A 56,759-nucleotide genomic window follows, 5' to 3' on the forward strand; every position below is an offset into this window, starting at 1 on the left:
GGCTCGCCAGATCGACGCGTGCGCGCCCGGCGAGCAACGCCCACGGCGAAAGCGATGCGCCAAGATCGCCGAGCGCGATGCTGCCCACCTGCGCCTCGCGCAACTGGCCGAACCATACGCTGCCGTTCGCCTCGCGCGCTGCGACACCTGCGGTGTCGAGCTCGAACCAGCCGAGCACGAAGCGCAGCGGGAGCAGGATCAGCAACGCCGCGAAGAACACCGCACCGAACAGCGCGACCGGGCCGGTCTTCAACCGAAAGCGCGTCATTGGCCCCTCGCCTTCAACGTCATCTGCACCGCGACGCCATGATCGCCGGTAGCGGTGGTGGCGAGCCGGTCGACCAGGATGCCCGCCGCCTCGAGCTCGGCGATCCAGCCGACCAGCGCCCCCGGCCGCGCCGAGGCGATCGCGATCTGCACACGATCGCCGCCCTGCGGGGTGACCGAGGCGAGCGCGAAGCCGGCGTCGTTGGCGCGCGCGCGAATCACCGCTTCGAGCGGGGCGTCGAGCGGCGCCACGCGCTGCGTCTGCGCCGCCTTGACGGCATCGACGCGCACCTGCGTCTCGCCGAGCGCGATCACCGCGTCGGCATGCCGCGCCTTCGCCGAATCGAGCGCATCGCCGAGCGGCACGACGAGGAAATAGCACAGCACCAGCACCGCGATCACGCCGGCCGCGAGCACCAGATACTGTTCGCGCTGCGTCCGCGCGCGATACCACAGGAGCAGCCGCTCGGTCATTGCGGTTTCACCATCAGATCCCCCGAGAGCCGGCCGTTGATCGTCTGGAACTGGCCCTGCGGCGTAGCGGCGAAGCCGCTCGCCGCGAGCCGGCGTTGCAGGTCGAGGATCTGCCCCTCATTCTGCACCCCGATCCCGACGCGGAGCGACCCGTCGGGCTCGAAGCCGAGCGTGCGCGCTTCGCTTCCCGGTGTCGCACGGATCGCGGCGAACACCGCCGCCGCCGTGCGGCTGAAGCCCAAGCCGCCGCCGCGGAGCCGATCGAGCCGCGCGGTCAGCTGCCGGTCGGCATCGCTCACCGCCTCGCCGCGCGCGAGCCCGCTGCGCGCGAGCAGATCGGCGCGGCGTTCGAGATCGTCGGCGGCGGTCGCATATTTGATCAGCTGGACGACGGTGATCAGCAAGGTCACCGCGACGATCGCCGCGCTCAGCCAGCCGAGCCGGCGCACCAGCGCCCAATCGACTCCGCGCCGGCGCTTTCGCGCGAACATCCCTTGCCGCAGATCGAGCGCCGGCGCCGCAACCGCCGCGACGATCGCAGTCTCGAACGCGTCGCGCGGCAGCACCACGGGCGCGACCCCGCCGGTGACGAGCTTGGTCAGCCGCGCTTCGTCGGCGAACCCGCTGGTGACGCCGCGCACGACCCCCTCGCCGCCGAGATCGGCGCGCAGATACCCCGATTCGGGCCGCGGCAGCAGCAGCGGCGCGGGAAGCAGCGCATCGGGGTCGACGCCGTTCTCGGCGAGCAGATCGAGCCACGCGCGCATCTGCAGCGCCGCGACGACGCCGATCGGGCGCTCGACCAGCGTGCCCTCGCGTCCGACCGCGACGTGGAGCTCGCCGATCGGGCTGGCGCTCGCATCGGCGGCGAGCAGACGTGCGGCGGTGACCGATTGCGCGAACGAGCGGTCGGGCAGCTCGGCCCAATGCAGCGTCACGGCGTCAGCCGGCGCGACCGCGACGTGCGGCACGGGCGAATCGGCCGCGAGCCGCGGGAAGCCTTCGCCGCGCGCGGTCACCGCGTCGCCGGCGATGCGCAGCCAGCGCCACGGCAGATCGTGCGCGGGAAGGAAGAGGACGAGGGTTTCGGTCATGATGGCTCGCCCCATTGCCGCGATACGAGCCGCGCGGGAAGCACCGTCGCGTCGATCAGTCCGGTTTGTTCCAGCGTGGTCCCGCCCAGCACGACGCGCACGCTGAGCGAGAACCACGTCGTCTTGACGTCGGTGAGCCCCGGCGCGTCGTCGCCCGTGCTGCTCCGTACCGCGCTTTGCGCCCAGAACGCCGTGCTGTTCGCGAAGCCCGCGGCCGGGCGTTGCAGCAGCACTTGCCGCACTGCCTCGGGCGATAGGCCGATCCGGAGCATCGCGATCAGCGGCGCCTGTTCGGGCAGCAGCGTGTTGACGTTGAGCTTCGACGGCGCGGCGACGGGCAAGGTGCACAGCCACGGGCGCAGCTTCTCGTAATCGCTGCGCGTCACGCCGCGCACCGCGCGGAGCTCGCTCGGGTCGGCCATCAGCGTGTTGGCGGTGCGATAGGGCTGCGCCCCGCCGCGATAGTCGCGGTCCTCGGCGCCGCCGGTGAGCGGCGCGTCGTCGCTGTCGATCCAGTCGGCTGCGGCGGCGGCGATCGCATCGGGCGACCCGGCCGCGGGATCGACCAGCCGGATCAGCCGCGCGAACTGCAGTTGCGAAGGGGTATAGGCGAAATAGTGCCCGCTTCTCGCGGGCGTCTCGGTGACGAGACTGTTGAGGTTGAAACAATTGCCGCCATCGACAACGGTCGCGGTCGCGGTGCCGTTCGCGATCGGCAGCGGGTATGGCGTGCCGCTCCAGCCGCCCTGCAGCGTGACCTTGTCGGGGCTTTGCCGCAGCAGGTCGCTGACGCGAACCACCGCGAGCGTCTCGGCCGCGAACGAGTAAGCGCGCGCCTGATCGAGCGCGACGGCGTTGCCGCCGAGCCGCGTCGCGAGCCGCAGCCGCTCGAGCGCGGTACCAGCGAGCACCGCGATCACCGCGACGAGCAGCAACACCGTGAGCAACGCCGCGCCGCGCTCGGAGGGTTTGCGATCACCCGACGCGGTCATCGATGCGCCTCCCATAGCCGGTGCCGACGAGGAAGAGCTGACGCGTCGCCACGCCATTGTCGCGCAGTACGCGCAGCTCGAGCGCATCGGGCAGCGGCGTCTGTGGCGTGCCGGTCCAGCGGTCGCTCCACGCACCCTTGATGCGGTAGCGCATTGCGACCCGGCGGACGTGAGTCAGCAGCGGGGTCGGCGGCAGCGGCGCGGCGCCGTCGAGCATCGGATAGGCGGTGCGGGCGAGTGCGCCGTTGACGACCCCATATTCGACCTTCTGCACGCTCGCGCGTGGCGTGCCGTCGAGGTTGCTCCAGCCGCTGCGGACGAGGCGGAGCAGCGGGGCCGCGGCGGCGCCAGCCTCGCCGGTGAAGGGCGGCAGCACGCCGCCGGTGTCGTCGCGCGTCGCGCGGGTCGTCGCCTCGGCGAGATCGGCGGTGAGGATCGCGCCCAGCCGGTTGAACGCCGATACGTCGTCGAGCTTGCTGCCGGTCGCGGTCTGCGCGCGGACCGAGAAGGACAGCAACGCTACGCCCGCCGCGGCGAGCAGGCCGAAGATCAGCAGCGAGATCATCACCTCGACCAGCGTGAAGCCGTGCTCGGCAGGGCGCCGCGTCACGAGGCGCGCGTCCCGTCGCGCACGACGGTGAGATGCCCGGCGTTGCGACCCGCGGGATCGCGCACCATGACGTCGATCCGCACCACGCGGACGTTTCCAGTCGGCTGCACTGTCCGCGTCCAGCTCCAGGCACGGCCGCCATTCTGCTCGACGCCGGAGGCGGTGCCGAGCGTGGGGGGACGCGCATCGGTCATCGCCTCGATCGCGACGTTGCGCGCGACGGTCTGCGCAAGGAGCGTGGTGTCGAGCGTCGCAGCACCGCGGATCGTCGCCCCCTCGAGCCGGATCAGCGCGAGCGCGGCGAGGCTGAAGACCGCGAGCGCGACCATCATCTCGATCAGCGTGAAGCCGCGCGCATTAGCCACCGACCCGCACCTTGCCGTCGTTGCCGATCTGGACGGTGAGCCGTTCGGCATCGCGTTCGAGCGTGACGTCGAGCGGGCGGTCGGTGCTGCCGACCGAATCGAACACCACGCGGTCGCGCGATCCGCCCACCGGGACCGCATGCGTCCCCTTGCCCCATTGCGTCACGCGCAACGGCTTTTCGGCCATCGCGACCCAATCGCCATCGACGCGTTCGTCGAAGCCGTACCCGCCCTCGGAGATCCACACGCTGATCGGCTTGGCGCCGACGACGGCGAGATCGCGCGCAGCGCTGGCGCGCGCGGCGAAACGCGCCGCTTCGTCGGCAAGGCGGCCGCGCGGATCTGGCAAGGCAAGCACCACCGCCGCGCTGGCGAGGCCGATGATCGTGACGACGACCATCAGCTCGATCAGCGTGAAGCCGCGCTCGCCTGTGCGCCGGTCAAAGCCGCGCTTGCGCGCGGGGGGCTTATTGCCAGCTACCGATATCGGCATTGACGCCCTCGCCGCCTTCCTTCTTGTCCGCGCCGAGCGTCCAGACATCGGCTTCGCCATGCGCGCCGGGCGCCGCATAGAGATACGGCTTGCCCCACGGATCGAGCGGGAGCTTCTTGATATAGCCGCCGCGCTGATATTTCGACGCGTCGGCATCGGCGGGGGCCGAAACCAATGCCTGCAGCCCGTCGGTGGTCGAGGGGTAGGAATCGTTCTGCAGCTTGTAGAGATCGAGCGCGCCTTCGATCGTCGAGATGTCGGCCTTCGCCTTCACGATCTTGCCCCTGTCGCCGAGCGGCAGGACGTTATAGGTCACGATCGCGGCGAGCAGCCCGATGATGACGATCACCACCATCAGCTCGATCAGCGTGAAGCCCGACTCACCGTCATTCCCGCGAAAGCGGGAATCCCGCTTCTGCTGGCGGGAGGAAGCAGCGGGATTCCCACTTGCGCAGGAACGACGGATGGGGGGCATTGCGAACCTCGTCATGTTATTGGCCTGCCAGGGTGTTGAGCTGCAGGATCGGCAGCAGGATCGATAGCACGATCGTCGCGACGACACCCCCCATCACGACGATGATGATCGGCTCGAGCAGCGACAGCGCGGTCGTGGTGAAACGGTCGAACTCGCGCTCGAGATACTCCGCCGCGCGTTCGAGCATGTCGTCGAGCTGTCCCGCGGTCTCGCCCGATGCAGCGAGATACGTCAACAGCGGCGGAAAGACGCCCGCGCGGCGCATCGCCGCCGAGAGGCTGCCGCCGCCGCGGATCGATTCGATGATCTCGTCCGATGCCTGTTTGAGGCGGAGATTGTGGATCGTGCTGCCGGTCAGCGTCAGGCCTTCGAGCAGCGGCAGACGGCTCGCCACCATCGTCGCGAGCGTCCGCGCCATGCGGGCGGCGTGGAGATCGCGGAACAGGCGGCCGAGTAGCGGCAGTCTCAGGAGCCAGGTGTCGAAGCCGAGCTTGATCCGCGGGTTCTTGAGCGCGCGCCACGATCCGAAGCCGGTGAGCAGGATGACGAGCAGGATCGCCCACCAATAGCCGACCATGAAATTCGACAGCCCCATCACGACGCGCGTCAGGAACGGCAGCTGCTGCCCGACGGTGTCGAACTGCTCGACCACCTGTGGAACGACGAACACCATCAGCGCGGTGACCACCGCCATCGCCACCACCGCGAGCACCGCGGGATAGGCGAGCGTGGTGATGATCTTGCCGTTGATCTCGGCCTGGCGCTCGAGCAACACAGACAGGCGTTCGAGGATGACGGGCAGCGAGCCCGAGCTCTCGCCCGCCGACACCATCGCGCGGTAGAGCGAGGGGAAGCTCTTGCCCTCGCGCGCCATCGCCTCGTGCAGGCGGCGGCCTTCGACGACGCCGGCATGGACCGACTCGACGATCGCGCGGACATGCGGCTGCTCGGTCTGGCGCGAGATCGTGCGCAGCGATTCCTCGAGCGGCGAGACGCGATTGAGCGTGGCGAGCTGGCGGGTGAAGAGCGTGAGCTGCTTGGTGCTCATTTTCTTCGAGCCCAGCCGCAGGTCGGAAAGGAGCGGCTTGCCCTTGGGCTGGCGGCCGGAACCGGGTTCGACCTTGACGACATAGAGCCGGCGCCGGTCGAGCAGCACGCGCGCGGCGTCGATCGAGGACGCGGCGATTGCCCCGCGGGTTTCGCGTCCCTTGGTGTCGATCGCGAGATAGTCGAAGTCAGGCATCTTCTACCCCTCTCCCATCGGGAGAGGGTGGCCGAGCAAAGCGAGGTCGGGTGAGGGCAGCGCGGCCAACCGGCGTGGGCTGCCCTCACCCTTCCGCCGCCTGACGGCGGCTCCCTCCCTCTCCCACAGGGAGAGGGACTTATTCACCCGCCACCTCCGGCACCACCATCGGCGCCTCGGCATCGGCCATGTCGCGCCTGGAAACGCGCACCGCTTCCTCCGCCGTCGTCACCCCGTCGCGCACCAATTGCCGCGCCGCCGACCCCAGCGTCGGCGCGTGCGCGAAGGCATGCCGCGCGATCAGCGCCTCGTCGCCGCCATCGTTAATCAACCGCCGCACCGTTTCGTCGATCCGGATCGCCTCGTACACGCCGACGCGGCCCTTGAACCCCGTTCCCTGGCACTGCTCGCACCCGACCGCCTGATACACCACCGCGTCCGGCTCGAACCCGAGCAACGCCGCTACCGAGCCCTCGGCCGCCACCGGCCGACGGCAATGCTCACACAAGCGCCGCACCAGCCGCTGCGCGATCACCGCGCGCAGCGTGGACGCCAGCAGGAACGGCTCGACTTTCATGTCGCGCATCCGCGTGATCGCGCCGACCGCATCGTTGGTGTGGACCGTCGACAACACGAGGTGCCCGGTCAGCGACGCCTGCACCGCGATCTCGGCGGTCTCGCGGTCGCGGATTTCGCCGACCATCACGACATCGGGATCCTGCCGCAGGATCGCGCGCAGCCCCGCGGCGAAGGTCAGCCCGACCTTGGCGTTGACCTGTGTCTGTCCGACCCCCTCCATCGCATATTCGACCGGATCCTCGACCGTCAGGATGTTGCGGCTGCCATCGTTGAGCAGCCGCATCGAGGCGTAGAGCGTCGTCGTCTTGCCCGAGCCGGTCGGCCCGGTGACGAGGATGATCCCGTTGGGCTCGGTGATCGCGTCCTTAAGCAACTGGTTGATCGCCGCGGTCATGCCGAGCACGTCGAGCGTGATCCCGGCATTCTCCTTGTCGAGGATACGCAGCACGACGCGCTCGCCGGCGCGACTGGGAAGCGTCGAGACGCGCACGTCGAGCAACTTGCCGCCGAGCGTCAGCCCGATGCGCCCGTCCTGCGGTACGCGCCGCTCGGCGATGTCGAGGCGTGCCATCACCTTGATGCGGCTGACTACGACGGGGGCGACGTGCGGCGGCATGCGGAGCGTCTCGCGCAGCACGCCGTCGATCCGCATGCGGACGACGAGGCCGGTCTCGTACGGCTCGACATGAATGTCCGACACGCCGTTGCGCGCGGCGTCGGCGATGATGCCGTTGATCAGCCGGATCGCGGGGGCGTCGTCGGCGGTGTCCAGCAAATCGTCGGCGGTGGGGAGATGATCGGCGAGTAGGTCGAGTTCGTCGCCGAGGCCGAGCGTGCCGGCCGCCATCGCGGCGGCCTGACCGTCCATGGCATAGGCTTCGGAGAGCAGGCGGTCGAATTCGGTCGCGGCGACGAAGGTTACGTCGAACGGGCGCGCGAGGTGGCGGCGGAGTTCGAGCAGAACTTTGGGGTCGGAACCCTCGCGCATTGCGACGGTGAGCTGGTCGTGACTGGGGTCGAGCACCACGCCGAAGCGGCGGGCGAATGCGTAGGGGATGGTGGCCGAACCAAGGAAACGCCCCTCCCCTTCAGGGGAGGGGTTGGGGGTGGGGCGGGTCTCACCGAGACCGGCGCCAGCAATTGCGGCACGGCCCCACCCCGCCCCCTCCCCTGAAGGGGAGGGGCTAGAAACAGAAGCAGCGCCCTCCCCCGCCATCACCGGTCCCGCTTCGTGTGGATCACCGTGCTCGAACTGCGCTGCACCGGCACCATGATCCGCGGGTCATCGACATTGCCGAGCACCGGCGCACTCGGGATCGGTGGCGCCGCGCCCATGTAATCGCGCACCAACTGGTCGATCGACGGCTCGTCATTGGGCATCGCCAGCCCCTGCTGGAGCCGCAGATAGCCGTAGCGCTGCTCGGTCAGCTTGCGGCTGTCGTCGGCGGTGCGCAGGATCGTCGGGCGGATGAAGATCATCAGATTGGTCTTTGTCCGCGACTTGGCTTTCGAACGGAACAGGTTGCCCAACCCCGGAATATCGCCAAGCAACGGGATCTTCTCGATCGTCCGCCGCTCGTTATCGTCGAGCAGGCCGCTGATCACCGCGATGTCGCCGTCGTCGACGGTGCGGATCGTCTCGACCTCGCGCTTGTTGAGGATCAGGTCGCTGTTGGTGGTCGACACCGGCCCCGCGATCGAGCTGACCTCGAGCCGCAAATTGAGCTTCACCGTTCCGGAGGAATTGACCTGCGGACGCACCGTCAGCTCGATCCCGACGTTTTCCCGTTGGGTCGTCTGGAAGGCGTTATCGAAATTGGTCGACAGCGCCTTGCCGGTGGTGATCGGGATTTCCTGGCCGACCAGGCTGTGCGCTTCCTGATTGTCGAGCATTACCAGATGCGGCACCTGGAGCAGGTTCGACGTCGTATCGCTCTTCACCGCATTGATGATCGAGCTGAACACCGTATCGCCGATCTTGCCCGCCCAGCCGCCGAAGCCGCCGCTCGCGCCGAGCACCGAGCTGATCGCGCTCTGCGTCAGCGAATCGCTCGCCGTGCTGTTGGTGCTGGTCGTGACGGTCGAGCCGTTGATCGTCGTCGTCGTCGTCGCGAGCTGGCGCGCGCCGATCGCGCCCGCGATCGTCAGCAGGCTCGGCGCGGTGTTCTGGAAGCTCGACGCGGCGAACACCCCGCCCTTGAGATTGGCGATCGCGAACTGCGCGCCGAGCGAGCTTGCGGTCTGGTCCGAGACTTCGGCGACGATCGCCTCGACGAGCACCTGCTCGCGCCGCGTGTCGAGCTGCTGGACGACCTCGGCGAGCTGGCGCTGGACCTCGGCGGGCGCGGCGATGACGATCGCGTTGGCGCCGACGAAGCGCGTCACTACCGAAGCGGTGCGCCCGCCCGAAGTGATCGCGGTCTGTGTCGGAGCGTTGCCGGTGTTGGTCGTGTCTTGCTGCTGCACTGCAGGCGTATTGGCGGGGCGCGAGCTGGCGTTATTGCCCGTGCTGCCGGTCGACTGGCTGTTGCTGCCGAAATTGGACGCCGAGAGCTGCTGGTTGGTGATCGGCGACGGCGTCTGGCCGACGAGCTGCTGGAGGACGGGCAGCAATTGCTCGGCATCGGCATTCTCGAGGAAGATCACCTTGATCTCGGTGCCGTTCTTGGCGCGGCGATCGAGATCCTCGGCGACCGCGGCGAGCCGTGCGACCGAGGTCGCATCGCCGCGAATCGCGACCGAATTCGAGCTGTTGACGGCAACGACACTGACCGTGCCGCCCGCCGCGGCGGGGGCCGCCCCCCCAGCCCCGCCGCCGCCCGCGCTCTGCCCGGCGAGCGCCTGCAACGCGGTCGCGATCTCGCGCGCGCCGGCATTCTTCAACGCGATGATCCGCGTCGCGGCGGTATCGGTGTCGATCTGTCGCAGCACTTCGCGCACGCGGCGGACGTTGTCGGCGAAATCGACGATGACGAGGCTGTTGCCGCCGCGGTTGGCGCTGACCGAGCCCTGCGGCGAGATCAGCGAGCGCACCGTGTCGACCGCCGATTGCGCATCGATCGAGCGCAGCCGGACGATCTCGGTGATATAGCTGTTGCTCGTCGCACCGCGCGCACCGACGCGGCTCGGCTGCGAGGCGGCGCTGTCGGTCGGCTGGATGCGGAACGCGCCGTTGGTGGTAGGCACGGCGACCAGCCCGTTGGCGCGCAGCGTCGAGAGGAAGATCTCGAAATATTGCGACTTGCTCACGGGATGATCGGTGACGACGGTCACCTTGCCCTGGACGCGCGCGTCGATGATGAAGGTCCGCCCGGTCACGCGCGCGGCATCGGCGATGAAGGCGCGGATATCGGCGTCTCGGACGTTCATCGTCTGCTGCGCATGCGCCGCCGCTGCGAGCGAGATTGCGAGAATGGGCGTCAGGATCAGTTTCTTCATTGCCCCGCAATCGTAATGACGAGTGGTACCGTGTCGCTGCCGCGTTCTACCGTGAAGGCGAGCGTTCCGCCCTTGGCATATTGTGCGCCCAGACGCTCTATGTCTTCGCCGCCGCCGACGGGTTTGCCGGCGATCTGTGTGATGACGTCGCCATCGCGCAACCCTGCCGCGCGGAAACCGGCACCGCTCCCCTGTTGCCGCACGGTGAGACCGCTGACGCGGCCGCCGTCGATCCGTGGAATGAAGCCGACGTCGCGGCGCAACTGCGCGAAGCTGACGCCTTGCGGTCCGACCGCGACCGGCGGCGTCGCGGGGGCGCCGGCCAATGCGCCGCCACCGAGCAGTGGCGGGCCGCTTGGCATGGCGGGCGCGATGGGCGCCTGTTCGGTCTGCGGCAGGTACAGATCCTCGGCCGCGCCGCCGCGATCGATCGTGACATGGTCGAACGCGACTGCCTTTAGCCGCACCCCGGGCATGATCTCCTGCCCGACCGCGACGCTTTGCTGGACCCCGTCGGGCCCGGCGATGATCGCCGAGCCGCCGCCCTGCGCTTCGTCGATCCGCACACCGAACAGCGTCAGCTGGAGCGTGGTGACGACCGAAGGCCCCGCCGCATCGCCGCCGCTCGCGCGGTAGAAGGGATCGAAGCCGCGCAAGATCGCTTCGGGCGACCCCGCGACCCCGCCCTGTTCGGGGCGCCAGATCCCGACCGGGCCGACCGGGGTCAGCACCGCCCAGACCAGCCGCGCGCTCTGGATCGCCAGCAGCGCGATCAGCGCCAGCTCGAGCGTCGAATAGACCGTCGTAACCGGAAGCCGCCGCAGGAAAGCCCGCGCGCGCGCATCCAAAACCAAGCGCATGTGGACCCCATCCCCGATCGCGACGTCCTATCGGCAGCCGTGTTACCGCCACGTAGCGCCGCTGTGAACCGTGTACGTGACAGATTGCCGATCGGATGCGCGGTCATCGGCTGGAAAACCCGGTAAAGCTTTGGCAAGACGTACGGTGTGACCGAAGCTCCCGCCTCGCCAGCCGCCGCCCGCTTCGGTTCGGGTCTCGATGCCGTCGCGATAACGGGCCATCTCGCGAGCCAGCCGGGCGCCCAGCGCGTGCCGTCGCCCAAGCTGACCCTGTTCCTTCGTCGTCGGTTTCTCGATGCCGAAACCTGCGCCGGCCTGCGCGCCGCGGTCGATGCGACGCGGCGCCCCTCGACCGTGTCGGACTTCAACGGCGACCGCGCGTTCCGAACCAGCGAGACGGGCGATCTCGATCCGCTCGACCCGCTGACGATCGCGCTCGACTCTAAGATTGCGGCCTTCACCGGGCTCGATCCGGCGCATGGCGAACCGATCCAGGGACAACGCTATGCGGTCGGCCAGGAATTCAAGCCGCATACCGACTATTTCGATCCGCTTGGGGTCGATTTCGATCGCTACTGCGGCATCGCTGGCAACCGCACCTGGACGGTGATGGTCTATCTCAACGAACCCGAAGCCGGTGGCGCGACTCGCTTCAAGGCGATCGACAAGATCATCCAGCCCGAAACCGGCAAATTGCTCGCCTGGAACAACCGGCGGCCCGACGGGTCGCCCAATCCGGCGACGCTCCATCACGGCATGAAGGTCCGCGCGGGCGCGAAATACGTGATCACCAAATGGTTTCGCGAACGCCCGTGGCGCTAAGGCAGGCGACATAGAAAAGCCGCCCGACCCTCTCGGGTCCGGCGGCTCCTGAATGGTGGGCGCGGCAAGGATTGAACTTGCGACCCCACCCGTGTGAAGGGTGTGCTCTACCACTGAGCTACGCGCCCGCTGCCCCTGTCCCGCGCGATGCGGCGGAGCGAAACGGATAAGGGCGGCCTGACGCCGCCCTGGTGCCAGTCTCTTAAAACGAGCCGGCGCGGTTTGTCCAGCGCCGATGCCCGGAAATTCGGGTCAACCGATCAGTTGACCGAGTCCTTGAGACCCTTGCCGGCCTTGAACTTGGGCTGCGACGACGCCTTGATCGTCATCGGCTCGCCGGTGCGCGGGTTGCGGCCGGTCGAAGCCTTGCGCTTGCTGACCGAGAAAGTCCCGAAGCCGACGAGACGCACTTCATCACCCTTTTTCAGCGCGGCCGACACTGCATCGAACACGGCTTCCACGGCCTTGCTTGCATCACCCTTGGTCAGACCCGACGTGTCGGCCACCGTCGCGATCAGTTCCTGTTTGTTCATGGCCACGAAACCCCCGTTTATAAAAAAGATAATGAAATGATTCCCAGGCGAAAGCCGGTGGCGCAGTAAGGCGGCTTGCATCGGGGCTGTCAAAGCAAAAACACCCCCGCCGCCGGTGAAAACGGCGAGGATGCAACAATATACGCTAATCCGAGCTTAATGGTGGAGTTCACCCCCGATTGCCGGCACGCCGACGGGGGGTTGCGCGGCGAGATCGTCGGCCTCGGTCCAGTCGATCGCGGTGAGTGGACCCGTCAGAGCGAGCCGCAGAACCTCGTCGACATGCGCCACCGGGATGATTTTCAGACCGTCGCGGATGTTGGCCGGGATGTCCGCCAGATCCTTCTCGTTCTCGTGCGGGATGAGCACCGTGGTGATCCCGCCGCGCAAAGCGGCGAGCAACTTCTCCTTGAGCCCGCCGATCGGCAGCACGCGGCCACGCAGCGTGACTTCGCCCGTCATCGCGATGTCGCGGCGTACCGGCACGCCGGTCAGCGTCGAGACGATCGCGGTGACGATGCCGATCCCCGCCGATGGTCCGTCCTTGGGTACCGCGCCTTCGGGCAGATGGATGTGGATGTCCTTGCGCGCGAAGATGCTCGGCTTGATCCCGTACGACGGCGAGCGCGCCTTGATGAAGCTGAACGCGGTCTCGATCGATTCCTTCATCACGTCGCCGAGCTTGCCGGTGATCTTGGCCTGACCGCGCCCAGGCACGGTCACGCTCTCGATCGTCAGCAACTCGCCGCCGACCTCGGTCCAGGCGAGCCCGGTGACCGCGCCGATCTGGTTCTCCTCTTCACCCAGGCCATGACGATACTTCTTCACGCCGGCGAAGTCGGACAGATTGTCGGGCGTCACGGTGACGCTCGTCGTCTTGCCCTCGAGGATCTGGCGCAGCGCCTTGCGCGCGAGCTTGGCGATCTCGCGCTCGAGCGTGCGGACGCCGGCTTCGCGCGTGTAATATTGGATCAGCGCGCGGAGACCCTCGGTGGTGAGCGCGAACTCGCCCGCCTTGAGACCATGCGCCTCGATCTGCTTTTCGATCAGATGGCGCTCGGCGATCTCGACCTTCTCGTCCTCGGTATAGCCCTCGAGCCGGATGATCTCCATCCGGTCGAGCAGCGCCTGCGGCAAGTTTAGCGTGTTCGCGGTGGTCACGAACATCACGTCCGACAGATCGACGTCGATCTCGAGATAGTGATCCTGGAACTTGGCGTTCTGTTCGGGATCGAGCACCTCGAGCAGCGCCGACGCCGGATCACCGCGGAAATCCTGGCCGAGCTTGTCGATCTCGTCGAGCAGGAACAGCGGGTTGCTGGTGCCGGCCTTTTTGAGATTGGTCACGATCTTGCCCGGCAGCGAGCCGATATAGGTCCGGCGATGCCCGCGGATCTCGGCTTCGTCGCGCACGCCGCCCAAGGACTGGCGGATGAACTCGCGGCCGGTCGCCTTGGCGATCGACTTGCCGAGCGAGGTCTTGCCGACGCCGGGCGGGCCGACGAGGCACAGGATCGGCCCTTTCAGCTTGTTGGTCCGCGCCTGCACGGCGAGATATTCGATGATCCGGTCCTTGACCTTCTCGAGCGCGTAATGGTCCTCGTCGAGCACCGCTTGCGCCGCCGAGATGTCCTTGCGGATCTTCGACTTCTTGCCCCACGGGAGGCCGAGCAGCACGTCGAGATAGTTGCGCACGACGGTCGCCTCGGCGCTCATCGGCGCCATCGTCTTGAGCTTCTTGAGCTCGGCAGTCGCCTTGGTGCGCGCCTCCTTCGAGAGCTTCATCGTCGCGATCTTCTGCGTCAGCTCGGCAATCTCGTCGCCGTCGCCGTCATCGCCCTCGTTGCCGAGTTCGCGCTGGATCGCCTTCAACTGCTCGTTGAGATAATATTCGCGCTGGGTCTTCTCCATCTGGCGCTTGACCCGCGACTTGATCTTCTTCTCGACCTGCAGGACGCCGAGCTCCCCCTCCATGAAGGCGAACACCATCTCGAGCCGCTTGGCCGGATCGCGCTCGATCAGCAGCGCCTGCTTGTCGCTGACCTTGACCTGGATGTTGGCGGCGACCGCATCGGCGAGCTTCGAAGGATCCTCGATCTCGCCGAGCTGCACCGCGGTCTCGGCCGGCAGCTTGCGGTTGAGCTTGGCGTAATTCTCGAACTGGTCGATCACCGAGCGCATCAGCGCCTTGAGATCGGGGCTGAGATCGTCGGGGGTGAGCTCGCCGACGCGCTCGCCCAGCTCGTCGCTCGCGGCTTCGAGGTCGTCCGAACCGGCATCGCCTTCGAGCATCTCGACTTCGGCCGAGAGATAGCCGTCGCTCTGGACGAGCGAGGTCAGCGCGGCGCGGCGCTTGCCCTCGACCAGCACGCGCACGGTGCCGTCAGGCAGCTTGAGCAATTGCAGCACGACCGCGGTGACGCCGATCTCGTAGAGATCGTCGCGGTCGGGGTCGTCCTCACTGGGGTCGAGCTGCGCGACGAGGAAAATCTCCTTGTCGGCGGCCATTGCGGCTTCCAGGGCTGCGACCGACTTGTCGCGCCCGACGAACAGCGGCACGATCATGTTGGGGAAGACAACGATGTCGCGCAGCGGCAGGACGGGATAAGCCTGAGTGGACGGGGTGGCAGAAGCTTGGGTCATGGATACTCCGAGGTCGCGACAAGGCCGCGTGCTTGACCCCTTATATGGGGGGAGTTGCCGATCCATCAATCGCCGAGCGCTTTTGGGCGGGGCAATCGCGCTTGCGGCGCTGCCCAATCGGCTCGCCGCCGCGGAGCGCGGCGGCGGCGGCCCCGTCGCGCGGGCGTTCGCCGCCGCCGGGGGACGCGATCGGCTGGCGCGTGTCCGTAGTCTGTCGTGGACCGGCGTTGCGCGGACGATGCTCGGCACGGTACCGGTCGTGCTCCATGTCGAAAGCCGAATCGAGCCGTTCATCCGCTCACGCGCCGACACCTGGCTGACGACTGAGGGGCGCGGCGCCGCGCGCACCGTGATGATCGAGCGCGACAGCGCCTTCGTCGTACAGGACGGCGCACAGACCGCGCTTCCCGCGCTGCAAGCGCGGTTCGAGCGCCAGCGGCTTGGCGCGTTCGCCTATCTGCTGCTCGCCCCGGCGTTCGTCTCGGCAGCCGGGCCGAACCGGCTCAACGCGGCGCACGACGGCTATCCGCCGATCGCGCTGACGCTAGGCCGCGATGGCGCGATCGCGACCGCCGACTATGTGCTTTCCGCACCCGACCCCAGCGCCGCGGCGATTCGCCAGCATTTCCGCTTTGCCGGCAGCGTGCGCGCGCAAGGCGTCCGCTTCCCGCGCGTCACGACGATGCTACAGGACGGTCGCCCGTCGCTGCAGTTGACGATCATCGATTTCTCCGTGGAACTGAGCCCCGCATGATCCCTGTTCGTATCGCTCTCCTGTCGAGCTGCCTTGCGCTCACCGCTGCCGCTCTGCCCACCAAGGGCGAGCCGCCGCTGACCGCGCAGACGCAGAAATCGGGCGGGCCGATCGATGCCGAACAGGCCAAGCTCGGCTTCGACGCCGCCGACCTCGCGTTCGAGGTGCTGCCCGAGACCGAGACGCTGCGCGGCGTTGCGACGCTGCGCTTCACCGCCAAGGCGCCGCTGACCAAGCTCGTGCTCGATATCGACCGCAACCTGCCGGTCGATGCGGTTGCGATCGACGGCGCTGCGCTCGCGCCATCGGCATGGCGCAACCCGGAGGGGCAACTCGTCGTCACACTGCCGCGCACGATCGCGGCGGGCAGCCATGTCACCGCCAAGCTGACCTATGGCGGCACCCCGCACGTTGCGATCAACGCGCCGTGGGATCCCGGTGTCGTCTGGGCCAAGACGCCGAGCGGCGCGCCGTGGTTCGGCACGACCGCAGAGGGCGCCGGGTGCGACCTGTTCTGGCCGTGCCTCGATTTCCCGACCGGCGAGCCGGGCGTCGTCACGCTCCACATCACCGTGCCCAAGGGGCTCAAGGCGCCGTCGAACGGCGTGCTGCTCGGGGTCGACACACTCGCCGACGGACGCACGACGTGGAACTGGCGCGTCAAACGGCCCAACACCTATGGCGTCGCGCTGACGGTCGGGCCGTTCGAGGAGATCGCGGGCAGCTACAGGAGCCGCTACGGCAACACGATTCCGATGTCCTATTGGTACCTCCCCGGGGAAGAGGCCAAGGCCAAGGCGCTGTTCGCCGAATTCGCCCCGACGCTCGATTTCTTCGAAAGCGAGGTCGGCCCCTACCCGTTCGGCGACGAAAAGCTCGGCGTGGTCGAGACGCCGTACAAGGGCATGGAGCACCAGACGATCAATGCCTACGGCAACGGCTATGCCAAGGCGCCCGAAGGCTTCGACTGGCTGTTCCAGCACGAATTCGCGCACGAATTTTTCGGCAACCAGATGACCGCCGCCAATTGGGACGATTACTGGCTGCACGAGGGCTATGGCAGCTACATGCAGCCGCTCTATGGCCGCTGGCGCGAGGGCGAGGCGCGCTATGCAACGATGCTGTCCGACCAGCGCAACAAGATCGCCAATCTCCGCCCCGTCGTCTCGGGCAAGATCCGTACCGAGGAAGAGGTATACGAAATCGGCAAGGGTGGCCCGGGGCAGGACATCTATTACAAGGGCTCGTGGATGCTTCACAGCCTGCGCACGCTGATCGGCGACCGCGCGTTCCGCGAGGCGACGCGGCTGCTCGTCTATGGCCGGCTCGACCCGCGGCCGGGCAATTTCGTGCCGCGCTACGCCTCGACTGCGGAGTATGAGCGGATCGTGCGGCGCGTGACGGGCCGTGATTACGACTGGTTCTTCGACGTCTATCTGCGCCAGGCGGCGCTTCCCGAACTGGTCGAGACGCGCAGCGCGACGCGGCTTGCACTGCATTGGCAGGCGCCGGGCGGCGGGCGCTTTCCGATGCCGGTGGACGTGCAAGTCGGCGGGCGGATCGTGCGACTCACCATGGCGGGCGGCTTCGGAAGCCTGCCGGTGCCGCGCGCGGCGCATGTCGTGATCGACCCCAATGCCAAGCTGCTCCGGCGTTCGATCGCGATCGAGGACTATCAAGCGTGGCGTGACGCCGCGGCAAAGGCGGCGAAACCGACCAATTGACAGCGCTGGTGTCCTAGTCGCATAGTACAGTCAGAATAGCTGGCGGGAGTCGTGATGCCTTTCATCCCTTTGGATCCGGTTGGGCTTCCCGGTCTCGCGGCCTTCGCGATCGGCATTTTGGGCGGCCTGATCGCCTTGCTGCTGGCGCGCCGTCGCGGCCGCAATGGCCCGACAAGCGCCGATTCGGAGCGTCGCAACGCTTCGATCGTCTGGATCGTCGTGCAGGGCCTCGGCATCGGATTGGCCGGCTTCGGTCCGATCCACGTCGCGCTCGATCCGCTATCCCTCAAGGCGCTGATCGAGGCGGGGGTCGTGGCCGCGCTGATGCTGGCCGCGGTCTGGCTGTTCGACTCGGCATCGCGCGCGATGGGGCGGAACTGGGCGTTGGTCGCGCGCACGCGCAGCGACGGCCAGCTCGTCGAAACCGGCCCGTTCGCGCTGATCCGCAATCCGATCTACGTCTCGCTCGCATGCCTGATGGTCGCGATGGCGATCGCCTATGGTCATACCGCCAATCTGCTCGTCGCCGTGCCGATCTTCGCGGTCGGCACCTGGATGCGGGTACGCCATGAAGAAGTGGTGCTGCGGGCAGCGTTCGGACCGGCGTTCGATCGCTATGCGGCGCGGGTCAAGCGCTTCGTACCGGGCGTGCTATGAGCGCGCGGCGCGGCGCATCGACCAGAAGCGCGGGCCGCCCTTCGGCACGCGCCACTCGTCGGTAATCTCGAACCCGAGCGCATGATAGAAAGCGAGGTTCTTCTCGGTCGCTGTCTCGAGATACGCCGGAAGCGCGCTCCCAGCGATACGGTCGAGACCGGCGCGTACCGCCGCTGCGCCGAAGCCCCTGCCCTGCGCCGCGGGATCGCATCCGGCGACGTGCAGATACCAGGCGGCCTCGCCCGGAAAATGCGCGGCGATCGCGTTCGACACCGCCAGTGCGCGACCGATCGATCCGCCAAGCGCACGCCACATCGGCCAGGCGTGGAGCAGCAGGGTGAGGATACCGTCGGACGCCTTTCCCGGGACGCGCCACAAGGTCGCCGCCTCGCCGCCGGGGGTCACCAGCCGCATTCCGCTCAGCGCCTCGGCATCGAACAGCAACCCGAACAACCGCGGCAATCGGCGCGCGCGGTCGGCGGCGTCGGGAAAGATATAGGACATCGCCGGATCGTCGGCGAACGCGCGCGCGAGCAGGGTGACGATGCGCGCGCGATCAAGGGCGCCGGCCGTTCGAACGCCCGCAGCAGGGTCGAGATACCCAGACGATAGCCGCGAGCGTTTCAAGGAGGTCATTTACGGCCCCCCTGATGGCAGCGCCCTGCCCCGGTTACGGGGCAGGAGCCGTTCGGCTTAGGCGGCGCCGGCGCCGGCCTTTTCCTTCTTGCCGTAGACGCGGATCGGCTCCTTGCGGCCCTCGATCACGTCCTTGTCGATCATCACTTCCTCGACCGAGTCCATCCCGGGCAGGTCGAACATCGTGTCGAGCAGGATCCCCTCGAGGATCGAGCGCAGACCGCGCGCGCCGGTCTTGCGGTCGATCGCCTTCTTGGCGACCGAGACGAGCGCCTCGTCGGTGAAGCCGAGCTTGACCGCCTCCATGTCGAACAGCTTCTGATACTGCTTGACGAGCGCGTTCTTCGGCTCGGTCAGGATCGTCACCAGCGCGGGCACATCGAGATCCTCGAGCGTCGCGATCACCGGCAGACGGCCGACGAATTCGGGGATCAGGCCGAACTTCAACAGATCCTCGGGCTCGACCGCCTTGAGCGTCTCGCCAGTGCGGCGCTCCTCGGGCGAAGCGACATAGGCGCCGAAGCCGATCGACTTGCCCTGCAAACGGTCGCCGATGATCTTCTCGAGGCCGCTGAACGCGCCGCCGCAGATGAACAGGATGTTCGTCGTGTCGACCTGCAAGAATTCCTGCTGCGGATGCTTGCGGCCCCCCTGCGGCGGAACGCTCGCGGTGGTGCCTTCCATCAGCTTGAGCAGCGCCTGTTGCACGCCTTCGCCCGACACGTCGCGCGTGATCGACGGGTTCTCGGCCTTGCGGCTGATCTTGTCGATCTCGTCGATATAGACGATCCCGCGCTGCGCCCGCTCGACATTGTAGTCGGAGGCCTGGAGCAGCTTGAGGATGATGTTCTCGACATCCTCGCCGACATAGCCGGCTTCGGTCAGCGTCGTCGCATCGGCCATGGTGAACGGCACGTCGAGGATGCGTGCGAGCGTCTGCGCGAGCAGCGTCTTGCCGCAGCCGGTCGGCCCGACGAGCAGGATGTTCGACTTGGCAAGCTCGACGTCGGCGCCCTTCTGGCCGTGGTTGAGACGCTTGTAGTGATTGTGCACCGCGACCGAGAGCACGCGCTTGGCGCGCTTCTGGCCGATCACATAATCGTCGAGCACGTCGCAGATTTCCTGCGGCGTGGGAACGCCGCCGTCCTTCTTCGAGACGAGCGCCGATTTGGTCTCCTCGCGGATGATGTCGTTGCACAGTTCGACGCATTCATCGCAGATGAACACAGTCGGTCCCGCAATGAGCTTGCGGACTTCGTGCTGCGACTTGCCGCAGAAGGAGCAATAAAGCGTGCTCTTCGAGTCGCCGCCGCTGAGCTTCGTCATTCTAACCATCCTTCGCGCCGCCACAGGGCGCGCATATGCGGAGCGTCCATCCTAGACCGCCCTCGCGCAATCCGACAATCACCAAAATCGCCGGGTGCGTTCGGCACCGGGACGCAACCGTGGCGCCCCGATCCCGAACAGAGTCTGAACCCGCAAGCCTCAGGCCGAGGTCAGCGCCGGCGGCGTGCTCGAATCGTCGGGCAATGCCGGACGCTTATCGAACACCTGATCGACCAGCCCGAAATCCTTGGCTTCATGGGCCTCGAGAAAGGTATCGCGATCCATCGCGCGCTCGATCTCCTCGAGCGGCTTGCCGGTGTACTGCGCGTACAGCGTGTTCATCCGGTTCTTGATGCGCTGGATTTCCTTGGCCTGGATCTGGATGTCCGACGCCATGCCCTGCGCCCCGCCCGAAGGCTGGTGGATCATGATTCGCGCATTGGTCAGCGCGACGCGCATGCCCGGCTCGCCGGCGGCGAGCAGGAACGAGCCCATCGACGCAGCCTGGCCCATGCAGACCGTGCCGACGCGCGGACGGATGTATTGCATCGTGTCATGGATCGCCATCCCCGCCGTGACGACACCGCCCGGCGAGTTGATGTACATGAAGATGTCCTTCTTGGGGTTCTCCGACTCCAGGAAGAGCAGCTGTGCCGAGATCACCGAGGCCATATGGTCCTCGACACCGCCGGTCACGAAAATGATGCGTTCGCGCAGCAGCCGCGAATAAATGTCGAAGCTGCGCTCGCCGCGGTTGGATTGCTCGATGACGATCGGAACGAGGCCGTCATTGATCGGGGCCAGAAAATCGCCTGTGTCGAACGGATTGCGCATGATGAGCCTTTAAGTCCTTTATGCCCCTAGAAGCGCATACATCGGCGCTGCAGGAAACGAGTTCAAGCCCCGACGGCGTCCGACCGTCTGTCATCGCCGCCCGGCGCGCGGTGGCTGAGATAGGCGAGCCGCCGCACTTCGCGCCGGCCGCGCACCACGGTGTCGAGGATCAGCCCGGTGAAGACATTGAGCGCGGCGAGGATCGCGAGGCCGACGACGAGCACCGCGGTCGGCAGGCGCGGCACGAGATGCGTGTGCATGTACGTGACGATCAAAGGGATCCCGAGCGCGAGCACACCGAGCGAGAGCAACGCGGCGATCGCGCCGAAGAACAGCAACGGCCGCTCGATCCGGTACAGCGTGACGATCGTGCGCGCGATGCGGAAGCCGTCGCGATAGGTGCTGAGCTTCGATTCGGAGCCTTCGGGCCGCGCGAAATAGGCGGTCTCGATCTCGCCGGTCGGCATCTTCAGCTCGAGCGCGTGGACGCTGATCTCGGTCTCGATCTCGAAGCCCGACGAGAGCACCGGAAAGCTTTTGACGAAGCGGCGCGAGAAGACGCGGTAACCCGAGAAGATATCGGTGAAGCTGCGCCCGAAGAGCTGCGCGAGCATCCCCGTCATCGCCTTGTTGCCGAGCACGTGACCGCGGCGATACGCGGCGGTGACCTGCGTCACGCGGCTGCCGACGACCATGTCGAGCTGTTCGTCAAGCAGCCGCGCGACCAAGGCCGGAGCGGCGGTCGCGTCATAGGTCGCGTCGCCATCGGCCATGACATAGATGTCGGCATCGACATCGGCGAACATGCGGCGGACGACGTTGCCCTTGCCCTGCATCCGCTCGGTACGGACGATAGCGCCGGCCGCGCGCGCGACCGCGACGGTGTCGTCGCGACTATTATTGTCATAGACGTAGATCGTCGCCTCGGGGAGCGCGGCGCGGAACGCCGCGACGGTCTGCGCAATGGCGGCGCTCTCGTTATAGCACGGCAGCAGGACGGCGATACGTGGTGTCATGCCCGAGCCTTAGGTCCGAATTGCGATCGGTTCGACTGTTTTGTGCGCCGTGCGAGACGGGCATAAAAAAGCCCCTCCCCTTCAGGGGACGGGTTGGGGTGGGGAAGGAACCGGCGCTAGCGCTCTGCGAGGCACGTCCCCACCCCCAAACCCCTCCCCTGAAGGGGAGGGGCTTTTCGGTTATTCCGCGGTATCGGCGGCGGGCTTCTTTTTGGCAGCAGGCTTCTTGGCAGGTGCCGGAACCGCGTCCTCGGCCGAAGCCGCTACGGCGGCGTCGACCGCAGCCGCCGCCTTCTTGGCAGGCGCCTTCTTGGTCGCGGCCTTCTTCACCGGCTCGGCTTCGACGAGATCGTCGCCAGGCGTTGCCGGCTCGATGTCGCCGGCTTCCATTTCCTTGGCGTCGTCGTCCGAAGGCTTGGCCTTCTTGGCAGCCGCCTTCTTCGCCTTGGGCTTGTGGTTGTCGTGATCGTGCGTGTGCGTGCCGCTCGAGAAGCCTTCCTCGCTCTCGATCGCCGCTTCGAGCTCTTCGCGCGTCACTTCGCGGTCGGAGATCTCGGCCTTCTCGAACAGGAAGTCGACGACCTTGTCCTCGTACAGCGGCGCGCGGAGCTGGGCCGCCGCCATCGGCTCCTGCTGGATGTATTGCAGGAAGCGCTGGCGGTCTTCGTTGTTATAGTTCTGCGCGGCCTGCGCGATCAGGCGGTTCATCTCCTGCTGGCTGACTTCGACGCCATTGGCCTGACCGATTTCCGACAGGAGCAGGCCAAGGCGAACACGCCGCTCGGCGATCTTGCGGTAATCGTCGCGCTCGGCTTCCATCTCGGCGAGCGCCGCCTCGGGGTCTTCCTCATGCGTCGCTTCATGCTGGAGCTGCTGCCAGATCTGGTCGAACTCGGCTTCGACCATCGACGGCGGCACTTCGAAGTCATGACCTTCGGCGAGCTGATCGAGCAGCTTGCGCTTCATGTGGGTGCGCGTCAGGCCGTTGAGCTCCTGCTCGATCTGGCCCTTGAGCAGACCGGTGAGCTGCTCGAGGCTCTCGAGCCCGAGCGAAGTCGCGAGGCTGTCGTCGATCACGCTCTCGCCGGCGGTCTTCACCGCGGTGATGCTGAGGTCGAAGGTCGCTGGCTTGCCGGCGAGGTCCTTCGCCTGGTAATCCTCGGGGAAGGTCACGGTGATCTGGCGCTCGTCGCCGACCTTGACGCCGACGACCTGCTCCTCGAAGCCCGGGATCAGACGGCCGGTGCCGAGCTCGACCGACATGTCGCTGCCGGTGCCCCCCTCGAACGCCACGTCGCCGACCTTGCCGACGAAGTCCATGACGACGAGGTCGCCCATCTGCGCCTCATGACCCTCGGCTGCGTCGTCCCACTTCTTCTGCTGGTCGGCGAACTTCTGGAGCTGCGCCTGGACGGTCGCTTCGTCGGCCGGGACGGTCAGGCGCTCGAGCTTGAGCGCGTCGATCGCCGGGGTCGGAACGTCGGGAAGCACTTCGAGCGTGACGGTGATCTGCGCGTCGTCACCGAGCTTGAAGCCGTCGGCGAGCTCGACCGAAGGCTGCAGCGCGGGGCGCAGCTTCTGCTCCGCGATCAGGTCCTGGATGCCCTGCTGGATCGAGCTGTTGAGCGCGTCCTGCATCAGCGCGTCGCCGTGCATCTTGCGCACGAGGTTCGCAGGCACCTTGCCGGGGCGGAAGCCGGGCATCTTCACCGTCGGCGCGACGCGCTTGAGCTCGGCATCGACGCGCGAATCGATATCCTTCGCGGTGATCGTCAGCGTGTAGGCGCGCTTGAGGCCTTCGTTCAACGTCTCGACAGTCTGCATTTCAGATCTCACGCCTTAATCAGGGATAGTGTGTCGCAGTCCCCATGCCTAACGCATGAGAGACTGGTGCGGGCGAAGGGACTCGAACCCCCACATCTTGCGATGGCAGGACCTAAACCTGCTGCGTCTACCAGTTCCGCCACGCCCGCAAGGACACCGCCGGTGTGGGGGGCGTCTATACCAGCCATGCGCCCGGGGGCAAGCGGGCAAACCACGGATGCCTTTTCGCCCGCGCAACCGCTATGCCGGTGGTGCGTTGATAGCTTCCGAAGGAGAGACGTTATGGCCAGCACGCCCCCAACCGAACTGCCGCCGATCCCGAGCGAACCCGGCCAGCCCGATTCGGTGCCGACAGAATTGCCGAGCCCGACGCCCGATGTGGTCGTGCCCGATCCCGCTGGCGACCCCGGCGGCGAACCGATTGCGCCGATGGACACCGGCATGACGGGGGATTTCGCATGAGCGATCCGCATCCCGACAGCCTGCCCGAGAACGATACCGACGACCGCAGCGACATCGAACAGGCGGTCGAAGCACGCAAGGACGCGGTCGAACGCGGCGAAGGCGGGCGCGAACCTGACGCCTTCACCTCGCAGGGCATGGAAGACGGCGTCGGCGGGACCGGCGGCGTCGTGAAGAATCAGGATGACGACGCGCAATAGCGCGGCATTCCCTGGCAAAAGACGATGAGAAAGGGCCTGCTTTGCGGGCCCTTTTTTGTGCGTCCGCGCCGCGGCGGATTTGGCGAAGGCGTGCCGTCTAGGAATTGACGGGCTGTTTACCGTCATGCCTTTGGGGGGCGCCATCCATGTCCGTCGCAGATGTTTCTGCCGTTACACCGGCGACGCCGGCCTTCGGCACGTCGTTCAGTCGGTTAGCCGCGCCTGCCATGTCGATCGCGATCCTCGCCGCCGCGATGTTCGAACTCCATGCGATGGACTGGCATGCGGTGCTCGCGATGGTTCCCGGCAACCCGCTGTTCTGGCTGGTGCTCGTGCTGTTCTACAGCACGCCGATCATCGCCGAATGGGCGATCTACCGCCGCATCTGGGGCATTCCGCGCGCCGCGATCGCGACGATGGCGCGCAAGACGGTGAGCAACGACCTGCTGTTCGGCTATGTCGGCGAGACCTATCTCTATGGCTGGGCGCGGCGCGCGGGCAAGGCGCCGGGCGCCGCGTTCGGGACGGTCAAGGATGTGGCATTGCTCTCCGCGGCGGTCGGCAACAGCGCGACGATCCTGGTAGCGCTGTTCACGGCGCCGCTGCTCGAGCGGCTGCACATTGCGATGCCGATATGGGGCCTGGCGCTTGCGATCGCCGCGGTCGCAGCACCGCCGATGGTCGCGATCTTCGGGCGCAAGTCGGTGTTTCACCTGCCCGGCGCCTTGATCCGCGAAATCACCACGATCCATATTATCCGCTCGACCAGCGGGATCGTGCTGACGGCGCTGATGTGGCATCTCGCTCTGCCCGAGATCGCACTGAGTTGGTGGGTCGCCTTCTCGGCACTCAAGCTCGTGCTGTCGCGGCTGCCGTTCATCTCGAACAAAGATCTGGTGTTCGCCGGCGCGACGGCGCTGCTGTTCGGGCATCACGGCACTATCACGACGCTGATGGCGATGATGGCGAGCCTCTCGGTCGCCGCGCATATCGTCACCGGGCTCGCCGCCTCGACCAGCGGACTGGTCGGGAGCGTTACCGGGCGGCTCCGCCAGATCGGCGCATCACGCGACATTCAGGTCGCGTGACGCGCGCCAGTTAGCCAAGCACCTTCTTGAGGACTTCGTTGACGACGCCCGGGTTCGCCTTGCCGCCCATCGCCTTCATCGTCTGCCCGACGAAGAAGCCGAACAGTTTGTCCTTGCCGCCGCGATAGTCGGCAACCTTGTCCTCGTTCGCCGCCATCACCTCGGCGATGACGCGTTCGATCTCGCCGGTGTCGCTGGTCTGCTTGAGCTCGCGCTCCTCGACGATGTCGGCGGCACCCTGCCCGGTCTCGAGCATGATCTCGAACACCTGCTTGGCGAGCGTGCCCGACAGCGTGCCGTCCGCGATCAGGCCGAGCAGCGCGGCCGCCTGATCCGGGCTGACAGGCGAATTCTCGATGTCGCGGCCGGTGCGGTTGAGCGCGCCGAACAGCTCCGACGTCGTCCAGTTGGCCGCGGCGACGGGCGCGACGCCGGTGTCGAGCAGCGCATCGAACCAGCGCGCCGCCTCGACCTCAGCGGTCATCACCGCAGCGGCATAGGGCGTAATGCCGAGCGCTTCGTAGCGACGGCGCTTGGTGTCGGGCAGTTCGGGCAGCGACGCCCGGCATTCTTCGAGGAATGCGTCGTCGAGCTCGAGCGGAAGCAGATCGGGATCGGGGAAGTAGCGATAATCGTGCGCGTCTTCCTTCGAGCGCATCGAGCGGGTCTCGTTGCGGTCGGGATCGTAGAGCCGCGTTTCCTGGACGATCCGGCCGCCGCTCTCGAGCACTTCGACCTGGCGCTTGGCCTCCTGCTCGACCACCGCCATCACGAAGCGGACCGAGTTGACGTTCTTGGTCTCGGTGCGCGTACCGAGGTCTTCGCCCGCCTTGCGGACGCTGACATTGACGTCGGCGCGCATCGAGCCTTCCTCCATGTTGCCGTCGCACGACCCAACGTAACGCAGGATCGATCTGAGCTTGCGCAGGTAAGCCCCTGCTTCAGCGGGAGACGCCATGTCGGGCTTCGACACGATCTCCATCAACGCGACGCCCGAACGGTTGAGATCGACGTACGAGCGCGTCGGATGCTGGTCGTGCATCAGCTTGCCGGCATCCTGCTCGACATGGATCCGCTCGACGCCGATGCGCTTGCCCGCGGCGTCGGGGTTCTTGTCGTCGAGGCTGATGTCGATCGCGCCCTCGCCGACCAGCGGATGATAGAGCTGGCTGATCTGATAGCCCTGCGGCAGATCGGCGTAGAAGTAATTCTTGCGGTCGAAGCGCGACCAACGGTTGATCTGCGCGTCGATCGCCATGCCGGTGCGCACCGCCTGGCGGATACACTCGCGGTTGGGCACGGGCAGCATGCCGGGCATCGCGGCATCGACCAGCGACACCTGCGTGTTGGGCTCGGCGCCGAACGCCGTCGCCGCGCCCGAGAACAGCTTGGCGTTCGAGGTGACCTGTGCGTGGACTTCGAGGCCGACCACGACCTCCCAGTCGCCGGTTTCGCCGCGGATGGTGTATTTGGAGGCGTCGGTCATGCGTCGGTCTCGGGTGTGATGAGGGTGAGGTCGGGGAAATAACGGCGATATCGTCGTGCGTCGCGCGTGAGAAGAGCGGCTCCCGCAGTTTTCGCATGCGCTCCGATCAGGAAGTCACCAAGCAGGCGTTCACGTCCGCCGCCAGCCGCGCGATATTCCCGATGCGCACGGCCTGCACGATAGGCTGCGTCGACACCGAAATCGACAACCGCCAACCCCAATGCATCGAGCGCGGCCTGCAACGCACCGTTACGCTCGGCAACAGCCAACTCAGCTACCACGATCGAACTGACGGCGACCGCGCCGACGATGCGCGCATCAGAAACTTTGTCGAACGAACATGACGACCACTCGCTCGGCGAACCCAACATATCGACGATGACGTTGGTATCCACCATCGTCAGGGCGGGAATGGATCGTCTCCGCGAATATCCCGCATGATCTCATCGGTACTCTCGCCCGTCCGGAAAAGCTTGTATCGCTCCGACACCGCACGCATTTCTGCGACAAGCCGATCGCGCTCCGCGGCATGGTCTTGCTTCGGCTTCCGAATGACCGCCTCATCAAGCCCGAGCATCTCGATCTCGACCGGTGCGTTAGCGATCAAGCCGAGGGCATCGCGTACGTCTTTCGGGATGGTAATCTGTCCCTTCACGGTAAGATTAGTCAGCTTTCCCATGCCTCAGTAATACCAATTATCGGTATTACTGTCTACCACCAAGCCGTAGCGCGGGCAGTGAACCCGGCGCGCTCCTCGAGGGCGAGCCCGGCGTTCAAAACGCCTTGCTCGTCGAGTGGCTTGCCGATGATCTGCAGGCCGAGCGGGAGCCCGGCGCCGTCGAGGCCGCCCGGCACCGACATCGCCGGCAGGCCCGCCAGCGAAGACGGCACGGTGAAGACGTCGTTGAGGTACATCGCGATCGGATCGGCCGACTTCTCGCCCAGTGCGAACGCCGACGACGGCGCGGTCGGGGTCAGCAGCAAGTCGCACTTCGCCCAGGCCTGCTCGAAATCGCGCGCGATCAGCGTGCGGACTTTCGAAGCCTGTGTGAAGTACGCGTCGTAAAACCCTGCCGACAGGACGTAAGTGCCGATCATGATACGGCGCTTGACCTCGTCCCCGAACCCATCGGCGCGCGTCGCGGCGTACATGTCCTGCAGCCCTGCCCCCTCGGGCAGATCGCGCAGGCCGTAGCGCACGCCGTCGTAGCGCGCGAGGTTCGACGATGCTTCGGCCGGCGCTATGATGTAATAGGCCGGCAGTGCGTATTTTGTGTGGGGGAGCGAGACCTCGACGATCTCGGCGCCGGCGTCCTTGAGCCAGTCGATCCCCTGCCGCCACAGCGCGTCGATCTCGGCAGGCATATTGTCGACGCGATATTCCTTGGGAATACCGATCCGCTTGCCCTTGAGATCGCCCGACAATCCGGCTTCCCAGGCGGGCACCGGCAGATCGAGCGAGGTCGCGTCCTTCGCGTCGAAGCCGCTCATCGCCTCGAGCAGGATCGCGCAATCGCGCACGTCGCGCGCCATCGGGCCGGCCTGGTCGAGCGACGAGGCGAACGCGATCGTCCCCCAGCGCGAGCAGCGGCCATAGGTCGGCTTGATCCCGCTGATGCCGGTAAAGGCGGCAGGCTGGCGGATCGAACCGCCGGTATCGGTGCCGGTCGCGGCGGGGCACAGCCGCGCCGCGACCGCCGTCGACGAACCACCCGACGAGCCGCCAGGCGCGAGCGGAGCGTTGCCGCCGTCGTTGCGGCGCCACGGCGAGAGGACATTGCCGAACGCGCTGGTCTCGTTGGACGATCCCATCGCGAACTGGTCCATGTTGAGCTTTCCGAGCATCCCCGCGCCGGCGTCCCACAGATTGGCCGACACGGTCGACTCGTACTGCGGGGTGAAGCCCTCGAGGATCAGGCTCGCCGCGGTGGTCGGCACGCCCTTGGTGCAGAACAGGTCCTTCATCCCGATCGGAACGCCGGCGAGCGGCTTCAACGTATCGCCAGCGGCGCGCGCCGCATCAGCGGCGTCGGCAGCGGCGAGCGCGTGGTCGGGGGTCTCGACCAGGAAGGCGTTGAGCGCCTTGGCCTTCGACACGTTGGCGATGAACCCTTCGGCGACTTCGCGCGCGGAGAAGGTGCCGGCGCGGACGCCGTCGCGGATGGCGGCTACGCCGAGATCGGTCAAGTCGGTCATACGGTCATTCCCGTTGCCCCTGCGTAGGCCGGGGCCGCTTCGTTGTGGTGCAGGCCGCGCGCGACGAACGCGGCGGCCCCGGCCTGCGCCAGGGCGACGATGGTGCGGATCATTCGATCACCTTGGGCACGGTGAAGAAGCCGTGCTCGGCCTGGGGGGCGTTGGCCAGCACGGCATCGCGGATGCCGCCGCCGGTCAGCGGGTCGGCGTTGACGACGTCGTCGCGCAGCCGGAGATGGTTGGGGATCACCGCGGTCATCGGCGCGACGCCGCTGGTGTCGACCTCGCTCAGTTGCTCGATCCAGCCCATGATGTTGTCGAGCTCGGGCGCGATGCGCACGGCGTCTTCCTCGGTGATGGCGATGCGGGCGAGGCTCGCGATTTTGCGGACGGTGGCGATGGTGACTGGCATGGCCTTGCGGCTAGCAGAGCGCCCGAGCCTCGCGCAACCTATTCGAACGGATCGCCGACCGGAACGCCCCCGACGAACACCCGGCGCGCGGGCACGGCGCGGATCTCGACCTTGCCGTCCGCCGCCCCCGCCGTGAGCGCGGCGCGCTCAGCGGCGCTCAGCACACCGCTCGCATTGTCCTCTACGCGCGCCCAGCTCTCGCCGGTCCGCCGATAGCGCGAAGCACCGCAGCTCGATCGCGGCACGATGACCGGCGCGACGGCGCCGCGCGGCGGTCGCTGCGCGCGCGTAAGATCGTCGATACAGCTGTGCGAGAGCGACACCGCCTCGTTCGCGCCCGGCGTGTAAAGCAGCAGGCACTGCGTGTTGCGATCGGTGCTGCAGCCTCTCCAGTCGGTGAGCACGGTGCGCAAAGCGAGCGGCACGGGCACTTGCGCAGGCAGCACGCGCAGGCGTTTGACGAGCAGATCCGCCTCACTCTGCGTGCGATCGACGCGGGTGATATCCCAGCGGCTGGTCTTGGTTGAGATCTCGCGCGCGCGCGACGCGATCGCCGGCGTCCGCGACTGCGCGAGCCGGCGCAGCGCCGCTTTGCCGGGATCGCCGAAATCAAACGCGAGGGCGGTCCAGTCGAACTTGGCCGGGGCGACACGTCCCGATTCGAGCCGCGCGACCTGATCCGCACTCGACAAAGCGTTGAAACTGGCGATCGGCGTGGCGAGCAACAGCCCGGCGCCGGCGACGATCAAGGCGAGCCGCACATTGCTCGGTCGCACATAGTCGGCCCACGCCGTCCGCCCGCGGACCACGGCAACGAGGTAGGCAAGGCCATAGGCGCACGCGAAGGTGACGAACACCAACGCCCACAATCGGTCGGGCGTGAGGCCGTATTGGCCGATCCGCAACCCCGTCGCGATCGCCGCGATCACCGCCAGCGGCAGCACCGCAAGCGCCAGTGCGAGCGCGCCTAGGCGTAGCACCGGGTTCGAGGCTTCGTCCGTCTCGCCATTACCGATTACCGCATTGGCGAGGAGCAACGCGCCGAGCACGCACCCGAGCAGCGTCGGCGTGGTCGATTTGGTCGCTTCCCACAGCGCGTCGAGCCCGGTGAACGGCAGCGACAGCAGGAACACGGCCAACGCGACGCCGAGCACCGGCGCGAGCACGCCGAGCACAGCCGTCACAACGCGCTGGAGTTGCCGCACGACGCCGTCGCGTTCGCGCAGCAGCCCGAGCGCCCCGCCGAAACTCGTGCCGAACACCAGCGCGCTGAACCATCCGTGCTGGAGCAGATCGCGCAATGCGTGGAGCCCGATCAGGTAGAACAGGTCGGCGAGAAGCCACGCCAGCGCGAACGTCACTCCGGTGAACAGCCAGCACGCGCCCCACAGCACCGCGTTGGTCCAGGCGTCGCCATGGACATCGGCATAGGGGAAGCGCCATGCACCCTGGTCGCGCACCGTCTGGAACAGCGGCACGGCGATCGCGATCGCGAGGTACAGGCTCGCGTTCGGCCAGCTCCACCACGCCCCGGCACCCCAGCCGTTCCAATAGACGATCAGCCCCGCGATCACGCCTACCCCGACGCCGAACGTTGCCGCCCACCACCGGCGCCGCCGTTCGAGCGTGAAGCCGAGGGTCAAGGCGCCGGCGGTGATCGCGCTGGTCAGCGCGATTCGCCACGCCGCCGTGTGGAACGCGGAAAGGAGCACCCATCCGCTGCCGGACACCTGATGCACCGCGAGCGCAGCGAGCGCGCCGATCAGCGCGAGCAGCGCCGGGCGCAGCGGCCAGCCCTGCGTATCATCCTCGAAACTGGTCGATTCTTCCATCGCGCCGTTCCCCCTGCCCCATGCGCACCCAACGCCGGCGCCAAGCCGATTGCAAGCGCGGCGATCCTGCTGCACGGAAAAAGGAAATGCATGGCGGAACCGCGCCGTGCCCGAACGAGGCGGACCGGTTTGGCGCGTAAATTTCTCTACCTCTTCACCGTATTGATCGTGCTCGTGATCGCGGGGGCGTTTGCCTATGCGCTGTGGGGCACGGCGCTGATCAAGCTGGCGATGGTCCCGCACGCCGACTTCATCGCGCAGCCGCGCGAGCGCGCCGCCAGCTACCGCCGCGCCGAGATGTGGTTCGCGCGGCCCGACATTGCGGGCAATCCGGCGCTATGGCTCCCGCCCGGCTACACCCCCGCCAACGGCCAGCGGGCGGCGGTGTTCTTCATCCACCCGACCTCGTTCCTCGAACGCACGCGCTGGAATGCGCCGCTCGACAACGCAGAGGCCAATGCGCGCGCCGCGCTGTTCCTGCGCGGTCAGGCGAGCGCGTTCAACGCGGTCGGCGCGATCTGGGCGCCGCGCTACCGCCAGGCGACCTTTGGCGCGTTTCTGACGACGCAGGCCGATGCGGCCAAGGCGCTCGATCTCGCTTACGGCGACGTCGCCGCGGCGTTCGACGCGTTCGTCGCGCAAGCCGGCAACCGGCCGATCATCCTTGCCGGGCACAGCCAGGGCGCGCTGCATCTGCTCCGGCTGTTGCGCGAGAAGGTCGCAGGGACGCCGCTGCAGAAGCGGATCGTCGCCGCCTATGTCGTCGGATGGCCGGTATCGCGCAGCGTCGATCTGCCGACGCTCGGCCTGCCCGAATGCCGCAGCGCCGATCAGGCCGGCTGCCTGCTGTCGTGGCAGAGCTTCGCCGAACCCGCCGAGCCGTCGCTCGTGCTCGACGCGTACGACGCCAGCAGCGGCGTTGATGGCAAACCACGCCGCGGGACGCCGATGGTGTGCACCAATCCGCTCACCGGAACGCCCGATGCCGCGGCGCCTGCCAGCGCCAATCGCGGCACGCTCGTGCCTTCGGCCGATCTCTCCAGCGCGACGCTCGTCGCCGGACAGGTGCCGGCGCGCTGCGATCCCCGCGGCTTGCTGCTGATCGGCGCGCCGCCCGCGCTCGGCGGCTATGTGCTGCCGGGCAACAACTATCACGTCTATGACTATAGCCTGTTCTGGGCGAACGTCCGTGCCGACGCGGCGCGGCGGCTGGCAGCCTTCGCGAAATGATCACCACCGACCGGACCGAATTCCGCGCCTGGCTCCCGGCGGGCGGCCGCCTGATCGGGCTCGACGTCGGCACCAAGACGATCGGCACCGCGTTGTGCGACGCGGGCTGGAGCTTCGCCTCGCCCGCGCTGTTGATCCGCCGTACGAAATTCCAGAAGGACAAGGCCGCGCTCACCGACCTGATCACGACGCAGCAGGTCAAGGGCATCGTGATCGGCCTGCCGCTCAACCTGAACGACGGCAGCGAGAGCCCGCGCAGCCAGTCGAGTCGCGCGTTCGCGCGCAACATGGCCGACCTCGACCTGCCGATCTTCCTGCAGGACGAGCGCTGGTCGACCGTCGCCGTCACGCGCACGCTGATCGAACAGGATGCGAGCCGCGCCAAGCGCGCCGAACTCGTCGACAAGATGGCCGCAGCGTACATTTTGCAGGGGGCGATCGACGCGCTGGTCGCGGTTTAGCGGCCACCCCGGCACCCACGCGCCCTGCAAGCTTGGCCGTTCGCCCTCGCGGCCACGACGCGCATCGCGAGTCGCGTATTCGAGCGGGGGGTCTCTGCTCGCGCGGACGCTGTCGCCCGGGCCGAATTGTCGCTCGGTCCGGCGCTTGCGCCGCGCTGCCCGGCGTTTCGACCATTGCCGTACGATGCGATCGGGATAGGCTTTGGTCGGGAGGCGCGCTTCGACTCGACGCTGGCAAGGCCGTCGCGCTTCCGCGAGAGGAGAGCTGTCATGCCGCACGCAGCCGATGCCCCGACCGATCCTGCCGAACCGATCATCGTAATCGCACGCGGTGATCCCGGATGGGATACGCCGCTGCCGCGGATCACGCTCGACCTTTCGAAATTCCCGTCGGGCCGCTGGGCGCTCCAGCTCGACAAAGGGCTCGCGCAGCGCGAGGCCCCGGTCGTCATCGTCGCACACGGTCTCGCCTGTCGCGCCGTCGCATGGTGGGCGCAGCTTTCCCCGCGCAGCTATGTCCGTGCGGTGAGCGGCGCGCTGTTCCACGCCCCGCTGCAAGCACGCGACGAACAGCACGCGGTGGTCGCGGCGCTTCGGAGCGGGCCGTGCTACCGGCTTCCGTTCGCCTCGATCGTGCTGGGCGACGCTTGGCACGCGGTCGAGGAGACGCTCGCGCTGGCCGACCGCTGGGGGAGCCGCTTCGTCGCGACGGGATCGCACGAGGCTGCGCCCAGCCCCAGCAACCGCCACGCGCCGCTCGGGCCGGTCGAGCGAGCGTTGCTCGCGCATATCGGTCTGTTCGACCCTTTCCTGACGACCCCGCCATCCCGCGCCGTGGGCACGCCCGTGACTGGCGCACCGCCCGGCTGAACGAAGGCTCGCTTTGCCGCGTGACCGACCGCCGCTGCCGCGTTTCTCGTGAGCCTGCGGAAACTTACTCGGCGGCGCGGGTTACAGCGTCACGCTCGATCGGCATGCAAGTCGAGCGATGTACCAGGCGCAACGCGGCATTCCCTGCCGACCAATACGCTGCCGGGCGTCGGGCATCCCCTGCGGATCGCGGCGTTCGACCTGACCGGAGTCGAGCGATGCAGATGCAGATGCAGGATCTAAGCGGGAAAGTTGCGGTCATCACCGGCGCCTCGAGCGGGATCGGCGAAGCGACCGCCCGTCTGCTTGCCAAGGAGGGCGCGACCGTGGTGCTCGTCGCGCGCCGCAAGGACCGGATCGAAGCGCTGGCGGCCGAGATCGGCGAAACCGCCCGCGCGATCGTCACCGACGTCGCCGATCTCGCCGCGGTCCAGGCGATGGTCGCGCAGGTCGAAGCGTGGTTCGGCGGGATCGACCTGCTGTTCAACAATGCCGGCATGGGCGTCAACGGCCCCTTCGCCGCGAGCGACCCGGCCGATTGGAAGACGCAGATCGACGCCAATCTCTACGGCGTGCTCAATTGTACCCATGCCGCGCTGCCGCTCATGAAGGGTCGCGCCGGCGCGATGATCTCGATCGTATCGAGCGTCGGCGGCCGGTACGGCATCGCCGGCTGGTCGGTCTATAACGCGACCAAGTTCGCCGTGGTCGGCTTCGCCGACGCGTTGCGCAAGGAAATCGGCGAACAGGGTATCCGCGTGTCGCTGATCGAACCCGGCTCGGTATGGACCGAATGGGGGCATAACGTACCCGAAGCGACGATGCGCGCCCGCCGGGAGTCGCTCGACGCGCTCCATGCCGAGGATGTCGCGCAAGCGCTGGTCTATGCCTTCGCGCAGCCACCGCGTGTGCTCGTCGAGGAAATCCTGGTCCGTCCGGTGCGCCAGATCGCGCCATGATCCCCCCTCTCCATACCTCCGCCGATTCGGCCGCACAGCGTCACAAGGAACAGATCCGATGAAAGCCATGATCCTGCGGGCCCCGATCGGCCTCGATACGCTCACGCTGACCGACCATGCCGATCCGGGGCAACCGGGTGGCGGCGAGATTCGCGTCGCGCTGCACGGCAGCACGCTCAATTTTCACGATCTCGGCGTCGCCACGGGGCGGATGGGCGCAGCCGCCGGCCGGATTCCGCTTGCCGATGGCGCCGGCACGATCGAGGCTATCGGTGAGGGCGTGACCGAATTCGAGGTGGGCGATCAGGTCGTCTCGTGCTTCTTTCCCGGCTGGGCGGATGGAACTGCTAGGATCGGCGATTTCGCGGGCACGCCCGGCGACGGGATCGACGGCTTCGCGCGCGAGACCGTGGTGCTGCCCGCAACCGCCTTCACCCACGCCCCGAAAGGCTATGACGCCGTCGAGGCGGCAGCGATCACCACCGCGGGGCTGACGGCATGGCGCGCCTTGGTCGGCGACGGTTGCCTCAAGCCGGGCGACACGGTGTTGCTGCTCGGCACCGGCGGAGTGTCGATCTGGGCGCTGCAGATCGCCAAGCTGATCGGCGCGCGCGTTGCGATCACCTCGTCGTCCGACGCCAAGCTCGAGCGGGCGCGGACGCTCGGCGCCGATTTCACGGTCAATTACCATGCGACGCACGACTGGGGCCGCGCGGTGCGCGACTGGACCGGTGGCGGCGGCGTCGATCACGTCGTCGAGGTCGGCGGCCCAGCGACGTTGGCGCAGTCGATCGAGGCGGTCCGCGTCGGCGGCCATATCTCGCTGATCGGCGTGCTCACCGGCGGCAGCGGCGACGTCCCGACCGCTGCGCTGATGGCCAAGCAGGCGCGGCTGCAAGGGCTGATCGTCGGCAGCCGGCGCCAGCAGCAGGATTTCGTACGCGCGCTCGAGGTCGGCGGCATCCGCCCCGTGATCGACCGCCGCTTCCCGCTCGAACAGCTCGCCGACGCCTTCCGCTTCGAGACCGGCGCGAGCCACTTCGGCAAGATCGGGATCGAATGGTAAGTACCGGCACCACGCCGGCCGCCACCGCGACATCTCCGCACATCGCTCGACAAGGACATTAAGATGCAAACCCGCAAACTCGGCCGGCAAGGCCTCGAAGTCTCGGCGCTCGGCCTCGGCTGTATGGGCATGTCGGATTTCTACGGTGACCGGGACGAAACCGAGTCGGTCGCGACGATCAATCGCGCGCTCGATCTTGGCGTCACCTTTCTCGACACCGCCGACATGTACGGCGTCGGCGCGAACGAGGAACTGGTCGGCCGGGTCGTCCGGACGCGGCGCGAATGGGTCGTCGTCGCGACCAAGTTCGGCAACGTTCGCGGGCCCGATGGCAGCTTTCGCGGGGTCAACGGCCATCCCGATTATGTCCGCGCGGCGTGCGACGCGAGCCTCGAGCGGCTCGGGCTCGACGTGATCGATCTCTATTACCAGCACCGCGTCGATCCGCAGGTGCCGATCGAGGACACCGTCGGCGCGATGAGTGAGCTCGTGACGGCCGGCAAGGTGCGCTATCTCGGCCTGTCCGAGGCAGCGCCCGAGACGATCCGACGCGCGCATGCGGTCCATCCGATCTCGGCGCTGCAAACCGAATATTCGTTATGGAGCCGCGATGTCGAGGCCGAGATCCTGCCCGTGGTGCGCGAGCTCGGGATCGGCTTCGTGCCCTATAGCCCGCTCGGCCGCGGGTTCCTGACCGGGCAGTTCGCCAAGCCCGAGGATTTGCCCGAGGGCGACACCCGCCGCGCGCATCCGCGGTTCCAGGGCGCGGCGTTCGCCAAGAATCTCGAGCTCGTCGCGGCGATCAAGGAGATGGCGGCCGCCAAGGGCTGCACGCCGGCGCAACTCGCGCTCGCCTGGGTGCTGGCACAAGGCGACGACGTGGTGCCGATCCCCGGCACCAAGCGCCGTATGTATCTCGAGGACAATCTCGGTGCGCTGAACGTGGCGCTCGACGCGAACGATCTCGCGCGGATCGATACGGTACTGCCGCCGGGCAGCGCCGCGGGGATGCGCTATCCCGAAGCCTCGATGGCGGCGGTCAACCGGTGAGCGCGGCGTCGTTCGCGGCGATTGCACCGCGTAACCTCGCGGTCGTCACCGGCGCCGCGGGCGGGATCGGCCTGGCAGCGGCGCGCGCCTTCGCCGCGGCGGGGATGCGCGTGGTGCTGGTCGACCGGTCGGGCGAGGCGCTCGATGCCGCCGCCGGCACGATCGCGGGCGCTGTCGCCTATACCGTGGATGTGTCGGATCGCGCTGCGATGCGCGCGCTCGCCGGCGAGATTGGCGCGCGGCACGGCCCAGTATCGGTGCTGATGAACAATGCGGGGATCGGCGCGGGCGGCGACGTCTTCGCCGATGCCGCGATCTGGGATGCGGTGCTCGGAATCAATCTGCTCGGGGTGCTCAACGGCGTCCAGAGCTTCGTCCCGGCGATGCTCGATCACGGCGGCCCCGCGCTGGTGATCAATACCGGATCCAAGCAGGGGATCACGCAGCCCCCGGGCAACACCGCGTACAATGTCAGCAAGGCCGGGGTGAAGGCGTTGAGCGAAGGCCTCGCTCATACGATGCGCGAGCGCAGCGGCGACCGCGTCAGCGCGCATTTGCTGATCCCCGGCTTCACCTTCACCGGCATGACGCGGCCGGGGATCACCGAAAAGCCGGCGGGCGCCTGGATGCCCGAGCAGGTCGTCGCGCTGCTGCTCGAGCGGCTGGCCGCCGGCGATTTCTACATCGTCTGCCCCGACAACGAGACGACCCCCGAGCAGGATGCCAAGCGCATCGCCTGGGCGGCGGGCGACATTACCGAGAACCGGCCGGCGCTCTCACGCTGGCACCCGGACTGGAAGGACGCGTTCGCCGCTCATATGCAGAGCTGAGTCCGCGCGACCGCCGCTTACGCGCCGCGTGGCGGACGGTGACCCCGCCGCGGGGATCACCCGAATGGAGTGGCAATGACGCGGCGGGCGGTTTGTCTCGTGCAACCGCCCGCGCAAAGACGATTACCGCTGGCTGCCCAAGGATGCGGCGGTCCTCGCAATCTCGTGACGGCCCTTCGTGCTCGAGCAATTCGGCGTCTCCGGCTTGACATCGTGACGCCGGCAGGATGCAGGAGCGGCGATGACCAACCCCCACTTTCCCCTCTGCATCGGGATCGGCACCTATCGCGGCGGCGGCGGCGCGGGGATCGCGACGCTGTGCCTCGGCGCTGATGGGTCGTGGCGGCACGGCGAAGCCTATGCGGCCGCCGCCAATGCCGCGTTCAGCGTCTATGCCCCGCGACACCGGCTGCATTACATCGTCGATGAGGCGGAACGCGGCAGCGTCGGCGTTCATCGCTTCGCGGACACGGGCTGGGAAATGCTCGCATCGGTCGGCGTCGACGGCGCCGCGCCGTGCCACATCGCGCTCGATCCGACCGAGACGCGCCTCGCGGTCGCCAATTATGCAAGCGGCAGCGTCGCGCTATTGCGGCTCGATCCGCGAACCGGCCTTCCCGCCGGACCAGTGCAGGTTCACGCTAACCGCGGTTCCGGCCCCAACGCGGCGCGCCAGGAGGCGCCGCACGCGCATTGGGTCGGGTTCAGTCCCGACGGGCAATGGCTGTACCAGACCGATCTCGGCACCGACGAAATCCTCGCTTTCCCCATCGATGCGGCCGGCACGCTGGGCGCGGTGCAGCGTGCCTATCGGGCGAGACCGGGCTCGGGGCCGCGGCATCTGCTGCTGCATCCGCGTCTCGGAAAGCGCGCCTATCTGATCGGCGAACTCGACAATACGCTGAGCGTGCTCGATCGCAGCACCGGCATCTTCGTCCATCGTGAGACGGTATCGACGCTGCCGCCGGACTGGCAGGGCGAGTCGATCGTCGCGCACGTTGCGATCAATCGGGCAAGCGACCGGCTTTACGTCTCCAATCGCGGGCATGACAGTATCGCGGTGTTCGCGCTCGACGACGGCGGCGCCCCAACCTTGCTCGACCATGCGGTGACTGGCGGCGCATACCCGCGCTTCTTCGCGTTGCTCGAGGACGCGGGGCTGATGGTCGTCGCGCACGAGAAATCGCAGACCGTGACGACGCTCGCCTTCGGAGCGGACGGCCGGCTCACGCCCACCGGCCTGTCGATCGCGGTCGCCGGAGCCGCGTCCGTCATCATTCCGGAACCGGCAGCGCTGTAGGCTTGTCGCGGCAGGCCATACGTGACGGGTTTATCATGCGGCCGTCACCGTATACTCAGCTGAAAGATAACATCTTTCTGCAAGCGGTGACGTGGGGGGGCGCAGATGGACGGAAACCTGCAGCGGACGCAGTGGCGCCACTCGATGACGGCCGAGAACGCCGAGTCGCGCCGGGACGCGCTGCGGATCGCCTCGATCCGGCGCGGACCAGCCGCGCTTGTCGCGGCGCTGCTGCTCGCGGGCGGACCCGCCGCCGCGAAGCAACCCACGCCCGACCTGCCCGCCTCCTTCTCGATTGCCCCCGCCCCCGCCTGGATCACGCGCCACGCCATTCCCGCCGACAATGGCAGCGCTGCGGCCGGCGGTATCACGATGCTGCTGCGCGACAATCAGGCGGCGTTCGACGCCGATGGCGCGACGACGATCGGCTGGGACGATGCAACCAAGGTGGTGACCCCGGACGGACTCTCGAAAGCCGCCAATCTCGCGATCGCCTGGAACCCCGAGACCGAACGTCTCGCCATCCACCGCGTACTGATCCTGCGCGGCACGCAGACGATCGACGTCCTCGCCACGCAGCATTTCACGATCCTGCACCGCGAAACCAATCTCGAGCGCGCCGCGATCGACGGTCGCCTGACCGCGTCGTTGCAGATTGCGGGGTTGCAGATCGGCGACGTGGTCGAGGTCGCAGCCTCGCGGCGGCACCTCGATCCCGCGATGGCGGGACATCACGAAGCCGAATTCCTCTTCCCTCCGACCGCGCGCGACGCCGCGCTCGACGCGCGTTGGCCTGCCGCGGCGGCGCTCCGCTGGCGTGCGATGCCGGGGCTGCCCACGCCTGCGCAAACCACCGCCGGCGGGGTCACGCGCCTGTCGATGCGCGTACCCGATCTGCGCGAGCCCGAGCTGCCGAAGGGCGCGCCGCCCCGCTTCCGCCAGGCCGACGTGCTGCAATTCTCCGACTGGTCCGACTGGTCCGAGCTCTCCGCGGTGATTGGCCGCTTGTTCGATCGCGCGGCGACGCCGCTCGCGGGCGGGCCCGTTGCCGCCGAAGCCGCGCGGATCGCCGCGGCAAGCCCCGACCCGGTGCTCCGCGCGCAATCCGCGCTGCGCCTCGTCCAGGATCAGGTGCGCTATCTCTTCGTCGGGCTGAACGACGGCGGCTACGTCCCCGCCGCCGCCGACGAAACGTGGCAGCGGCGCTATGGCGATTGCAAGGGCAAGACCGTCTTGCTGCTTGCCTTGCTCAAGGCGCTCGGCATCTCGGCCCAGCCGGTGCTGGTCAACACGAACGGCTTTGGCGATGCGATCCCGCGCTATCTCCCTGCCGCGGGGCTGTTCAACCATGTGCTGGTCCGCGCGACGATCGCGGGGCGCAGCTATTGGCTCGACGGCACGCGGCTCGGCGATCGACGGCTTGCCGACATTCGGACACCCGCGTTTCGCTGGGGCCTGCCGTTGCAGGCGCGCGGTGCCGCCCTCGTTGCGATGATGCCCGAAGCACCGACGCAGCTGCTGGCGACAACGTCGCTCCGGCTCGATGCTTCGGGCGGGGTCGATCGTCCGGTGCCCGCCCATGCCGAATTCGTCACGCACGGCGATGGCGCGCTCGGCCTCGCGCGCACGCTCGGTGCGCTGACCCCCGAAGTTCGTGATCGCGCGCTGCGCGCAGTGTGGCGCAAGGAATATGATTTCGTCACGCCGAGCGCGGTGTCGGCCCGATTCGACTCCGAAACCGGCACCGAAACCATCGTCCTCGACGGAACCGCGACGCTCGACTGGCAGGATGGTGCACTTGAATTGACCAACATCCAGCTCGGCGGGTCGGTCGATTACGCGCGCAGCCCCGGGCTGGATGCCGACGCCCCCTTCGCGGTCGCCTTCCCCACGTATTCGGAGTATCGCGAGACGATCGTGCTACCCGATCACGGACGCGGCTTCCTGCTCGATCCGGTCGCGTTCGACGCGACGATCGCTGGCATGGCGCTGCACCGGGCCGGGGCGATCAGCGACGGCGTCGTGACGCTCGTCACGAGCCGCCGGTCGCTCGCGCCCGAGTTCCCGGCCGCGCAGGCGCCGGACGCGCAACAGGCGCTTCGCAGATTGCAGCATCAGCACAGCTATTTGCGGCGGAAGGTCGATGCCAAACCCTGATGCGACCGGCGGTGGATCGTCGGCGTGGAACGCGCTGCCAGTTTCCGAACGGTGCAGGCCTATAACGCCCGCATCGCGATCTCGCCTGATCGCCGTCCTGATCGCGGGTTGACTTCATTCCCCGCGCCGCCGATCCGGCCGCGATACGTTAGGGAGCGCGTCATGCTGCATTTCGACCTGATCCAGTCGATCAGCCTCGCCGGGAACGCCGCCGCCGCCAATGACGATCGCGCCGGTGCCGGTGCCCGGCGTGCCTGGGTGATCGACGGCGCGACCGATCTCGGGCCGCCGGGACTGGTCGGCGCGCAGGGCGGCGCCGCCTGGATCGCGGCGACCGCCGACCACGCGTTTGCCGCCGCTTCGGACGGTCGGGTGTCGGGCGTGGTGGCGGGTGTCTTCTCGGCGCTCGCAGACGCGTACCAACGTGCCCGGCACCGCGAGCCGGTGGGGCGCTGGGAGTTGCCGAGCGCCGCATTCCTGTGCGTCGCACTCAAGCAGCGGCGGATCGAGATCGCCTGGCTCGCCGATTGCGCCTGCCTTCACCTTCGTGGGGATACGGTTCGCCGGCTTGGCCCGCAGCCGAGCCTCGCCGAGACGCAAGAGGCCGAGGCGATCCGGAGCGCCGGGCTCGATCTGCTGCCGATGCGCAGCGCGCCGACGCTCGATCGGCTGCGCACCAACCGTACGCGTGGCGAACGGCGCGTCCTGGGCGTCGAGCCCGGCCACACCGATGCCGTCCATTACGATACGGCTGCCATCGCGCCCGGAGACGAGCTGGTGCTGATGACCGACGGGCTCGCCGCGCTGATCGACGATTACGGCGTGCCGATCGACGCGTTCGCACCGCTGTTGCGGGCCGAGGGATTGCACGGCGTTGCCGCTCGGCTTCGCGCGATCGAGGCGGACGATGCCGACTGCCGGCGCTTCGCGCGGTTCAAGCCGTCGGACGACGCCACCGGCCTGTGGTTGCGGATCACCGGCGAAGCCTGACGGCGGGGCCCCTGCCGTTTGCCCGCGGCCCGCCGGCCTCAGCCGCGCGCTGCCGCGATCACTGCATCCCCCACCGCCGGGCGTAGCGCGAAGATGCCGCTGTCGCGATGGCGCGTCGGGTGGACACGGTTGGTGAGCAGGGTCCAGGCGAGCCCGCGCTCGAGATCGATCCACAGCCCGGTGCCGGTGAAGCCGGTATGCCCGATCGTCGCCGTCGAGCAGCGCTGCCCGCCCGACCAGTCGGGATGGCGCACTTCCCAGCCGCAGGTGCGCGGACCGTTCACCGGGGTCGCGATCGCCGCCAGTGCCGCGGGCGACAATCCGCTCCCGTCGAGCACGCCGCGCGCGAAGCCGAGCACGCCCGAAACGGTGCCGAACAGCCCGGCATGCCCCGTCGCGCCGCCCATCGCCGCACAATTCTCGTCATGCACCTCGCCCTTGAGCACGCGTCCGCGCCACGCGCAGCGCTCGGTCGCGACCGCAGGCCCGGGCGGCGGGCCGAAGGCAAGGTCCGTTCCGAGCGGCCAATCGCGCAGCGACGCGCCGGTGATCCGCTCGATCGCGATGCCGAGCAGGATGAAATTGATGTCCGAATAGACCGCCGGCCCGTGCCGCCATTCGCGCTGCAGCACGAACGCGCGCAGCCGCGCGGGATCATTACCATAGGTGTAGATCGGCTCGACCGCAGGCAGGAAGGTACGGTGGACGAGGCAATCGCGGAAGGTCAGCCGCCGCTCGGCTGCGGTCGCGACATCGTATTGGCGCAGATCGGGAATCGCGTCGGTCAAAGGCCGGTCGAGGTCGATCCGCCCCTCATCCGCGAGCGCAAGCACCATGCTCGTCGTGGCGATGACCTTGGAAACCGATGCGAGATCGAACCAATGCTCGACGGTCAACGCTTCGCGCTCGGGTTCGAGCTGCGCGAGCCCCGCGGTCCGCGTCGCGGTGAAGCCGTCGCGGGTGACCACGCCGAGAGTGGCGCCGGGCACCTGCCCCGCGGCGACGGCCGCGGCGGCGGGCGCGAAGGCGGCGTCGATGTCGATCATACCATCTCCTCGTCGCGTGCCCGGATTCCCGCGATCAGCGGGAGAAATATTATCGCGGCCAGGCTCAGCGTACCCGACAGCCAGAAGAAGCCGTCATATCCGATGCTCTTGACGATGTCGCCGCCCGCGCCCTGCAGCAGCCGCGGCAACAGGAAGGCGAACCCCGAGAGGAAGGCGTATTGCGCACCCGCGTAGCGCGGATTTACCAGCAGCGAGAGATAGACGACGAAGATCGCGCCTTCCATGCCGTGTGCGAACTGATCGACCGCGGTGGCGGTGTAGATCGCCAGCCCGTTCGGCGGCACGTGCCACAGCCACACGAAGATCCAATTGCCGAACGCCGACCCGATCGCCCCCAGCACCAGCGCGCGGCTCATCCGCAACCGCACCGCGAGCGTCGCGCCGACGACCACGCCCGCCATGCTCGACGGCGTGGTGATGAAGCCGTCGGCGATGCCCATCGTGGTGAGGTCGTAATGCGCCGCGATCTCGAGCGGCTTGACGCCCCACAAGGTCAGCACGTCGCCCATCCGATAGAAGGTGACGAAGCCGAGCAGCGGCAGCACGCGATAGCCGAAGCGCCAGAAGATGTTGACATACGGCCCGAGCCAGGTCGAGCGCCGCGCCCAGGCGGTCGCCGGGAGCCGGACGATCCACGGCAGCGCGATCGCCATCAGGACGAACGGCACGAGGCACAGCACCAGCACCCCGACGGTCGCATTGGTCTTGGCGCTGATCCCGGCGGCAATCGCCAGTTGCAGCGCGACCCAACCGAACCCGCCGAAGAAGACGAGCGCGCCGCCGAGCAGGATCGCGACCGCCACGAGACCGGTCAGCACCGCCGTCGTCCGCCGGCCGACTGCGTGCCCGCCGGGGGCGAGGCTGACGAGGATCGGGAGCGGCACCGCCGCAAGCAGGGCGACCGCGAGATAACCCCACACCCAGCCCGCACGATCCGCGACCGTCAGCGCGACCAGCGACGAGGCGGCCATTGCGGTACGATAGCCCCACAGGTTGGCGGCGGTGAGCGGCCCCTGCTCGCCGGCTGTCGGCGCGAGTTCGACGCGCCAGCCATCGGCCGCGACCTCGAGCGTCGTCGTCCAGAAGGCGAGCAGCACCGCGAGCAATGCGACCAGCGGCAGGTCGGTATCGGCCGAGGTATAGGCCATCGCCACCATCGCGGTGACGATCCCGATCTGTGCGGTGACGATCCAGCTCATCCGCTTGCCGAAGACGCGCGACAGGCCGGGCACCGCAAACGCATCGAGCAGCGGCGCCCACAGGAATTTGAAGGTCGGCAGCAGCGCGACCCAGCCAAAGAAGCCGATCAACACGATATCGAGGCCGTGCTTCGCCAGTCGCGCCGACAGCACGGTGGAGAACATGTAGAACGGCAGCCCCGCCGAGAACCCGAGCAGGACGAACAGCGTCATCAGCCGCAGGCTCGGGCGCCCGGTTCGCGGCGGTGCCGCAGCGGTAAGATCCGTCACGATCGCCCTTCGGTCGGCATTTCGTAAATCGACGACGAGCGCCGCGACGATCGTTCCGTCATAAACCCCAATCCCATCATCGCTGCCGAGCCGTGCGATAGCCCGCACGCGCCGGCGGTTCGAGCCGATCCGTCACGCATCGGCCCACCTTATTTCGCGCTGCGATCCGTTGCGTCGTCCGCCGGCACGGTCGCCATCGACGCGGCGACCGCCTCCGCGCGCGCCATCACGCGCAGGATGTTGCCGTCGGTCAGCTTGGCGAGATCGCCATCGCTCCACCCGCGCCGCGCCAGTTCGGCGATCACCTTGGGATAGCCGTCGACGCCGTTCATCCCCTCGGGCGCGGTATTGTCAATCCCGTCGAAATCGCCGCCGAGCCCGACATGGTCGTGTCCGGCGATCTTCGCGACATGCTCGATATGGTCGGCGACCGTCGCGACGGTGACGCGCGGCATCGGATGCGCGTGGTCCCATTCGACCAGCGGGGCTGCGGCGCGCGGGCCGTAGACGTCGCCCGGTACGGCGAGCGATTTGGCGTAAGCAGTCCGCGCCACATCCCACTGCTTCCACGCGTCGGACAGGAAGGCGGGATAGAAATTGATCATGACGACCCCGCCGTTCGCGCCGATCGCCGCGAGCAGATCGTCGGGGATGTTGCGCGGCACCGGCGCCAGCGCGCGCGCCGAGGAATGCGAGGCGATCACCGGCGCTTTCGATACCGCAAGCGCCGCGCGCATCGTCGAATCGGCGACATGGCTGACATCGACCAGCATCCCGATCCGGTTCATCTCGGCGATCACGCGCTTGCCGAACGGCGACAGGCCGCCGGCCACCGCCTCGTCGGTCGAGGAATCCGCCCAGGCGAGGCTCTTGGTGTGAGTCAGCGTCATATAGCCGACGCCGAGCGCGCGGTACTCGCGCAGCACCGACAACCGCCCGTCGATCTGGTGGCCGCCCTCGACGCCGATCAGGCTCGCGGTGCGCCCGCTTGCCATGATCCGCCGCACGTCGGCGGCGGTCGTCGCCAGCGCGAGCGTGTCGGGATTGGCGGCGACCAAGCGGCGTACGACGTCGATCTGCTCGAGCGTCATCTCGACCGCCTTGGGGCCTGTCACGTCCGCCGGGATCCACACCGACCAGAACTGGCCGCCGACGTGCCCAGCCTTCAGCCGCGCGAGGTCGGTCTGCAGCGGACGCGGCAGATCCGCCCCGCCCTTGCGCGCGACCGCGACGTTGCCGCCCTGGTAATGCGCAATCTCCCAGGCGAGATCGTTATGCCCGTCGATCACCGGCGCACGCGCGAGCACGTGCTCCGCGCGCGCTGTATCCGCCGCGCTCGGTGCCGTCTGCGCTCCCGCCGGCGGGGCGATCGAAATCGCCAGCGCCAGCGCGACCGGTGCGAAATGCTTCATCGCGTCTGCACCCGGATGCCGAAGCGGAAGGCGCGGCCGAGCAGATCGGAATAGGTGCTGTTCGCGGCGAGGCCCGTCTCGGGAATCAGCAACGGCGCGCGGTTGAACAGGTTGGTGACGTTGACGAAGAACTGCGCCTGCACCTTGCCCGCGACGCGCACGTTCTGCGTCACGTTGAGATCGGCGTAGAACAGCCCGGAGACCCGATTGTTGTCATAGGTCGGATAGGTCGTGGTCGAGAGCGGGCAGTTCGTCTGACACTCGATGCCGGTCGCCGCGTAGCGGCCCGAACTGATCCCGCGACCGACCGCGGTGATCGATGTGCTCGGCAGATCGAGCGTCACGCTGCCGCGGAAGATCCAGGTCGGCGTCGTCGCCTGGCCGCCGTTCACGCCGACCGAATTGACCGGCACCGTCCCCGGGACCCCGGTGTCGAGGATGTTGTCGAGATAGCGCGTCGCCTCGCCACGCAGCGTCAGCGCGGTCTGGCCGGAAAGCTGCGTGCGATAGCTCGTGTCGAAATCGATCCCGCGCGTGAGCTGGCTCGCCGCGTTGAAGGGCTGCGTGCGGATCAACAGATAGGGCTGCCCTGGGACCGAGCGGGCCTGGTCGATGGTGATCGCGTCGCAGAATTGCTGCTGCCCGATGCTGCAGAGGTTCTCGATATCCTGCGCCGAGAAGCTGGTGATGCCCTGCTTGATCTTGATCCGCCAGTAATCGATCGAGGCGTTGAAGCCTTTCAGGAACCGCGGCGACAGCACCGCGCCGACCGTCCAGGAATTGGCGACTTCGGGGCGCAGGTTCGGGTTGCCCGTGGCGATGCCCGAATAGCTGAAATTGGCGGGCCCGTTGGCGCCATCGGCGGTGAACAGCGGGTTGCGCACCGAATCGCTGTTCGCGGACCCGGCCTGATACAGCTCGTTGAGGTTGGGCGCGCGAATGTCGCGCGAGCGCACCACGCGGAAGCGGATGTCGGGGATCGGCGCCCAGGTTCCGCCGAGCTTCCACGTCACCACGCCGCCCGAGGTCGAATAATCGGTCCCGCGCACCGCGCCGTTGAATTCGAGCCCGAGGCCAAGCGGCACCACCGTCTCGAGATAGGCTTCCTTGACGTTGTAGCGACCGTTGGTGGGCAGATAGTTGCCGACCGACCAGGTGTTGGTGACGGTCGGGCGGCCTTGCGCATTGACCGTCGAGATCGGCTGGAACTGTTGCGGAACGAAACCGCGGATGCTCTCCTCGCGCCACTCGCCGCCGATCGCGACGCTGACGTCGCCAGCCCAGGTGCGGAACGGCGATGCGCGCAGGTTGAGCCCGGCGGTCTTCTGCTCGGTGATCTCGTCGCGATAGGGCGCGCCGAGGACATAGGCGATCGCCGCGGGATCGGCGACGCCGACGCCGAGCCGGTTGAGCGGGACGCACGCCGGATCGTTGTTGGTGGCGATAGTGTCGACGTTGATCCCGCACTGGATCGACCCGGCAGCATAGCCCCCCGTATTATTCGCCGGCGCGACTGCTGCCGCGGTGGCGTTGGCGATCCGCGTGATGTTCTGCACGTTGCGCAGCTGCTCGCGCAGATCGGCGCGGCCGTATTGCCCGTAAACATCGAACGACACGGTCTTGCCGAACAGGTCGAACTTGCCGTCGCTGCCGATCTGGTAGCGCTGTACCTTCCGCTTGTTGTCGACGACGCGGTACGGCAGATCGACCGAGGTGCTCGCGAGCGTCACGTTGCTGATCCCGGCCAGCCGCGCCGAGCCGAGCGCGGCGACGAGATAGGGATTGTTCGCGGCGATCGTGATGCCGGTCTGCAGGTTGGGCCCGGCATTGAACAGGATATGCTGTCGGTTGAACGACCCTTCGGCATAGAGTTCGATGCGATCGGTCACGTCGTAGCTCGCCCGGCCGAACACGCCGTAGCGCGTGTCCTGCGGATCGAGCCCGATGTTGCGGCCCGAATCGTTGACCTGCCAGCTGCCGCCCTGCGTCAGCGTCGGCGCGGCGGCCCCGGTCGGCGAGGGGAAGGTGAGCGCGCCATATTGGAACTGCTGCGGTTGCCCGCCGCTGCCGAAATAGACGCCGCGCAGGCTGTTCGCGGCCACGCCGCTGCCCGCGACCGCGGTGCTGCCGGTGATCAGCCCGCCCGGTGTCGAGTTCGCCGCGCCGATCTGCCGCTTGGTCGTGATGAACTGCGGCGTCGTGCTGGTCGCGGTCCAGGCGGGGTCCTGGATGCGGACATAGCCCGTCGCATTCCAGTCGCGATCGACTTGGAAGATCCCGTCGCGATGGGCATATTCGCCCTCGACCTCGATATGCCCGCGCCCGTCGGCGAAGGAGGTACCCGCGGTCAGCGACGCCGAATAATTGTGCCCGTCGCCATATTGGGTGATGCCGTTGTCGGCGGTGATGCGGAAACCCTGAAACTTTTTGTCGAGGATGAAGTTGACGACGCCCGCGACCGCATCCGAGCCATAGGCGGCGGATGCACCGCCAGTGACGACCTCAACGCTCTTCACCAGGCCTTGCGGGATCGTGTTGACATCGACCAGCCCGGTGATCGTCGATCCGACCGAACGATGCCCGTCGACCAGCACGAGCGTGCGAACCTCGCCCAGATTGCGCAGGTTCAGCGCATTGATTCCCGCCTGCCCGCTCGACAGATTGAGCCGCGAATTGGCGGGCTTGGTCGACCCGGCGAGCGCGGGCTGCTGATTGACGAAATCGGCGATGTTGTTCGACGGCGACTGATTTTCGATCTCGGTCCGGCTCAGCACCGTCAACGGCGTCGGCGCCTGGAAGCCGCTGCGCGCGACGCGCGAACCCGTGACGACGACATCGGGCGCATCTTCATCGCTCTGGGCGGGAGGTTGCGACTGCTGAAGTCCGGCGCGCTCGGCCGGCGCCGCCCCCGCCGCGATCGCATCCGCGGGCGGCGGTGCGACCTCCCGCGCAGGCAGCGTCTGCGCGGCCGCAGGGTTGCCGAGCGCGCCCGCCAGCGTCAGCGCCGCCATGCTGCATCCGAACATCATGGCCATCCGGCGCTTAGCCTGATCCGAATTCGTCATCATTGTCCTTCCCTGACCGGACCCCAAGTGCGGCGCGTCTCTGGACGCTGTCCGTCGCTTGCAACCTACGGCTGTTGTCGTCCCCGGCCTCTCTGGGCCGGTTCCCCCTGCTGCAATTCAGAAGGTTGCGCGGTCTTGTGCGAATGCGTCAAGAGCCGGATATTCGCCTTCCCATAGCCTGCCTCTATAGGCCGCCGACCATAACTCGCCGCTATGCCCTAGCCTGCGCTATTCATGGGCCAGTATTGCCACACGCCGCTAGCCTCCCGGCTCCGCGCCAGCCATGAAAGCTCGACCATGATCAATCGCCGATCCTTTCTGCTGCGCTCCGCGGCTGCCGCGGCGATCGCGTCGGGCCCGGCGTGTCGCGCGGCGGACCCGGCTGGACGCCAGACGAACGTGCGCGGGGCGGCCGCCCCGATCGAGATCGTCGATGACGTCTACGGAATTCCCCATATCCGCGCGCAGTCGATCCCCGACGCCTTTTTCGGCCAGGGCTATGTCGTCGCACGCGACCGACTGTTCCAGATCGATTTCGAGCATCGCCGCGAGCTTGGCCGGATGGCCGAGGCGTTCGGTCCGGAGTTTGTGCGACACGATGCACAAGCGCGGCTGTTCCATTATCGTGGCGATCTCGATGCGGAACTGCGGCGCATCCCCGCCGAAGTGCTGGCCTGCGCGCGAGCCTATATCGCCGGAATCAACGCGCGCATCGACGCGGTGACCGCCGACCCCACGCTGCTCCCGCTTGAGTACCGCATCCTCGGCGTCGCGCCGATCCGGTGGGACATTCACGACATGGTGCTCGCGCGCGGCGCGGCGGCGGGCAATACCGACGACGAAGTCCGCCGCGCCCGGCTCGCGGCATTGGGTCTGCTCGAGCTCGATGCCGTGATCGCGCCGCTGATGCCGGCGCATCCGTTGACCGTCCCCGACGGGCTCGATGTCGCGCAAGTGTCCAACGACGATCTCGGCGTGCTGACGATCGGTCGCTTGCCGTTCGGGCCCAACACCCCCGTCGTCGATCCCGACGAACGCTCGGGCCGGCTCGAGCGCGCCAATGCCGGGAGCAACGCCTGGACGATCGCGGCGGCGCGCTCGGCGACGGGCCGGCCGATCCTCGCCAACGACCCGCATCTCGGAATCGGCGGGTTTGGTCCGCGCCACGTCGCGCATCTCTCGGCGCCGGGGCTCGACGTGATCGGCGGCGGCGCGCCGGGGTTGCCCGGCATCATGCAGGGCCATACCGAGCGCTTCGCCTTCGGCCGGACCAATTTCCACATCGACCAGGAGGATCTGTTCGTCCTCGAGCTGCATCCGCACGATCCCGAGCGCTACCGCCACGCCGGCGGCTGGAAGCGATTCACGCGTGTCGAGATCAGCGTTCCGGTCAAGGGTGCGGCGCCGCACACCGAAGTGTTGCGGTACGCGGCCCAGGGACCAGTCGTTTCCTACGATCCCGCGAAGCATCGCGCGACCGCGATCGCTTCGATCGCGATGCAGCCGGGCGGCGGCGGATCGTTCGCGATGATCGCGATCAATCTCGCAAAGGATTGGGCCGGATTGCAGGAAGCGTTCAAGCTTCACCCCTCCCCGACCAATCTCCATTATGCCGATGTTGCGGGCAACACCGGCTGGCAGGCGATCGGCTTCATGCCCGTCCGCAAGCGCGGCGCCGGGCTGATGCCGGTCCCGGGCGACGGCCGCTACGACTGGACCGGGATGCGCGACCATCGCGCGCTGCCGAGCGCGTATAACCCCGCCAAGGGCTGGTTCGCCTCGGCCAACCAGGACAATCTGCCGCCCGACTGGCCGACCGACCGTATTCCCGCATTCGATTTCCGCGATCCCTATCGCTACGAGCGCATCGCCGATGTCCTGTCGCACCAGACCAGCCACAGCCTCGCCGACAGCGTCGCACTCCAGCACGACACGCTCTCGACCCCCGCACGCCAGCTCGTCGCCCTCCTTCCGACGGCGTCTTCCGAAGGCGCACGCCCGGCGGTAACATTGTTGCGGGGCTGGAATTGCCGGCTCGACGCGGCGAGCGGCGCGGCGGCGTTGTTCGAAATGCTCTGGCGCGAGCTCTCGCATCGCATGCTCGCCGCGATCGTGCCCGAGCGCGCCAAGGCGATCGTCACCTCGATCGGCCCATCGGTCCTGCTCGGGCTCCTCGCGCGCCCCGATGCGCGCCTCGGTCAGGACCCGACCGCCGCCCGCGATGCGCTGTTCGACGCGGCGCTGATCGCCGCATGGACGAACGCGAAGGCGCAGCTGGGCCCCGATCCGGCAAACTGGCGCTGGGGCGCGTTGCATCGGCTGCGCATCCAGCATCCGCTCGCGCGCATCCCCGCGATCGCCGCCGCCTTTCCGGCGATCGAAGTCGGCCCGACCGGCGGCGACAGCTATACGGTGCAGGCGCACTGGCTGGGCAACGGCCCAGGCTGGTCGGCGGGCGGCGGCGCGAGCTACCTGCAGGTGATCGACGTCGGCGCGTGGGACAATTCGCTGGTGCTCAATCTCCCCGGTCAATCGAACGATCCGCGCTCGCCGCACTATCAGGACCAGGTCGCGACCTGGAGCGTCGGCCAAATGCAGCCGATGCTCTATAGCCGGGCCGCGGTCGAGGCTCACGCCATCGCGCGGCTGACGCTCACCCCGCAAGGAGCCCGCCCATGAAGCACCTCACCGTCCTCGCAGCCTTGCTGGTCGTCGGCGCGGCCCCCGCTGGGCCCGCCAAAGTCGATGTCGTGATCCGCGGCGGCACGATCTACACCGGCGCGCAGAGCCCGCCGATCATCGGCGACGTCGAGATTGCCGGCGACCGGATCGTTTATGTCGGTGTCTCGCACCATACCGCGGCGGCGAGCGTGATCGATGCGACCGGCCAGATCGTCGCCCCCGGCTTGATCGACGCGCACACGCATCCCGACACCTATATCCGATCGCCCGACCCCAAGGCGCGCCTGAACCTGCCCTGGCTCGCGCAGGGCGTCTCGACGATCGTCACCGGCGTCGATGGCGGCGGTACGCCCGACGTCGCGGCCGATGCGCGGAAGCTGCAGGCGAGCGCGATCGGGACCAATGTCGTCCCGTTCGTCGGCTTCGGCGCGATCCGCCAGCGCGTGCTCGGCGAAGCCAATCGCGCGCCCACCGCGACCGAGCTCGCGCAGGAAAAGGCGCTTGCGGCAAAGGCGATGTGCGAGGGCGCGATCGGCCTGTCGACCGGGCTGTTCTATGCCCCGCAGAGTTTCGCCACCACCGACGAAGTCGCTGCCGTCGCCGCGGAAGCGGGCAGCCGCGGCGGGATGTACGATACCCATCAGCGCGACGAATCCGATTATACGATCGGCCTGATCGCCAGCACCAAGGAAGCGATCGAGATCGGCCGGCGCGCGCACATGCCCGTGCATTTCGCGCATCTCAAGGCGCTCGGAGTCGATCTCCAGGGCCATGCGCCCGAGCTGATCGCGACGATCGAAGCCGCGCGCCGCGCAGGGCAGGACGTCACCGCCGACCAATATCCCTGGCTCGCCTCGGGCTCGAGCGTCGACGCCTCGCTCGTCCCGCGCTGGGCGGTCGACGGCGGCTACAAGGCGATGCTCGCGCGTTTCGCCGAGCCGGCGACGCTCGCGCGGATCAAGACCGAGATGACCGAGAATCTGCGGCGCCGCGGCGGGGCGGAGTCGTTGCTGCTCACCTCCCAGGGCCAGCCATGGACGGGCAAGACGCTCGCGCAGATGGCGACGCAATGGGGCGTCTCGCCGATCGATGCCGCGATCCGCATCCTCAAGACGCCCGATGCGACGGGCACCGGCCCTTCCGGCGTCGGAGTCGCGAGCTTCAACATGGTCGATCGCGACGTCGACCTGATCATGCAGCAGCCATGGGTGGTGACGAGCTCGGACGGGTCGGACGGACACCCGCGGCAATATGCCACGATGCCGCAGAAATACCGGGTCTATGTCGAGCAGCGCAAGGTCATATCGCTCGCCGACTTCATCCGCCGCTCGAGCGGACTGACCGCGGATATCTATAAGATCGACCACCGCGGCTATCTGCGCCCCGGTTACTATGCCGATGTGGTGGTGCTCGATCCCGTGCGTTTCGCGCCGCGCGCCGATTACATCCATCCGCGCGTGCCGAGCGTCGGGGTGCGTGCGCTGTTCGTCAACGGTCGGCTCGCGCTGCGCAACAGTGCCGCCACCGGCGCGGCGGCGGGAAGAGTGCTGCTGCGCGCCAGACCCGCCGGCTGCGGGGCATAGCCCCGGGTTATGGTTTGGCGCCCGACAAATACTGGGCGGATCGCGGCTCGCCTGTACACCGGTCTCTCCCTCAAGTCTTGCGTAGGACCGCGATGATCCCGGCCCCCTTCCTCCTCTACCTCGGCCATTCCGACGACGATGTCGGGATCAAGACGTCGCGCGGGCTCGCCACCTTCCGGCGCGACGATTGCGTCGGCGAGTGGCGCCACGACGATTGCCCGCTGACGCTCGGCCTGCCGCGGATGGACGCCGTCACCGCCCGGAAGGCCGGCGCGCGTACGCTGGTGCTCGGTATCGCCAATGCCGGCGGCCGGTTGGGCGAAGCGCTGGTTCAGGATGCGCTCGAGGCGATCGCGCAGGGCATGAACGTCGCCTCTGGGCTTCACCAGCGGCTGCGCGACGATCCCCGCCTGGCGAGCGCAGCGGCGGCGGCCGGCGTCGAGCTCTTCGATGTCCGCGATCCGCGCCCGGACATTCCGGTCGGCAACGGCAAGCGCCGCGCGGGCAACCGCCTGCTCACCGTCGGGACCGACTGCTCGGTCGGCAAGATGTATGCGACGCTCGCGCTGCGTGATGCGCTGCAGCGGCGCGGTGTGGTCGCCGATTTCCGCGCGACCGGCCAGACCGGGATCCTCATCGCGGGCGACGGCGTGCCGCTGGATGCGGTGGTCGCCGATTTCATCTCGGGCGCGATCGAGACCCTCGCGCCGGCGCGCGGCGACGATGGCTGGGATCTGATCGAGGGCCAAGGGTCGCTCTTCCACCCGTCCTTTGCCGGCGTATCGACCGGCCTGCTCCACGGCGCGCAGCCCGCAGCGCTCGTGCTCTGCCACGATCCTTCGCGCGCGCATATGCGCGGCCTGCCGCACTATCAGCTTCCTGAGCTGGCCGAATGTCTCGCCGCCAACATCCAGGTCGCAAGGCTCACCAGCCCATATGTCTGCGCGGTCGGCGTCGCGCTTAATACGGTCAAGCTCGACGAGGACGCTGCACGGCGGCTGTGCGCCGCAACGAGCGACGCGCTCGGCCTGCCGTGCACCGATCCCTATCGCTTCGGCGCCGATCCGATCGCCGACTGGCTGCTGCAATGCTACGCACCCTCGACGCCCGCCACCAGCGCTTCGGCCTGAACGCGCCCTTCCGCATCGCGCGGGGCGTGAAGACGGCGGCCGACGTCGTCACCGTCACCGTGCGCCAGGGCGTGATCGAAGGCCGCGGCGAAGGCGTGCCCTATCCGCGCTACGGCGAGACGATCGAGGGCGCGCTCGCGCAGATCGCGCACGCGAGCGCGCGGATCGAGGAAGGCGCCAGCCGTGACGAGCTGCGCGCGCTGCTCCCGGCCGGCGCGGCGCGCAATGCGCTCGATTGCGCGCTGTGGGATCTCGAGGCGCGACTTGCCGGCGCGAGCGTCGCGGCGCTGGCCGGCGTCGCACCGGCTGCGGCGGTCGCCTCGGCGATCACCATCGCGATCGACACGCCCGAAGCGATGGCGGCCGTCGCCGCGCGCGCCGCGCACGTGCCGTTGCTCAAGGTGAAGGTCGATCGTACGGATGCCGCGATGCAGATTGCCGCCGTCCGTTCCGCCGCGCCCACCCCGCGCATGATCGTCGATCCCAACGAAAGCTGGACGATCGCCGAACTCGAGCGCTGGCAGGATCTGCTGGTCGAACACCGCGTCGACCTGCTCGAGCAGCCACTGCCGGCTGGCGAGGATGGCCTGCTCGACCGGTTTGCGAGCCAGATCCCGTTGTGCGCGGATGAATCACTCCACACGAGTGCCGATCTCGACGCGCTCGCGGGCCGCTATCAATACGTCAATATCAAGCTCGACAAGACCGGCGGCCTGACCGAGGCGCTCGCGCTCGCCGAAGCGGCCAAGGCCCGTGGCTTCGGACTGATGGTCGGCTGCATGGTATGTTCCTCGCTCGGCATCGCGCCTGCGATGCTGCTCGCCGGCGAGGCGGCGTTCGTCGATCTCGACGGGCCGCTCTGGCTTGCCGAGGATCGGCCCGGCGGCGTCGTCGATCGGAACGGCGTGCTGGTTCCGCCCGAGCCCGGCTTCTGGGGCGGGGCGGCGTGAGCCTTGCGCGACGCTGGTTCGCCGTGCCGCTCTGGCAGCGCGTGATCGGCGGCCTCGTGATCGGTGTGATCCTCGGCGCTGCGTGGCCCGCGGGTGCGAACGCGATCGCCATCCTCGGCGATCTGTTCGTGCGGCTGATCCGGATGCTCGTCGTGCCCGTCGTGCTGGTGACGATCGCCGCCGGCATCGCCGCGCTCGGCGATCCGCGCCGGCTCGGCGCGATCGGCGGGCGCACGGTTTTGCTCTTCGCCTTCACCACGATCGTCGCGGTGACGATCGGGATGGCGACCGGACTGATCTTCCGCCCCGGCGCCGGCATCACACTCGCCGGCGTCGCACCGCACGCGCTCGGGGCTGCGGTTTCACCCGGCGACCAATTGCTCGGGATCGTGCCCGTCAACATCATCGATGCGCTCGCCAAGGGCGACATGCTCGCGATCATCTTCACCGCGGTGCTGCTCGGCGTCGGCATGGTGGCTGCGGGCGAGGCGGGCCGGCCGGTGGTCAAGCTGTTCGAGGGGCTAGCGGCGGTGCTGCTCCAGATCGTGCGGATCGTGATGGAGGTGACGCCGCTCGGCGTGCTCGCGCTGATCGCGCGCGCGGTGGCGAGCGGCGGGGCGGCGGTGTTCGTCAATATCGGCGCGCTCGCTTTGTGCGTCGTGATCGCCTCGCTCGTGCAGATGCTGTTCCATGGCGCGCTGATCGCCTGGGTCGCGCGGCTGCCCGCGCTGCGCTTCTTCCGCGGCATCCTCGATGCGCTCGTCGTTGGTTTCTCGACCGCCTCCTCCTCGGCCACCCTCCCCGTCGGCCTGCGCGTGGCGGAGGACAATCTCGGCATCGCGCCGGCGGTGGCGGGCACGGTGCTGCCGCTCGGCGCGAGCATCGGCAAGGACGGGACGGCGATGTATGTCGGCCTGATGGGCCAGTTCGCGCTCCAGGCGCTCGGCATTACCCCCGATCCCGGCATGCTGCTCGTCATGTTGCTGACCGGCGCGCTCGCCGCGTTCGGGACGGCGCCGGTGCCCTCCGCCTCTTTGTTCATGCTCGCGGCGATGCTGTCCGCGGTCGGGGTCGCGCCCGAGCAGACCGCGCTGATCGTCGGGCTCGTCCTGCCGTTCGACCGCTTGCTCGACATGACGCGCACCACGCCGTC

At 68.0% G+C, this 56,759-nt stretch carries 51 protein-coding genes and 2 tRNA genes (2 of these 53 running past the window's edge); 22 read left to right on the plus strand and 31 right to left on the minus strand.

The window, feature by feature from the left end:
* From gspN to RH90_RS15450, 12 genes are all read right to left on the minus strand, one after another.
* Window positions 1-268: the beginning of a type II secretion system protein N gene (gspN, locus tag RH90_RS15395; RefSeq protein ID WP_010186813.1), read on the minus strand. It extends 464 nt beyond the left edge of the window; only the first 268 of its 732 coding nucleotides appear in the window; it begins with the start codon at window positions 266-268; the stop codon falls past the left edge of the window.
* The gene (gene gspM / locus RH90_RS15400; RefSeq protein ID WP_010186815.1) at window positions 265-741 is read right to left on the minus strand and encodes a type II secretion system protein GspM; all 477 of its coding nucleotides are present in this window, start codon (window positions 739-741) and stop codon (window positions 265-267) included. Before gspM ends, gspN begins: the two co-directional genes overlap by 4 nt.
* Window positions 738-1,835, minus strand: coding sequence for a type II secretion system protein GspL (gene gspL / locus RH90_RS15405; protein ID WP_010186817.1), 1,098 nt, complete (start codon window positions 1,833-1,835; stop codon window positions 738-740). Before gspL ends, gspM begins: the two co-directional genes overlap by 4 nt.
* Complete coding sequence (gene gspK, locus RH90_RS15410; RefSeq protein WP_010186818.1) at window positions 1,832-2,827, minus strand: type II secretion system minor pseudopilin GspK; 996 nt, start codon at window positions 2,825-2,827, stop codon at window positions 1,832-1,834. Before gspK ends, gspL begins: the two co-directional genes overlap by 4 nt.
* Window positions 2,811-3,437, minus strand: a complete 627-nt coding sequence (gspJ, locus tag RH90_RS15415) for a type II secretion system minor pseudopilin GspJ (RefSeq protein ID WP_010186819.1) — start codon at window positions 3,435-3,437, stop codon at window positions 2,811-2,813. The genes gspK and gspJ overlap by 17 nt, the downstream gene beginning before the upstream one ends.
* Window positions 3,434-3,802, minus strand: a complete 369-nt coding sequence (gene gspI / locus RH90_RS15420; protein WP_010186820.1) for a type II secretion system minor pseudopilin GspI — start codon at window positions 3,800-3,802, stop codon at window positions 3,434-3,436. Before gspI ends, gspJ begins: the two co-directional genes overlap by 4 nt.
* Window positions 3,795-4,295, minus strand: a complete 501-nt coding sequence (locus RH90_RS15425; RefSeq protein WP_010186822.1) for a GspH/FimT family pseudopilin — start codon at window positions 4,293-4,295, stop codon at window positions 3,795-3,797. Before RH90_RS15425 ends, gspI begins: the two co-directional genes overlap by 8 nt.
* The gene (gene gspG / locus RH90_RS15430; RefSeq protein WP_442852463.1) at window positions 4,270-4,785 is read right to left on the minus strand and encodes a type II secretion system major pseudopilin GspG; all 516 of its coding nucleotides are present in this window, start codon (window positions 4,783-4,785) and stop codon (window positions 4,270-4,272) included. The genes RH90_RS15425 and gspG overlap by 26 nt, the downstream gene beginning before the upstream one ends.
* A gap of 1 nt (window position 4,786) precedes the next feature.
* A complete protein-coding gene (gene gspF / locus RH90_RS15435) occupies window positions 4,787-6,013 on the minus strand; it encodes a type II secretion system inner membrane protein GspF (RefSeq protein WP_010186824.1) in 1,227 nt (408 codons plus the stop codon).
* A 139-nt stretch (window positions 6,014-6,152) separates the two neighbouring features.
* Window positions 6,153-7,619, minus strand: a complete 1,467-nt coding sequence (locus RH90_RS15440) for an ATPase, T2SS/T4P/T4SS family (RefSeq protein ID WP_010186825.1) — start codon at window positions 7,617-7,619, stop codon at window positions 6,153-6,155.
* Window positions 7,620-7,807: 188 nt separating this feature from the next.
* Complete coding sequence (gspD, locus tag RH90_RS15445) at window positions 7,808-10,030, minus strand: type II secretion system secretin GspD (protein ID WP_010186827.1); 2,223 nt, start codon at window positions 10,028-10,030, stop codon at window positions 7,808-7,810.
* Window positions 10,027-10,890, minus strand: coding sequence for a type II secretion system protein N (locus RH90_RS15450; protein WP_010186828.1), 864 nt, complete (start codon window positions 10,888-10,890; stop codon window positions 10,027-10,029). The genes gspD and RH90_RS15450 overlap by 4 nt, the downstream gene beginning before the upstream one ends.
* 147 nt (window positions 10,891-11,037) lie before the next feature.
* Here RH90_RS15450 and RH90_RS15455 point away from each other — a divergent pair, with 147 nt between their 5' ends.
* A complete protein-coding gene (locus RH90_RS15455; protein WP_010186830.1) occupies window positions 11,038-11,712 on the plus strand; it encodes a prolyl hydroxylase family protein in 675 nt (224 codons plus the stop codon).
* Window positions 11,713-11,765: 53 nt separating this feature from the next.
* Here the strand turns inward: RH90_RS15455 and RH90_RS15460 are convergent.
* The 3 genes from RH90_RS15460 to lon all read right to left on the minus strand — a co-directional run bounded on the left by RH90_RS15460 (window position 11,766) and on the right by lon (window position 14,888).
* A tRNA-Val gene (locus RH90_RS15460) sits at window positions 11,766-11,840 on the minus strand.
* 132 nt (window positions 11,841-11,972) lie between these two features.
* A complete protein-coding gene (locus RH90_RS15465; RefSeq protein ID WP_010186832.1) occupies window positions 11,973-12,245 on the minus strand; it encodes an HU family DNA-binding protein in 273 nt (90 codons plus the stop codon).
* Window positions 12,246-12,401: 156 nt separating this feature from the next.
* The gene (gene lon / locus RH90_RS15470; RefSeq protein ID WP_010186834.1) at window positions 12,402-14,888 is read right to left on the minus strand and encodes an endopeptidase La; all 2,487 of its coding nucleotides are present in this window, start codon (window positions 14,886-14,888) and stop codon (window positions 12,402-12,404) included.
* Window positions 14,889-14,970: 82 nt separating this feature from the next.
* On the opposite strand from lon, the gene RH90_RS15475 reads away from it, so the two are divergent.
* Genes RH90_RS15475 through RH90_RS15485 form a run of 3 tightly spaced genes read left to right on the plus strand, consistent with a single transcriptional unit; the run spans window position 14,971 to window position 18,023 of the window.
* Window positions 14,971-15,642, plus strand: coding sequence for a hypothetical protein (locus RH90_RS15475; protein WP_010186836.1), 672 nt, complete (start codon window positions 14,971-14,973; stop codon window positions 15,640-15,642).
* Complete coding sequence (locus RH90_RS15480; RefSeq protein WP_010186839.1) at window positions 15,639-17,366, plus strand: M1 family metallopeptidase; 1,728 nt, start codon at window positions 15,639-15,641, stop codon at window positions 17,364-17,366. The genes RH90_RS15475 and RH90_RS15480 overlap by 4 nt, the downstream gene beginning before the upstream one ends.
* Before the next feature lie 54 nt (window positions 17,367-17,420).
* Window positions 17,421-18,023, plus strand: coding sequence for a methyltransferase family protein (locus tag RH90_RS15485; RefSeq protein WP_010186841.1), 603 nt, complete (start codon window positions 17,421-17,423; stop codon window positions 18,021-18,023).
* Here RH90_RS15485 and RH90_RS15490 read toward each other — a convergent pair.
* The 6 genes from RH90_RS15490 to RH90_RS15515 all read right to left on the minus strand — a co-directional run bounded on the left by RH90_RS15490 (window position 18,018) and on the right by RH90_RS15515 (window position 23,808).
* Entirely contained in the window at window positions 18,018-18,659 is a 642-nt protein-coding gene (locus RH90_RS15490; protein WP_010186843.1) for a GNAT family N-acetyltransferase, read from the minus strand. The two genes, RH90_RS15485 and RH90_RS15490, sit on opposite strands and share 6 nt — an antisense overlap.
* A gap of 57 nt (window positions 18,660-18,716) precedes the next feature.
* The gene (gene clpX, locus RH90_RS15495) at window positions 18,717-19,985 is read right to left on the minus strand and encodes an ATP-dependent Clp protease ATP-binding subunit ClpX (protein WP_010186846.1); all 1,269 of its coding nucleotides are present in this window, start codon (window positions 19,983-19,985) and stop codon (window positions 18,717-18,719) included.
* Window positions 19,986-20,144: 159 nt separating this feature from the next.
* The gene (locus tag RH90_RS15500; protein ID WP_010186848.1) at window positions 20,145-20,819 is read right to left on the minus strand and encodes an ATP-dependent Clp protease proteolytic subunit; all 675 of its coding nucleotides are present in this window, start codon (window positions 20,817-20,819) and stop codon (window positions 20,145-20,147) included.
* A 62-nt stretch (window positions 20,820-20,881) separates the two neighbouring features.
* Entirely contained in the window at window positions 20,882-21,835 is a 954-nt protein-coding gene (locus RH90_RS15505) for a glycosyltransferase family 2 protein (protein ID WP_010186849.1), read from the minus strand.
* Window positions 21,836-22,015: 180 nt separating this feature from the next.
* The gene (tig, locus tag RH90_RS15510; protein ID WP_010186851.1) at window positions 22,016-23,659 is read right to left on the minus strand and encodes a trigger factor; all 1,644 of its coding nucleotides are present in this window, start codon (window positions 23,657-23,659) and stop codon (window positions 22,016-22,018) included.
* A 64-nt stretch (window positions 23,660-23,723) separates the two neighbouring features.
* Window positions 23,724-23,808 (minus strand) — tRNA-Leu (locus RH90_RS15515).
* Window positions 23,809-23,941: 133 nt separating this feature from the next.
* Between RH90_RS15515 and RH90_RS15520 the strand changes: the two genes are divergently transcribed.
* The 3 genes from RH90_RS15520 to RH90_RS15530 all read left to right on the plus strand — a co-directional run bounded on the left by RH90_RS15520 (window position 23,942) and on the right by RH90_RS15530 (window position 25,409).
* On the plus strand, window positions 23,942-24,121 hold the full coding sequence (locus tag RH90_RS15520) for a hypothetical protein (protein WP_010186855.1): 180 nt from the start codon (window positions 23,942-23,944) through the stop codon (window positions 24,119-24,121).
* Window positions 24,118-24,321, plus strand: a complete 204-nt coding sequence (locus tag RH90_RS15525) for a hypothetical protein (protein ID WP_010186860.1) — start codon at window positions 24,118-24,120, stop codon at window positions 24,319-24,321. The genes RH90_RS15520 and RH90_RS15525 overlap by 4 nt, the downstream gene beginning before the upstream one ends.
* Window positions 24,322-24,467: 146 nt before the next feature.
* The gene (locus tag RH90_RS15530; protein WP_157134606.1) at window positions 24,468-25,409 is read left to right on the plus strand and encodes a hypothetical protein; all 942 of its coding nucleotides are present in this window, start codon (window positions 24,468-24,470) and stop codon (window positions 25,407-25,409) included.
* Between the two features lie 10 nt (window positions 25,410-25,419).
* Here the strand turns inward: RH90_RS15530 and gatB are convergent, their stop codons facing one another.
* The 6 genes from gatB to RH90_RS15560 all read right to left on the minus strand — a co-directional run bounded on the left by gatB (window position 25,420) and on the right by RH90_RS15560 (window position 31,335).
* On the minus strand, window positions 25,420-26,895 hold the full coding sequence (gatB, locus tag RH90_RS15535; protein WP_010186862.1) for an Asp-tRNA(Asn)/Glu-tRNA(Gln) amidotransferase subunit GatB: 1,476 nt from the start codon (window positions 26,893-26,895) through the stop codon (window positions 25,420-25,422).
* On the minus strand, window positions 26,892-27,293 hold the full coding sequence (locus tag RH90_RS22680; protein WP_037492838.1) for a type II toxin-antitoxin system VapC family toxin: 402 nt from the start codon (window positions 27,291-27,293) through the stop codon (window positions 26,892-26,894). The genes gatB and RH90_RS22680 overlap by 4 nt, the downstream gene beginning before the upstream one ends.
* Window positions 27,294-27,295: 2 nt before the next feature.
* Window positions 27,296-27,574, minus strand: a complete 279-nt coding sequence (locus tag RH90_RS15545) for an AbrB/MazE/SpoVT family DNA-binding domain-containing protein (protein WP_010186866.1) — start codon at window positions 27,572-27,574, stop codon at window positions 27,296-27,298.
* A gap of 32 nt (window positions 27,575-27,606) precedes the next feature.
* Window positions 27,607-29,091 (minus strand): Asp-tRNA(Asn)/Glu-tRNA(Gln) amidotransferase subunit GatA, encoded by a 1,485-nt coding sequence (gatA, locus tag RH90_RS15550; RefSeq protein ID WP_010186868.1) that lies wholly within the window; start codon window positions 29,089-29,091, stop codon window positions 27,607-27,609.
* Between the two features lie 109 nt (window positions 29,092-29,200).
* Window positions 29,201-29,503: an Asp-tRNA(Asn)/Glu-tRNA(Gln) amidotransferase subunit GatC gene (gatC, locus tag RH90_RS15555; protein ID WP_010186869.1), complete on the minus strand. Its 303-nt coding sequence runs from the start codon at window positions 29,501-29,503 to the stop codon at window positions 29,201-29,203.
* A gap of 38 nt (window positions 29,504-29,541) precedes the next feature.
* Window positions 29,542-31,335, minus strand: coding sequence for a DUF4153 domain-containing protein (locus RH90_RS15560; RefSeq protein ID WP_010186871.1), 1,794 nt, complete (start codon window positions 31,333-31,335; stop codon window positions 29,542-29,544).
* Between the two features lie 129 nt (window positions 31,336-31,464).
* Between RH90_RS15560 and RH90_RS15565 the strand changes: the two genes are divergently transcribed.
* The 10 genes from RH90_RS15565 (at window position 31,465) to RH90_RS22145 (ending at window position 42,248) form a co-directional block, all read left to right on the plus strand.
* Window positions 31,465-32,565, plus strand: a complete 1,101-nt coding sequence (locus RH90_RS15565) for a DUF3089 domain-containing protein (RefSeq protein WP_010186873.1) — start codon at window positions 31,465-31,467, stop codon at window positions 32,563-32,565.
* Window positions 32,562-33,026 (plus strand): Holliday junction resolvase RuvX, encoded by a 465-nt coding sequence (gene ruvX / locus RH90_RS15570; RefSeq protein ID WP_010186875.1) that lies wholly within the window; start codon window positions 32,562-32,564, stop codon window positions 33,024-33,026. Before RH90_RS15565 ends, ruvX begins: the two co-directional genes overlap by 4 nt.
* Before the next feature lie 270 nt (window positions 33,027-33,296).
* Window positions 33,297-33,896: an alpha/beta hydrolase gene (locus tag RH90_RS15575; protein ID WP_010186877.1), complete on the plus strand. Its 600-nt coding sequence runs from the start codon at window positions 33,297-33,299 to the stop codon at window positions 33,894-33,896.
* A 218-nt stretch (window positions 33,897-34,114) separates the two neighbouring features.
* Complete coding sequence (locus tag RH90_RS15580) at window positions 34,115-34,855, plus strand: SDR family oxidoreductase (protein WP_010186883.1); 741 nt, start codon at window positions 34,115-34,117, stop codon at window positions 34,853-34,855.
* A gap of 58 nt (window positions 34,856-34,913) precedes the next feature.
* Window positions 34,914-35,921 (plus strand): zinc-dependent alcohol dehydrogenase family protein, encoded by a 1,008-nt coding sequence (locus RH90_RS15585; protein WP_010186886.1) that lies wholly within the window; start codon window positions 34,914-34,916, stop codon window positions 35,919-35,921.
* 63 nt (window positions 35,922-35,984) lie between these two features.
* Window positions 35,985-36,971: an aldo/keto reductase gene (locus RH90_RS15590; RefSeq protein ID WP_010186888.1), complete on the plus strand. Its 987-nt coding sequence runs from the start codon at window positions 35,985-35,987 to the stop codon at window positions 36,969-36,971.
* Complete coding sequence (locus RH90_RS15595; RefSeq protein WP_010186890.1) at window positions 36,968-37,801, plus strand: SDR family NAD(P)-dependent oxidoreductase; 834 nt, start codon at window positions 36,968-36,970, stop codon at window positions 37,799-37,801. Before RH90_RS15590 ends, RH90_RS15595 begins: the two co-directional genes overlap by 4 nt.
* Before the next feature lie 241 nt (window positions 37,802-38,042).
* Window positions 38,043-39,101 carry a lactonase family protein gene (locus RH90_RS15600; RefSeq protein ID WP_010186892.1) on the plus strand — a complete coding sequence of 353 codons (1,059 nt, stop codon included), beginning with the start codon at window positions 38,043-38,045 and terminating at the stop codon, window positions 39,099-39,101.
* Window positions 39,102-39,206: 105 nt separating this feature from the next.
* Window positions 39,207-41,258, plus strand: a complete 2,052-nt coding sequence (locus RH90_RS15605; RefSeq protein ID WP_010186894.1) for a DUF3857 domain-containing protein — start codon at window positions 39,207-39,209, stop codon at window positions 41,256-41,258.
* Between the two features lie 162 nt (window positions 41,259-41,420).
* Entirely contained in the window at window positions 41,421-42,248 is an 828-nt protein-coding gene (locus RH90_RS22145; protein WP_010186896.1) for a protein phosphatase 2C domain-containing protein, read from the plus strand.
* 38 nt (window positions 42,249-42,286) lie between these two features.
* On the opposite strand, the gene RH90_RS15620 is transcribed toward RH90_RS22145, so the two are convergent.
* The 4 genes from RH90_RS15620 to RH90_RS15635 all read right to left on the minus strand — a co-directional run bounded on the left by RH90_RS15620 (window position 42,287) and on the right by RH90_RS15635 (window position 49,264).
* Window positions 42,287-43,294 (minus strand): serine hydrolase domain-containing protein, encoded by a 1,008-nt coding sequence (locus RH90_RS15620; protein ID WP_010186898.1) that lies wholly within the window; start codon window positions 43,292-43,294, stop codon window positions 42,287-42,289.
* Entirely contained in the window at window positions 43,291-44,784 is a 1,494-nt protein-coding gene (locus RH90_RS15625; protein ID WP_232280370.1) for a permease, read from the minus strand. Before RH90_RS15625 ends, RH90_RS15620 begins: the two co-directional genes overlap by 4 nt.
* Before the next feature lie 149 nt (window positions 44,785-44,933).
* Window positions 44,934-46,196 (minus strand): dipeptidase, encoded by a 1,263-nt coding sequence (locus RH90_RS15630; protein ID WP_010186901.1) that lies wholly within the window; start codon window positions 46,194-46,196, stop codon window positions 44,934-44,936.
* Window positions 46,193-49,264 carry a TonB-dependent receptor plug domain-containing protein gene (locus tag RH90_RS15635; protein WP_010186902.1) on the minus strand — a complete coding sequence of 1,024 codons (3,072 nt, stop codon included), beginning with the start codon at window positions 49,262-49,264 and terminating at the stop codon, window positions 46,193-46,195. The genes RH90_RS15630 and RH90_RS15635 overlap by 4 nt, the downstream gene beginning before the upstream one ends.
* A gap of 294 nt (window positions 49,265-49,558) precedes the next feature.
* Between RH90_RS15635 and RH90_RS15640 the strand changes: the two genes are divergently transcribed.
* From RH90_RS15640 to RH90_RS15660, 5 genes are all read left to right on the plus strand, one after another.
* A complete protein-coding gene (locus RH90_RS15640; protein ID WP_010186903.1) occupies window positions 49,559-51,940 on the plus strand; it encodes a penicillin acylase family protein in 2,382 nt (793 codons plus the stop codon).
* Entirely contained in the window at window positions 51,937-53,526 is a 1,590-nt protein-coding gene (locus RH90_RS15645) for an N-acyl-D-amino-acid deacylase family protein (RefSeq protein ID WP_010186904.1), read from the plus strand. The genes RH90_RS15640 and RH90_RS15645 overlap by 4 nt, the downstream gene beginning before the upstream one ends.
* Before the next feature lie 92 nt (window positions 53,527-53,618).
* Entirely contained in the window at window positions 53,619-54,656 is a 1,038-nt protein-coding gene (gene dgcN / locus RH90_RS15650) for an N-acetyltransferase DgcN (RefSeq protein ID WP_010186906.1), read from the plus strand.
* Window positions 54,614-55,606, plus strand: a complete 993-nt coding sequence (gene dgcA, locus RH90_RS15655) for an N-acetyl-D-Glu racemase DgcA (RefSeq protein ID WP_010186908.1) — start codon at window positions 54,614-54,616, stop codon at window positions 55,604-55,606. The genes dgcN and dgcA overlap by 43 nt, the downstream gene beginning before the upstream one ends.
* Window positions 55,603-56,759: the 5' portion of a dicarboxylate/amino acid:cation symporter gene (locus RH90_RS15660; RefSeq protein WP_010186909.1), read on the plus strand. 91 nt of this gene lie beyond the right edge of the window; the window shows 1,157 of its 1,248 coding nt (coding positions 1-1,157); its start codon is at window positions 55,603-55,605; the stop codon falls past the right edge of the window. The genes dgcA and RH90_RS15660 overlap by 4 nt, the downstream gene beginning before the upstream one ends.

It is taken from the genome of Sphingomonas sp. PAMC 26605, from assembly GCF_000241485.1.
Classification (GTDB): Bacteria; Pseudomonadota; Alphaproteobacteria; order Sphingomonadales; family Sphingomonadaceae; genus Sphingomonas.

Excerpts from the sequence above, each read along its gene's own strand:
- gspM (WP_010186815.1), bottom strand. The coding sequence starts at position 741 with ATGACCGAGCGGCTGCTCCTGTGGTATCGCGCGCGGACGCAGCGCGAA.
- gspL (WP_010186817.1), bottom strand. The coding sequence starts at position 1,835 with ATGACCGAAACCCTCGTCCTCTTCCTTCCCGCGCACGATCTGCCGTGG.
- gspK (WP_010186818.1), bottom strand. The coding sequence starts at position 2,827 with ATGACCGCGTCGGGTGATCGCAAACCCTCCGAGCGCGGCGCGGCGTTG.
- RH90_RS15425 (WP_010186822.1), bottom strand. The coding sequence starts at position 4,295 with ATGCCGATATCGGTAGCTGGCAATAAGCCCCCCGCGCGCAAGCGCGGC.
- gspG (WP_442852463.1), bottom strand. The coding sequence starts at position 4,785 with ATGACGAGGTTCGCAATGCCCCCCATCCGTCGTTCCTGCGCAAGTGGG.
- gspF (WP_010186824.1), bottom strand. The coding sequence starts at position 6,013 with ATGCCTGACTTCGACTATCTCGCGATCGACACCAAGGGACGCGAAACC.
- gspD (WP_010186827.1), bottom strand. The coding sequence starts at position 10,030 with ATGAAGAAACTGATCCTGACGCCCATTCTCGCAATCTCGCTCGCAGCG.
- RH90_RS15450 (WP_010186828.1), bottom strand. The coding sequence starts at position 10,890 with ATGCGCTTGGTTTTGGATGCGCGCGCGCGGGCTTTCCTGCGGCGGCTT.
- RH90_RS15465 (WP_010186832.1), bottom strand. The coding sequence starts at position 12,245 with ATGAACAAACAGGAACTGATCGCGACGGTGGCCGACACGTCGGGTCTG.
- lon (WP_010186834.1), bottom strand. The coding sequence starts at position 14,888 with ATGACCCAAGCTTCTGCCACCCCGTCCACTCAGGCTTATCCCGTCCTG.
- RH90_RS15480 (WP_010186839.1), top strand. The coding sequence starts at position 15,639 with ATGATCCCTGTTCGTATCGCTCTCCTGTCGAGCTGCCTTGCGCTCACC.
- RH90_RS15485 (WP_010186841.1), top strand. The coding sequence starts at position 17,421 with ATGCCTTTCATCCCTTTGGATCCGGTTGGGCTTCCCGGTCTCGCGGCC.
- RH90_RS15490 (WP_010186843.1), bottom strand. The coding sequence starts at position 18,659 with ATGACCTCCTTGAAACGCTCGCGGCTATCGTCTGGGTATCTCGACCCT.
- clpX (WP_010186846.1), bottom strand. The coding sequence starts at position 19,985 with ATGACGAAGCTCAGCGGCGGCGACTCGAAGAGCACGCTTTATTGCTCC.
- RH90_RS15500 (WP_010186848.1), bottom strand. The coding sequence starts at position 20,819 with ATGCGCAATCCGTTCGACACAGGCGATTTTCTGGCCCCGATCAATGAC.
- RH90_RS15505 (WP_010186849.1), bottom strand. The coding sequence starts at position 21,835 with ATGACACCACGTATCGCCGTCCTGCTGCCGTGCTATAACGAGAGCGCC.
- tig (WP_010186851.1), bottom strand. The coding sequence starts at position 23,659 with ATGCAGACTGTCGAGACGTTGAACGAAGGCCTCAAGCGCGCCTACACG.
- RH90_RS15520 (WP_010186855.1), top strand. The coding sequence starts at position 23,942 with ATGGCCAGCACGCCCCCAACCGAACTGCCGCCGATCCCGAGCGAACCC.
- RH90_RS15525 (WP_010186860.1), top strand. The coding sequence starts at position 24,118 with ATGAGCGATCCGCATCCCGACAGCCTGCCCGAGAACGATACCGACGAC.
- RH90_RS15530 (WP_157134606.1), top strand. The coding sequence starts at position 24,468 with ATGTCCGTCGCAGATGTTTCTGCCGTTACACCGGCGACGCCGGCCTTC.
- gatB (WP_010186862.1), bottom strand. The coding sequence starts at position 26,895 with ATGACCGACGCCTCCAAATACACCATCCGCGGCGAAACCGGCGACTGG.
- RH90_RS22680 (WP_037492838.1), bottom strand. The coding sequence starts at position 27,293 with ATGGTGGATACCAACGTCATCGTCGATATGTTGGGTTCGCCGAGCGAG.
- RH90_RS15545 (WP_010186866.1), bottom strand. The coding sequence starts at position 27,574 with ATGGGAAAGCTGACTAATCTTACCGTGAAGGGACAGATTACCATCCCG.
- gatA (WP_010186868.1), bottom strand. The coding sequence starts at position 29,091 with ATGACCGACTTGACCGATCTCGGCGTAGCCGCCATCCGCGACGGCGTC.
- gatC (WP_010186869.1), bottom strand. The coding sequence starts at position 29,503 with ATGCCAGTCACCATCGCCACCGTCCGCAAAATCGCGAGCCTCGCCCGC.
- RH90_RS15560 (WP_010186871.1), bottom strand. The coding sequence starts at position 31,335 with ATGGAAGAATCGACCAGTTTCGAGGATGATACGCAGGGCTGGCCGCTG.
- ruvX (WP_010186875.1), top strand. The coding sequence starts at position 32,562 with ATGATCACCACCGACCGGACCGAATTCCGCGCCTGGCTCCCGGCGGGC.
- RH90_RS15575 (WP_010186877.1), top strand. The coding sequence starts at position 33,297 with ATGCCGCACGCAGCCGATGCCCCGACCGATCCTGCCGAACCGATCATC.
- RH90_RS15580 (WP_010186883.1), top strand. The coding sequence starts at position 34,115 with ATGCAGATGCAGATGCAGGATCTAAGCGGGAAAGTTGCGGTCATCACC.
- RH90_RS15585 (WP_010186886.1), top strand. The coding sequence starts at position 34,914 with ATGAAAGCCATGATCCTGCGGGCCCCGATCGGCCTCGATACGCTCACG.
- RH90_RS15590 (WP_010186888.1), top strand. The coding sequence starts at position 35,985 with ATGCAAACCCGCAAACTCGGCCGGCAAGGCCTCGAAGTCTCGGCGCTC.
- RH90_RS15600 (WP_010186892.1), top strand. The coding sequence starts at position 38,043 with ATGACCAACCCCCACTTTCCCCTCTGCATCGGGATCGGCACCTATCGC.
- RH90_RS15605 (WP_010186894.1), top strand. The coding sequence starts at position 39,207 with ATGGACGGAAACCTGCAGCGGACGCAGTGGCGCCACTCGATGACGGCC.
- RH90_RS22145 (WP_010186896.1), top strand. The coding sequence starts at position 41,421 with ATGCTGCATTTCGACCTGATCCAGTCGATCAGCCTCGCCGGGAACGCC.
- RH90_RS15620 (WP_010186898.1), bottom strand. The coding sequence starts at position 43,294 with ATGATCGACATCGACGCCGCCTTCGCGCCCGCCGCCGCGGCCGTCGCC.
- RH90_RS15630 (WP_010186901.1), bottom strand. The coding sequence starts at position 46,196 with ATGAAGCATTTCGCACCGGTCGCGCTGGCGCTGGCGATTTCGATCGCC.
- RH90_RS15635 (WP_010186902.1), bottom strand. The coding sequence starts at position 49,264 with ATGATGACGAATTCGGATCAGGCTAAGCGCCGGATGGCCATGATGTTC.
- RH90_RS15640 (WP_010186903.1), top strand. The coding sequence starts at position 49,559 with ATGATCAATCGCCGATCCTTTCTGCTGCGCTCCGCGGCTGCCGCGGCG.
- RH90_RS15645 (WP_010186904.1), top strand. The coding sequence starts at position 51,937 with ATGAAGCACCTCACCGTCCTCGCAGCCTTGCTGGTCGTCGGCGCGGCC.
- dgcN (WP_010186906.1), top strand. The coding sequence starts at position 53,619 with ATGATCCCGGCCCCCTTCCTCCTCTACCTCGGCCATTCCGACGACGAT.
- dgcA (WP_010186908.1), top strand. The coding sequence starts at position 54,614 with ATGCTACGCACCCTCGACGCCCGCCACCAGCGCTTCGGCCTGAACGCG.